Annotated in this window: 66 protein-coding genes and 4 tRNA genes (1 of these 70 cut by a window edge); 10 read left to right on the top strand and 60 right to left on the bottom strand. The window is 61.6% G+C overall.

The genetic code is table 11. The features are described 5' to 3' along the window. Nucleotides 1-41 precede the first annotated feature (41 nt). From ABGM93_RS01840 to ABGM93_RS01625, 44 genes are all read right to left on the bottom strand, one after another. Nucleotides 42-1,064: a DNA-directed RNA polymerase subunit alpha gene (locus tag ABGM93_RS01840; RefSeq protein ID WP_321502945.1), complete on the bottom strand. Its 1,023-nt coding sequence runs from the start codon at nt 1,062-1,064 to the stop codon at nt 42-44. Nucleotides 1,065-1,186: 122 nt separating this feature from the next. Further along, nucleotides 1,187-1,576: a 30S ribosomal protein S11 gene (gene rpsK / locus ABGM93_RS01835; protein ID WP_319773178.1), complete on the bottom strand. Its 390-nt coding sequence runs from the start codon at nt 1,574-1,576 to the stop codon at nt 1,187-1,189. 153 nt (nt 1,577-1,729) lie between these two features. Further along, nucleotides 1,730-2,098, bottom strand: coding sequence for a 30S ribosomal protein S13 (rpsM, locus tag ABGM93_RS01830; protein WP_319773177.1), 369 nt, complete (start codon nt 2,096-2,098; stop codon nt 1,730-1,732). Between the two features lie 208 nt (nt 2,099-2,306). After that, complete coding sequence (locus ABGM93_RS01825) at nt 2,307-2,888, bottom strand: adenylate kinase (RefSeq protein WP_321502937.1); 582 nt, start codon at nt 2,886-2,888, stop codon at nt 2,307-2,309. After that, nucleotides 2,885-4,216 (bottom strand): preprotein translocase subunit SecY, encoded by a 1,332-nt coding sequence (gene secY / locus ABGM93_RS01820; protein WP_321502934.1) that lies wholly within the window; start codon nt 4,214-4,216, stop codon nt 2,885-2,887. The genes ABGM93_RS01825 and secY overlap by 4 nt, the downstream gene beginning before the upstream one ends. A gap of 363 nt (nt 4,217-4,579) precedes the next feature. Next, the gene (gene rplO, locus ABGM93_RS01815) at nt 4,580-5,062 is read right to left on the bottom strand and encodes a 50S ribosomal protein L15 (RefSeq protein ID WP_321502930.1); all 483 of its coding nucleotides are present in this window, start codon (nt 5,060-5,062) and stop codon (nt 4,580-4,582) included. A gap of 22 nt (nt 5,063-5,084) precedes the next feature. Beyond that, nucleotides 5,085-5,279, bottom strand: a complete 195-nt coding sequence (gene rpmD, locus ABGM93_RS01810) for a 50S ribosomal protein L30 (RefSeq protein ID WP_319773173.1) — start codon at nt 5,277-5,279, stop codon at nt 5,085-5,087. 41 nt (nt 5,280-5,320) lie between these two features. After that, nucleotides 5,321-5,893, bottom strand: a complete 573-nt coding sequence (gene rpsE, locus ABGM93_RS01805) for a 30S ribosomal protein S5 (RefSeq protein WP_321502927.1) — start codon at nt 5,891-5,893, stop codon at nt 5,321-5,323. 37 nt (nt 5,894-5,930) lie between these two features. After that, nucleotides 5,931-6,293, bottom strand: coding sequence for a 50S ribosomal protein L18 (gene rplR, locus ABGM93_RS01800; RefSeq protein WP_319773171.1), 363 nt, complete (start codon nt 6,291-6,293; stop codon nt 5,931-5,933). 12 nt (nt 6,294-6,305) lie between these two features. Continuing rightward, nucleotides 6,306-6,839: a 50S ribosomal protein L6 gene (gene rplF, locus ABGM93_RS01795; protein WP_321502925.1), complete on the bottom strand. Its 534-nt coding sequence runs from the start codon at nt 6,837-6,839 to the stop codon at nt 6,306-6,308. A gap of 67 nt (nt 6,840-6,906) precedes the next feature. Then, the gene (rpsH, locus tag ABGM93_RS01790) at nt 6,907-7,305 is read right to left on the bottom strand and encodes a 30S ribosomal protein S8 (RefSeq protein WP_319773169.1); all 399 of its coding nucleotides are present in this window, start codon (nt 7,303-7,305) and stop codon (nt 6,907-6,909) included. 10 nt (nt 7,306-7,315) lie between these two features. Further along, nucleotides 7,316-7,621, bottom strand: a complete 306-nt coding sequence (gene rpsN, locus ABGM93_RS01785; protein ID WP_321502922.1) for a 30S ribosomal protein S14 — start codon at nt 7,619-7,621, stop codon at nt 7,316-7,318. 30 nt (nt 7,622-7,651) lie between these two features. Beyond that, nucleotides 7,652-8,209, bottom strand: coding sequence for a 50S ribosomal protein L5 (gene rplE, locus ABGM93_RS01780; RefSeq protein WP_319773167.1), 558 nt, complete (start codon nt 8,207-8,209; stop codon nt 7,652-7,654). Further along, nucleotides 8,202-8,519: a 50S ribosomal protein L24 gene (gene rplX / locus ABGM93_RS01775; protein WP_321502919.1), complete on the bottom strand. Its 318-nt coding sequence runs from the start codon at nt 8,517-8,519 to the stop codon at nt 8,202-8,204. The genes rplE and rplX overlap by 8 nt, the downstream gene beginning before the upstream one ends. Further along, nucleotides 8,519-8,887, bottom strand: coding sequence for a 50S ribosomal protein L14 (gene rplN / locus ABGM93_RS01770; RefSeq protein ID WP_319773165.1), 369 nt, complete (start codon nt 8,885-8,887; stop codon nt 8,519-8,521). Before rplN ends, rplX begins: the two co-directional genes overlap by 1 nt. A gap of 66 nt (nt 8,888-8,953) precedes the next feature. Beyond that, nucleotides 8,954-9,205 carry a 30S ribosomal protein S17 gene (rpsQ, locus tag ABGM93_RS01765; protein ID WP_321502918.1) on the bottom strand — a complete coding sequence of 84 codons (252 nt, stop codon included), beginning with the start codon at nt 9,203-9,205 and terminating at the stop codon, nt 8,954-8,956. A 9-nt stretch (nt 9,206-9,214) separates the two neighbouring features. After that, a complete protein-coding gene (gene rpmC, locus ABGM93_RS01760) occupies nt 9,215-9,415 on the bottom strand; it encodes a 50S ribosomal protein L29 (protein ID WP_321502916.1) in 201 nt (66 codons plus the stop codon). Nucleotides 9,416-9,437: 22 nt separating this feature from the next. Continuing rightward, nucleotides 9,438-9,851, bottom strand: a complete 414-nt coding sequence (gene rplP / locus ABGM93_RS01755; RefSeq protein WP_319773162.1) for a 50S ribosomal protein L16 — start codon at nt 9,849-9,851, stop codon at nt 9,438-9,440. 49 nt (nt 9,852-9,900) lie between these two features. Beyond that, nucleotides 9,901-10,611, bottom strand: coding sequence for a 30S ribosomal protein S3 (rpsC, locus tag ABGM93_RS01750; protein WP_321502915.1), 711 nt, complete (start codon nt 10,609-10,611; stop codon nt 9,901-9,903). Next, a complete protein-coding gene (gene rplV / locus ABGM93_RS01745) occupies nt 10,611-10,991 on the bottom strand; it encodes a 50S ribosomal protein L22 (RefSeq protein WP_319773160.1) in 381 nt (126 codons plus the stop codon). Before rplV ends, rpsC begins: the two co-directional genes overlap by 1 nt. 2 nt (nt 10,992-10,993) lie before the next feature. Continuing rightward, nucleotides 10,994-11,272: a 30S ribosomal protein S19 gene (gene rpsS / locus ABGM93_RS01740; protein WP_321337878.1), complete on the bottom strand. Its 279-nt coding sequence runs from the start codon at nt 11,270-11,272 to the stop codon at nt 10,994-10,996. Between the two features lie 11 nt (nt 11,273-11,283). After that, nucleotides 11,284-12,117: a 50S ribosomal protein L2 gene (gene rplB / locus ABGM93_RS01735; RefSeq protein WP_321502912.1), complete on the bottom strand. Its 834-nt coding sequence runs from the start codon at nt 12,115-12,117 to the stop codon at nt 11,284-11,286. Nucleotides 12,118-12,132: 15 nt separating this feature from the next. Further along, on the bottom strand, nt 12,133-12,426 hold the full coding sequence (locus tag ABGM93_RS01730; RefSeq protein ID WP_321502910.1) for a 50S ribosomal protein L23: 294 nt from the start codon (nt 12,424-12,426) through the stop codon (nt 12,133-12,135). Beyond that, a complete protein-coding gene (gene rplD, locus ABGM93_RS01725) occupies nt 12,423-13,043 on the bottom strand; it encodes a 50S ribosomal protein L4 (protein ID WP_321502908.1) in 621 nt (206 codons plus the stop codon). Before rplD ends, ABGM93_RS01730 begins: the two co-directional genes overlap by 4 nt. Continuing rightward, nucleotides 13,043-13,756 carry a 50S ribosomal protein L3 gene (gene rplC / locus ABGM93_RS01720; protein ID WP_321502907.1) on the bottom strand — a complete coding sequence of 238 codons (714 nt, stop codon included), beginning with the start codon at nt 13,754-13,756 and terminating at the stop codon, nt 13,043-13,045. Before rplC ends, rplD begins: the two co-directional genes overlap by 1 nt. Nucleotides 13,757-13,781: 25 nt before the next feature. After that, on the bottom strand, nt 13,782-14,090 hold the full coding sequence (rpsJ, locus tag ABGM93_RS01715) for a 30S ribosomal protein S10 (RefSeq protein WP_107989429.1): 309 nt from the start codon (nt 14,088-14,090) through the stop codon (nt 13,782-13,784). Between the two features lie 124 nt (nt 14,091-14,214). Then, entirely contained in the window at nt 14,215-15,405 is a 1,191-nt protein-coding gene (tuf, locus tag ABGM93_RS01710; RefSeq protein WP_321502875.1) for an elongation factor Tu, read from the bottom strand. A 46-nt stretch (nt 15,406-15,451) separates the two neighbouring features. Further along, on the bottom strand, nt 15,452-17,527 hold the full coding sequence (fusA, locus tag ABGM93_RS01705) for an elongation factor G (RefSeq protein WP_321502904.1): 2,076 nt from the start codon (nt 17,525-17,527) through the stop codon (nt 15,452-15,454). A gap of 22 nt (nt 17,528-17,549) precedes the next feature. Further along, complete coding sequence (gene rpsG, locus ABGM93_RS01700; protein WP_321502902.1) at nt 17,550-18,020, bottom strand: 30S ribosomal protein S7; 471 nt, start codon at nt 18,018-18,020, stop codon at nt 17,550-17,552. 33 nt (nt 18,021-18,053) lie between these two features. Further along, complete coding sequence (rpsL, locus tag ABGM93_RS01695) at nt 18,054-18,425, bottom strand: 30S ribosomal protein S12 (protein WP_107989433.1); 372 nt, start codon at nt 18,423-18,425, stop codon at nt 18,054-18,056. 1,182 nt (nt 18,426-19,607) lie between these two features. Further along, nucleotides 19,608-19,904: a regulator gene (locus ABGM93_RS01690; RefSeq protein WP_321502899.1), complete on the bottom strand. Its 297-nt coding sequence runs from the start codon at nt 19,902-19,904 to the stop codon at nt 19,608-19,610. 180 nt (nt 19,905-20,084) lie between these two features. Further along, on the bottom strand, nt 20,085-24,290 hold the full coding sequence (gene rpoC / locus ABGM93_RS01685) for a DNA-directed RNA polymerase subunit beta' (protein WP_321502896.1): 4,206 nt from the start codon (nt 24,288-24,290) through the stop codon (nt 20,085-20,087). A 154-nt stretch (nt 24,291-24,444) separates the two neighbouring features. Continuing rightward, a complete protein-coding gene (gene rpoB / locus ABGM93_RS01680; RefSeq protein ID WP_321502893.1) occupies nt 24,445-28,584 on the bottom strand; it encodes a DNA-directed RNA polymerase subunit beta in 4,140 nt (1,379 codons plus the stop codon). Between the two features lie 369 nt (nt 28,585-28,953). Then, complete coding sequence (gene rplL / locus ABGM93_RS01675; RefSeq protein WP_321502889.1) at nt 28,954-29,328, bottom strand: 50S ribosomal protein L7/L12; 375 nt, start codon at nt 29,326-29,328, stop codon at nt 28,954-28,956. A gap of 59 nt (nt 29,329-29,387) precedes the next feature. Beyond that, on the bottom strand, nt 29,388-29,906 hold the full coding sequence (gene rplJ, locus ABGM93_RS01670) for a 50S ribosomal protein L10 (RefSeq protein WP_321502886.1): 519 nt from the start codon (nt 29,904-29,906) through the stop codon (nt 29,388-29,390). 394 nt (nt 29,907-30,300) lie between these two features. Beyond that, on the bottom strand, nt 30,301-30,999 hold the full coding sequence (gene rplA, locus ABGM93_RS01665; protein ID WP_321502882.1) for a 50S ribosomal protein L1: 699 nt from the start codon (nt 30,997-30,999) through the stop codon (nt 30,301-30,303). 4 nt (nt 31,000-31,003) lie between these two features. Beyond that, nucleotides 31,004-31,432 (bottom strand): 50S ribosomal protein L11, encoded by a 429-nt coding sequence (gene rplK / locus ABGM93_RS01660; protein WP_321502878.1) that lies wholly within the window; start codon nt 31,430-31,432, stop codon nt 31,004-31,006. A gap of 123 nt (nt 31,433-31,555) precedes the next feature. Further along, entirely contained in the window at nt 31,556-32,086 is a 531-nt protein-coding gene (gene nusG / locus ABGM93_RS01655) for a transcription termination/antitermination protein NusG (protein ID WP_319773144.1), read from the bottom strand. 45 nt (nt 32,087-32,131) lie between these two features. Continuing rightward, entirely contained in the window at nt 32,132-32,326 is a 195-nt protein-coding gene (gene secE, locus ABGM93_RS01650; protein ID WP_319773143.1) for a preprotein translocase subunit SecE, read from the bottom strand. A 304-nt stretch (nt 32,327-32,630) separates the two neighbouring features. After that, nucleotides 32,631-32,706, bottom strand: a tRNA-Trp gene (locus tag ABGM93_RS01645). A gap of 186 nt (nt 32,707-32,892) precedes the next feature. Beyond that, nucleotides 32,893-34,083, bottom strand: a complete 1,191-nt coding sequence (tuf, locus tag ABGM93_RS01640; protein ID WP_321502875.1) for an elongation factor Tu — start codon at nt 34,081-34,083, stop codon at nt 32,893-32,895. A 199-nt stretch (nt 34,084-34,282) separates the two neighbouring features. Further along, nucleotides 34,283-34,356: transfer RNA gene (locus ABGM93_RS01635), tRNA-Gly, on the bottom strand. 21 nt (nt 34,357-34,377) lie between these two features. Then, nucleotides 34,378-34,462, bottom strand: a tRNA-Tyr gene (locus ABGM93_RS01630). Between the two features lie 72 nt (nt 34,463-34,534). Further along, a complete protein-coding gene (locus ABGM93_RS01625; protein ID WP_321502873.1) occupies nt 34,535-34,903 on the bottom strand; it encodes a hypothetical protein in 369 nt (122 codons plus the stop codon). A gap of 69 nt (nt 34,904-34,972) precedes the next feature. Between ABGM93_RS01625 and ABGM93_RS01620 the strand changes: the two genes are divergently transcribed. Next, the gene (locus tag ABGM93_RS01620; protein ID WP_321502871.1) at nt 34,973-35,839 is read left to right on the top strand and encodes an RNA methyltransferase; all 867 of its coding nucleotides are present in this window, start codon (nt 34,973-34,975) and stop codon (nt 35,837-35,839) included. A 48-nt stretch (nt 35,840-35,887) separates the two neighbouring features. On the opposite strand, the gene ABGM93_RS01615 is transcribed toward ABGM93_RS01620, so the two are convergent. Then, complete coding sequence (locus ABGM93_RS01615; protein ID WP_321502869.1) at nt 35,888-36,400, bottom strand: BA14K family protein; 513 nt, start codon at nt 36,398-36,400, stop codon at nt 35,888-35,890. Nucleotides 36,401-36,734: 334 nt separating this feature from the next. On the opposite strand from ABGM93_RS01615, the gene ABGM93_RS01610 reads away from it, so the two are divergent. Next, a tRNA-Thr gene (locus ABGM93_RS01610) sits at nt 36,735-36,810 on the top strand. 291 nt (nt 36,811-37,101) lie between these two features. Here the strand turns inward: ABGM93_RS01610 and ABGM93_RS01605 are convergent. The 8 genes from ABGM93_RS01605 to ABGM93_RS01570 all read right to left on the bottom strand — a co-directional run bounded on the left by ABGM93_RS01605 (nt 37,102) and on the right by ABGM93_RS01570 (nt 41,856). Further along, entirely contained in the window at nt 37,102-37,944 is an 843-nt protein-coding gene (locus ABGM93_RS01605) for a hypothetical protein (RefSeq protein WP_321502867.1), read from the bottom strand. Between the two features lie 252 nt (nt 37,945-38,196). Next, nucleotides 38,197-38,460 (bottom strand): hypothetical protein, encoded by a 264-nt coding sequence (locus ABGM93_RS01600; protein ID WP_321502865.1) that lies wholly within the window; start codon nt 38,458-38,460, stop codon nt 38,197-38,199. Nucleotides 38,461-38,717: 257 nt separating this feature from the next. Beyond that, the gene (locus ABGM93_RS01595) at nt 38,718-38,852 is read right to left on the bottom strand and encodes a hypothetical protein (RefSeq protein WP_321502863.1); all 135 of its coding nucleotides are present in this window, start codon (nt 38,850-38,852) and stop codon (nt 38,718-38,720) included. Further along, nucleotides 38,853-39,359 carry an N-acetyltransferase gene (locus tag ABGM93_RS01590; RefSeq protein ID WP_321502860.1) on the bottom strand — a complete coding sequence of 169 codons (507 nt, stop codon included), beginning with the start codon at nt 39,357-39,359 and terminating at the stop codon, nt 38,853-38,855. Between the two features lies 1 nt (nt 39,360). Next, nucleotides 39,361-39,624: a YjhX family toxin gene (locus tag ABGM93_RS01585; protein WP_319773135.1), complete on the bottom strand. Its 264-nt coding sequence runs from the start codon at nt 39,622-39,624 to the stop codon at nt 39,361-39,363. 320 nt (nt 39,625-39,944) lie between these two features. Next, entirely contained in the window at nt 39,945-40,985 is a 1,041-nt protein-coding gene (gene arsB, locus ABGM93_RS01580) for an ACR3 family arsenite efflux transporter (RefSeq protein ID WP_321502857.1), read from the bottom strand. A gap of 17 nt (nt 40,986-41,002) precedes the next feature. Continuing rightward, nucleotides 41,003-41,515, bottom strand: coding sequence for an arsenate reductase ArsC (locus ABGM93_RS01575; protein WP_321502855.1), 513 nt, complete (start codon nt 41,513-41,515; stop codon nt 41,003-41,005). 8 nt (nt 41,516-41,523) lie between these two features. Continuing rightward, nucleotides 41,524-41,856, bottom strand: a complete 333-nt coding sequence (locus tag ABGM93_RS01570; protein WP_321502853.1) for a helix-turn-helix domain-containing protein — start codon at nt 41,854-41,856, stop codon at nt 41,524-41,526. 233 nt (nt 41,857-42,089) lie between these two features. Here ABGM93_RS01570 and ABGM93_RS01565 point away from each other — a divergent pair, with 233 nt between their 5' ends. Then, nucleotides 42,090-42,551: a translation initiation factor 2 gene (locus ABGM93_RS01565; protein ID WP_321502851.1), complete on the top strand. Its 462-nt coding sequence runs from the start codon at nt 42,090-42,092 to the stop codon at nt 42,549-42,551. A 109-nt stretch (nt 42,552-42,660) separates the two neighbouring features. Here ABGM93_RS01565 and ABGM93_RS01560 read toward each other — a convergent pair whose 3' ends face one another. The 7 genes from ABGM93_RS01560 to ABGM93_RS01530 all read right to left on the bottom strand — a co-directional run bounded on the left by ABGM93_RS01560 (nt 42,661) and on the right by ABGM93_RS01530 (nt 48,329). Beyond that, nucleotides 42,661-42,990, bottom strand: a complete 330-nt coding sequence (locus ABGM93_RS01560) for an antibiotic biosynthesis monooxygenase (RefSeq protein WP_321502849.1) — start codon at nt 42,988-42,990, stop codon at nt 42,661-42,663. Between the two features lie 25 nt (nt 42,991-43,015). Further along, entirely contained in the window at nt 43,016-44,059 is a 1,044-nt protein-coding gene (locus tag ABGM93_RS01555) for a TonB family protein (protein WP_321502847.1), read from the bottom strand. Then, nucleotides 44,056-44,541 carry a biopolymer transporter ExbD gene (locus ABGM93_RS01550; RefSeq protein ID WP_321502845.1) on the bottom strand — a complete coding sequence of 162 codons (486 nt, stop codon included), beginning with the start codon at nt 44,539-44,541 and terminating at the stop codon, nt 44,056-44,058. The genes ABGM93_RS01555 and ABGM93_RS01550 overlap by 4 nt, the downstream gene beginning before the upstream one ends. 7 nt (nt 44,542-44,548) lie before the next feature. Further along, nucleotides 44,549-44,944 carry a biopolymer transporter ExbD gene (locus ABGM93_RS01545; protein WP_321502842.1) on the bottom strand — a complete coding sequence of 132 codons (396 nt, stop codon included), beginning with the start codon at nt 44,942-44,944 and terminating at the stop codon, nt 44,549-44,551. Continuing rightward, nucleotides 44,934-45,650 (bottom strand): MotA/TolQ/ExbB proton channel family protein, encoded by a 717-nt coding sequence (locus tag ABGM93_RS01540; protein ID WP_321502840.1) that lies wholly within the window; start codon nt 45,648-45,650, stop codon nt 44,934-44,936. Before ABGM93_RS01540 ends, ABGM93_RS01545 begins: the two co-directional genes overlap by 11 nt. Before the next feature lie 48 nt (nt 45,651-45,698). Beyond that, on the bottom strand, nt 45,699-46,190 hold the full coding sequence (locus tag ABGM93_RS01535) for a hypothetical protein (RefSeq protein ID WP_321502838.1): 492 nt from the start codon (nt 46,188-46,190) through the stop codon (nt 45,699-45,701). An 81-nt stretch (nt 46,191-46,271) separates the two neighbouring features. Then, nucleotides 46,272-48,329 carry a TonB-dependent hemoglobin/transferrin/lactoferrin family receptor gene (locus tag ABGM93_RS01530; protein ID WP_321502836.1) on the bottom strand — a complete coding sequence of 686 codons (2,058 nt, stop codon included), beginning with the start codon at nt 48,327-48,329 and terminating at the stop codon, nt 46,272-46,274. Between the two features lie 256 nt (nt 48,330-48,585). On the opposite strand from ABGM93_RS01530, the gene ABGM93_RS01525 reads away from it, so the two are divergent. The 7 genes from ABGM93_RS01525 to ABGM93_RS01495 all read left to right on the top strand — a co-directional run. Continuing rightward, nucleotides 48,586-48,795: a hemin uptake protein HemP gene (locus ABGM93_RS01525; RefSeq protein WP_321502834.1), complete on the top strand. Its 210-nt coding sequence runs from the start codon at nt 48,586-48,588 to the stop codon at nt 48,793-48,795. 56 nt (nt 48,796-48,851) lie between these two features. After that, entirely contained in the window at nt 48,852-49,736 is an 885-nt protein-coding gene (locus ABGM93_RS01520; protein WP_321502832.1) for an ABC transporter substrate-binding protein, read from the top strand. 39 nt (nt 49,737-49,775) lie between these two features. Then, nucleotides 49,776-50,858 (top strand): iron ABC transporter permease, encoded by a 1,083-nt coding sequence (locus ABGM93_RS01515; protein WP_321337986.1) that lies wholly within the window; start codon nt 49,776-49,778, stop codon nt 50,856-50,858. Nucleotides 50,859-50,868: 10 nt separating this feature from the next. After that, nucleotides 50,869-51,636 carry a heme ABC transporter ATP-binding protein gene (locus ABGM93_RS01510; protein WP_321502830.1) on the top strand — a complete coding sequence of 256 codons (768 nt, stop codon included), beginning with the start codon at nt 50,869-50,871 and terminating at the stop codon, nt 51,634-51,636. Between the two features lie 288 nt (nt 51,637-51,924). Beyond that, complete coding sequence (locus ABGM93_RS01505; protein WP_321502828.1) at nt 51,925-52,620, top strand: TetR/AcrR family transcriptional regulator; 696 nt, start codon at nt 51,925-51,927, stop codon at nt 52,618-52,620. Nucleotides 52,621-52,622: 2 nt separating this feature from the next. Then, entirely contained in the window at nt 52,623-53,600 is a 978-nt protein-coding gene (locus ABGM93_RS01500) for an HlyD family efflux transporter periplasmic adaptor subunit (protein ID WP_321502826.1), read from the top strand. Continuing rightward, on the top strand, nt 53,597-54,297 hold the 5' portion of the coding sequence (locus tag ABGM93_RS01495; protein ID WP_321337993.1) for an ABC transporter ATP-binding protein. Its footprint extends 250 nt past the window's final position; only the first 701 of its 951 coding nucleotides appear in the window; it begins with the start codon at nt 53,597-53,599; its stop codon lies off the right edge, out of view. The genes ABGM93_RS01500 and ABGM93_RS01495 overlap by 4 nt, the downstream gene beginning before the upstream one ends.

The raw sequence follows: 54,297 nt of genomic DNA, 5'->3' as shown, positions 1-54,297 counted from the left end.
AACCGCCGCGCGATAAAGGTTCTGGAAGCGCTACGCGCGCATCAATAGTGATGCTCTTCGTAGCGCTTGGCGAGTTCTTCGATGTTCTCCGGCGGCCAATTGGGAACTTCCATACCGAGATGGAGGCCCATCTGAGCCAGCACTTCCTTGATCTCGTTCAGCGACTTGCGGCCGAAGTTCGGCGTGCGGAGCATTTCCGCTTCGGTCTTCTGAATGAGGTCACCGATATAAACGATGTTGTCGTTCTTCAGGCAGTTGGCAGAACGCACCGAAAGTTCGAGCTCGTCGACCTTCTTGAGCAGCGCCGGGTTGAACGCCAGCTCCGGCACGGCCTCTTCGGTCACCACCTTCTCCGGCTCTTCGAATGTCACGAAGATGGAGAGCTGGTCTTGAAGGATGCGCGCCGCGAAAGCCACCGCATCTTCCGGCTTGATCGAACCGTCTGTCTCGACCGTCAGGGTCACCTTGTCATAGTCCAGAACCTGGCCCTCACGGGTGTTCTCGACCTTGTAGGAAACCTTGCGCACCGGAGAATAGAGGCTGTCGACGGCGATGAGGCCGATCGGAGCATCTTCCGGACGGTTGCGGTCGGCTGCGACATAGCCCTTGCCCGTATCGACGGTGAACTCCATGCGGATTTCGGTCCCCTCGTCGAGCGTGCAAAGCGGATGCTCGGGGTTGAGGATCTCGATATCACCCACGGTCTGGATGTCACCGGCGGTAACGGTGCCCGGCCCCTGCTTGCGCAGGACCATGCGCTTCGGTCCCTCGCCCTGCATCTTCAGGGCGATTTCCTTGATGTTGAGGACGATATCAGTCACGTCCTCACGCACGCCCGGGATGGACGAGAACTCGTGCAGCACACCGTCGATCTGCACTGCGGTCACGGCGGCGCCCTGCAGAGAGGACAGCAGCACGCGGCGCAGGGCATTGCCCAGCGTCAGGCCGAAACCGCGTTCCAGCGGCTCCGCAACGACCGTTGCCACGCGGCGCGGATCGTTACCCGGCTTGATGTCGAGCTTCGTCGGCTTGATCAGCTCTTGCCAGTTCTTCTGAATAGTCACGTTTATATCCCTTCGGCTTTCCCGCCGGCTCACGAGGTCCGGCTATACCTGGCCTGAAAGAGAGGAATCGGACGGCAAGGGAACATCGACCCCCTCACCTGGCGAATGGTAGCGATCCGCTGCTAGACGCGGCGACGCTTCGGCGGACGGCAGCCATTGTGCGGGATCGGAGTCACGTCGCGGATGGACGTGATGGTGAACCCGGCGGCCTGCAGCGCGCGCAGAGCGGACTCACGCCCCGAACCGGGACCGCGAACCTCGACCTCAAGGGTGCGCATGCCGTGTTCCTGCGCCTTCTTGGCGGCATCTTCGGCAGCCATCTGTGCGGCGTAGGGAGTGGACTTACGCGAGCCCTTGAAACCCATCATGCCGGCCGACGACCAGGAAATCGCATTTCCCTGCGCATCGGTGATCGTGATGAGCGTGTTGTTGAACGTGGAATTCACATGCGCAACACCAGAAGTGATGTTCTTGCGCTCACGGCGGCGTACGCGGCCGGGTTCTTTCGCCATTTAGTTACCTTTCAAACGATCTCGTCGCCGCCGTTTTCCCAGCGGCTACACCGGATGCCGGAAAAGCCGTGCCCCATCGGAACACGGCCTTTACGGCGCAGTTTGCAGATCTTGTCCTCATCCCAGAGGGATGAAGGAACCGATCAAACCGGCTTACTTCTTCTTGCCGGCAATCGGCTTTGCCGGACCCTTGCGGGTACGGGCATTCGTGTGGGTGCGCTGACCGCGCACCGGCAGGCCACGGCGATGACGCAGGCCGCGGTAGCAACCCAGGTCCATCAGCCGCTTGATGTTCATCGCAGTCTCGCGACGCAGATCGCCTTCGACCAGGAAATCGCGGTCGATGGTTTCACGGATCTGGATCACTTCGGCATCAGACAGCTCGTTGACGCGGCGTTCGGGCGCGATATTCACCTTTTCGATGATATCCTTCGCCTTGGCAGCGCCGATGCCGTGAATGTACTGCAGCGCGATGACAACGCGCTTGTTCGTCGGGATGTTGACGCCAGCAATACGGGCCACGCTCGTTTCTCCTTTTTGGCCAACGCCTCTTTGTGCGGGGCCTATCGTCAGTCGGTCTGTGTCGATCGGTCGATCGCGCGTCGCGGACACGACAGATCGAACCGGTTTTCTTCAAACCGGCGCCGACCGCATGATTGTCGCGATTTGCGCCGGGTATTACTGGATTTGGACGCGCGACGCAACCGTCACGTGACCGTTATATTAAACTTCAGGCTGTCGCGGCTTCACCGAGAAGCGCATCGATCTGACCAGCAACGTCATCGATGGACTTCATGCCATCGACAGAACGCAGCATGCCGCGCTTTTCGTAGAAGCTCACAAGCGGCGCCGTCTGCGCGTGGTAGACTTCCATGCGCTTGCGCAGGGTCTCCACATTGTCGTCGGCACGAGCCCCGCCCGTCTCGCGAGCCCGGGTCTCGATTCGGCTGACGAGAATCTCGTCATCGACCCGAAGCTCGATCACCGCCGTCAGGGCTGTGCCCTGCTTCGCCAGCATGTCTTCGAGAGCCTCCGCCTGCGCGATCGTGCGCGGGAAGCCGTCGAGGATGTAGCCGTTGGCGCAATCGGGTTCCGCCGTACGATCCTCGATGATCTTCACGATGATGTCGTCGGAGACGAGATCGCCGCGATCCATCACTTCCTTGGCCTGCAATCCGATCGGCGTACCCGCGGCCACCGCCGCGCGCAGCATGTCGCCGGTGGAAAGCTGCACAATGCCGTGCTTCTTGACCAGCCGTTCGGCCTGGGTGCCTTTTCCGGCACCCGGCGGACCTAAGAGGATGAGTTTCATCGGCGCTTACCCCTGAGCTTCGATTTCTTGACCAGGCCCTCGTACTGGTGCGCCAGCAGATGACCCTGAACTTGCGAGACCGTATCCATCGTAACGCTGACAACAATCAGCAGAGACGTACCACCGAAATAGAACGGAACGCCGGTCGCGGAAATTAGAAATTCGGGCAAGAGGCAGACCAGAACAAGATAGATCGCTCCAAGCACGGTGATGCGCGTCAGAACGTAATCAATGTACTGGGCGGTTCGTTCGCCCGGACGGATGCCCGGAATGAACCCGCCATGCTTCTTCAGATTGTCCGCGGTATCAGCCGGATTGAACATGATCGCGGTGTAGAAGAAGGCGAAGAAAATGATCATCGCGGCATAGAGGACCATGTAGAGCGGCTGCCCGTGACCGAGAATCGCGGTCATGGTCGTCAGCCACTCCGGGCCTGTGCCGGAGGCGAAATTGGCTACCGTGGCCGGCACCAGAAGGAGCGACGACGCGAAGATCGGCGGAATGACGCCCGCTGTGTTCAGCTTCAGCGGCAGGAACGAGGTGTTGCCCTCGAACATGCGGTTGCCCTGCTGACGCTTCGGGTACTGGATCAGCAGCCGACGCTGCGCACGCTCCACGAACACGATCACGCCGATCACCACGACGGCGACCACGACGATGCCGAGAATGATGATGCTCGACAGCGCGCCCTGACGACCAAGTTCCAGAGTACTGGCAATGCTGGTCGGCAGACCGGCGACAATACCGGAAAAGATGATCAGCGAGATGCCGTTGCCGATGCCGCGCGAAGTGATCTGCTCACCCAGCCACATCAGGAACATGGTGCCGCCGACAAGGGTGACGACCGAGGTCAACCGGAAGAACATTCCCGGATCCAGAACCACGTTCGACGATCCCTCCAGACCGACAGCAATGCCATAAGCCTGCGCGGTCGCCAGAATCACCGTGATGTACCGGGTCCATTGGTTGATGACCTTGCGCCCCTGCTCGCCTTCCTTCTTCAGCTGCTCAAGGCTCGGCACGACCGTGGTCATGAGCTGAATGATAATGGAGGCGGAGATGTAGGGCATGATGCCCAGCGCGAAGATCGCCATACGGCCGACGGCGCCACCGGCGAACATGTTGAACATGCCGATGATGCCGCTCTGCTGCTGGCTGAAGAGCTGAGCCAGCGCTTCCGGGTTGATGCCCGGCATCGGGATATGTGTCCCAAGCCGATAGACAAGCAGCGCACCTAGTGTGAACCAGATACGCTTCTTCAGTTCCGTAGCCTTCGAGAAGGCGGAAAAATTGATGTTAGACGCGAGTTGTTCAGCCGCAGACGCCATGCCGCACTCCGGTCGAGCCCTTGATGCCGGACCGGCCACCGCCTTCGGGCCGCGTAACGCGGCGCGGCGAACCATCCGATCGTTATCCGAAACCATCCTCGCGTCCCGGCCGAATCGGCCCGACAGCCACGCGGATGGCTCAGCAAAATGTCTCAGGCGAACGCCTGGCGCTACCGATACCTTCGGCAAACGCGCCGTTTTCACCCGTTAGGCGCATCCCCGGCGCTCGACAGCTTGCCGGTTTTTGCGACCTCGAAGCGGCAAAATGGAACCATTTCGCCACAAAAGGCAAGTCCGGCCCACCGGGCCGGACCATGTTTCTTGCCGTCAGGCCGTCAAAGGACGGACAAACCGTTCAAGGCCTCAGGCCTCTTCGGCCGCCGTCTTCTTGACGATGACGTTGACCTTGCCGCCGGCCTTCTCGACCGCCTCGATCGCGGAACGCGAAGCGCCCGCAACCTCGAAGGTCACGCCGGCCTTCAGCTCGCCGTCGGCCAGAAGACGGACACCGTCCTTGACGCGGCGCAGCACACCGGCAGCCTTCAGGGCTTCAGCCGTCACTGTTGCCTTGGCGTCGAGCTTGCCCGCGTCGATCGCGGTCTGCACCCGGCCCAGGCTGACGATGTTGAAGTCCTTGGCGAAGATGTTCGTGAAGCCGCGCTTCGGCAGGCGACGATGCAGCGGCATCTGACCGCCCTCGAAGCCCTTGATAGCCACGCCGGAGCGAGACTTCTGGCCCTTGACGCCGCGTCCGCCCGTCTTGCCCTTGCCCGAGCCGATACCACGGCCGACGCGGGTGCGAGACGGGTTTGCACCCGGATTGTCGCGCAGATCGTTGAGTTTCATTTTCTAATCTCCCTGCGCCCGTTTACGCGTCTTCAACGACGCGCACAAGGTGCTGGACCTTCCGGATCATGCCGCGCACTGCGGGCGTATCCTCAAGGGTGCTCCGACGGTGCATCTTGTTGAGGCCGAGACCGACCAGCGTCGCACGCTGATCAACCGGACGCCGGATGGGGCTGCCGATCTGCTCGACCGTAATGGTCTTTTCGCTTTTCGCCATGGGAAAAACCCTTGTTCAACTGGGGGCGCCGTTAGACGGCATCAACCCTCGGCGCCGGCTGCGCCGGCATCATCGAGATCACGACGGCGAGCCTGAAGGGTCGACACCTTCATGCCGCGGCGTGCTGCCACGGAACGGGGGCTGTCTTCCTGCTTCAGTGCATCGAACGTCGCACGAACCATGTTGTACGGGTTGGACGAGCCAAGCGACTTCGCAACGACGTCCTGCACACCGAGCGTCTCGAAGACGGCGCGCATCGGGCCGCCCGCGATGATACCGGTGCCCGGAGGTGCTGCACGAAGCAGAACCTTGCCCGCGCCGTGACGGCCAGCCACATCGTGATGCAGCGTGCGGCCTTCGCGAAGCGGCACCCGGACGAGGCCACGCTTTGCAGCTTCGGTTGCCTTGCGAATTGCTTCCGGCACTTCACGTGCCTTGCCGTGACCGAAGCCCACCCGGCCCTTCTGGTCGCCGACGACGACGAGAGCGGCAAAGCCGAAACGACGGCCGCCCTTCACCACCTTTGCGACGCGGTTGATGTGGACCAGCTTATCAACGAATTCGCTGTCGCGCTCTTCGCCGCGGTCCCGATCCCGGTTGTCCTGTCTAGCCATAATTCAGTTCCGTGTCTGCGCGCCTGAAAAGCGCCGCTCAGAATTCAAGACCGCCTTCGCGAGCGGCGTCGGCGAGCGCCTTGACGCGCCCGTGATAAATGTAGCCACCGCGGTCAAAAACGACCTGCTTGATGCCGGCCTTCACGGCGCGCTCGGCAATCAGCTTGCCGACGGCGCTGGCGGCAGAAGTATCCGCACCGGTCTTCAGACCTTCGCGCAGATCCTTGTCCAGCGTCGAAGCGGCGGCCACGGTGTGACCGTTCGCGTCGTCGATGATCTGGGCATAGATGTTCTTCGAAGAACGGAAGACGGACAGACGCGGACGTCCGTTCGCCACCGCCTTGATCGAACGGCGCACGCGATCGCGGCGACGGTCGAAAGTATTCTTGGTCTTCGCCATGGCAGCGCCCCGTTACTTCTTCTTGCCTTCTTTGCGAACGATGAATTCGTCCGCATAGCGCACACCCTTGCCCTTATAGGGCTCCGGCGGCCGATATTCGCGAATCTCGGCCGCGACCTGGCCGACCTTCTGCTTCTCGATGCCCGAAATCACGATTTCAGTCGGCTTCGGACAGGCCACCGTGATCCCCTCGGGGATCTCGTAGACCACGTCGTGCGAGAAACCAAGCGCGAGCTGCAGGTTCTTGCCCTGCATCTGAGCGCGGTAACCGACGCCGGTGATTTCCAGCTTCTTCTCAAAGCCCTCGGAGACACCCTTGACGATGTTCTGAACCATCGTGCGGGACATGCCCCACATCGCGCGCGCCTGCTTGCTGTCTTCGCGCGGATCAACCTTGATGCCGTCGTCCGTCATCTCAGCGACGACGAACTCATTGAGGACAAAATCGAGTTGACCCTTCGGGCCTTTCACTTCGACCCGTTGTCCGTCAATCGTTGCGGTCACACCGTTCGGCACGGGGACAGCCTTTTTGCCAATACGAGACATGTAACTTACCTGTCCGGTTTTAATTCGCTCCCCACGAGGGGAAGCACTGTGGGAAACCCTGCGCGCCTTAGAAGACGCGGCAGAGCACCTCACCGCCAACGTTCTCGTCCCGTGCCTGATGATCGCTCATCACGCCCTTCGGCGTGGAGAGGATCGAAACGCCAAGGCCGTTGTTGACGCGCGGGATATTTCTGACCGACGAGTACACCCGACGGCCCGGCTTGGAGATACGCGAAATCTCGCGGATCACGGGTTCGCCGTCGTAGTACTTGAGTTCGATCTCGAACTCCGACTTTCCGCCGTCGAATTCCACCTTGCTGTAGCCGCGGATATACCCTTCCGCTTCCAGCACATCAAGCACGCCGGCACGCAAACGCGAGGCCGGGGTGCTGACTTTGGTCTTGCGCCGCATCTGCGCATTACGGATGCGGGTCAGCATATCCCCCAAGGGATCGGTGATCGCCATTGGGCTCTCCTTACCAGCTCGACTTGACCAGGCCCGGGATACGTCCCTGGGAGCCCAGTTCGCGCAGTGCGATACGCGACATCTTCAGTTTCCGGTACACACCGCGCGGACGCCCGGTAACTTCGCAACGGTTGCGAAGCCGCACCTTGGCGGAGTTGCGGGGCAGCTCAGCCAGCTTCAGTCGAGCGGCGAACCGCTCTTCCAGCGGCAGCGACTCGTCCTTGGCAATTGCCTTGAGCCGTGCACGCTTGCCGGCGAATTTCTTCACCAGCTTCGCCCGCCGATTGTTCTTCTCGATCGCGCTCTTTTTGGCCATCGTCTCTTATGTCCTCGTCCGATCGGTCAACTACTGGCGGAACGGGAAGTTGAAGGCACGCAGCAGTTCGCGCGCTTCATCATCCGTCTTCGCCGTGGTGCACACGACCACATCCATGCCCCAGATCTGATCAACTTCATCGTAGTTGATTTCCGGGAAAACGATGTGCTCCTTGATGCCCATCGCGTAGTTGCCGCGCCCGTCGAAGCTCTTCGGGCTGAGGCCGCGGAAGTCACGAACGCGCGGAAGCGCGACGGTGACCAGGCGATCCAGGAATTCGTACATCTGGGCGCGACGAAGGGTGACCTTCGCACCGAGCGGCATGCCCTCACGAACCTTGAAGGTCGCGATGGACTTGCGCGCATGGGTGACCACGGGCTTCTGACCGGCGATCTTCGCCAGGTCGTTAGCAGCGATCTGCGCCTTCTTGCTGTCGGCGACCGCTTCACCAACACCCATGTTGATCACGATCTTTTCGATCGACGGGATCATCATCGGGTTCGTGTAGCTGAACTGCTCCTGCAGCTTCGGCCGAACGACTTCCAGATAGTGCTTTTTGAGCCGGGGCTCGTACTTGGTGTCAGCCATCGATCAGGTCTCCCGAACGCTTGGCAATCCGGACCTTGCGGCCGTCATCCGTGGTCTTGAACCCGACCCGCGTCGCCTTGCCGTCCTTCGGATCGGCGATCGCCACGTTCGAAACGTGAATCGGCAGTTCCTTCGAAAGGATGCCGCCCTCGGACTGCGCCGTCTGGCGCGTGTGGCGACGCACGACGTTCACACCGCGCACAACGACGCGATTGTCGGTCGGCAGGACGGAGATCACTTCACCGGTCTTGCCCTTGTCGCGGCCGGTGAGAACGATGACCTTATCGCCCTTCTTGATCTTCGCGGCCATTAGAGCACCTCCGGTGCAAGCGAAATGATCTTCATATGGTTCTTGCCACGCAGCTCGCGCGGGACCGGGCCGAAGATACGTGTCCCGACCGGCTCCTTGTTGTTGTTGATCAACACAGCTGCATTACGGTCGAAGCGAATGACGGACCCGTCGGCGCGGCGAATGTCCTTCGCCGTGCGCACGACAACCGCCTTCATGACGTCGCCTTTTTTCACCTTCCCCCGGGGGATGGCTTCCTTGACGGATACGACGATAATGTCGCCGACGCCGGCATATTTGCGCTTCGAGCCGCCAAGCACCTTGATGCACATAACGCGACGCGCGCCGGAATTATCCGCCACGTCCAGGTTTGTTTGCATCTGAATCATGACTGGCCGCCTTGTTCTTCTATCGGCCCCTCAACCAAAAGGGGTCCGGATGCATGATTGGTCGTATCAGTTCGCGGAAGCATCTGTCGTCCCCTGGACGACTTCCCACCGCTTGTTCTTCGAGATCGGAGCGCATTCCTGGATCAGGATGGTGTCGCCGATCTTGCAGCTATTCGCTTCGTCGTGCGCCTGGTACTTCTTGGACCGGCGCACGGTCTTCTTCAGCAACGGATGGGTGAAGCGACGCTCCACTTTCACCACGACCGTCTTGTCGTTCTTGTCGCTGACGACGATGCCCTGGAGGACTCGCTTCGGCATCTTCGCCTCCTACTTGTTCTCGGCTGCGCGCTGAGCGCGAGCCGTGGTCTGGATGCGCGCGATATCACGACGAATTTCGCGAACGCGCGCTGTGTTTTCGAGCTGACCGGTCGCCTTCTGGAAGCGCAGGTTGAACTGCTCTTTCTTCAGCTTTTCCAGCTCTTCTCGGAGCTGGTCGGCGGTCATCGCCCGCACATCACTCGCCTTCATGGCATTCACTCCTGTGTTCCGCTCACTCGGCGATGCGCTGGACGAAACGGCACTTGATGGGAAGCTTTGCCGCACCGAGGCGCAGGGCCTCACGGGCAATCGGCTCCGCCACGCCGTCGATCTCGAACATCACACGACCGGGCTTGACACGGGCCGCCCAGTATTCCGGGGAACCCTTACCCTTACCCATGCGCACTTCGGTCGGCTTCGACGACACCGGCACGTCCGGGAAGATGCGGATCCACACGCGCCCGGCACGCTTCATGTGACGGGTGATGGCACGACGGGCCGCTTCGATCTGGCGCGCTGTGATGCGCTCCGGTTCCACGGCCTTCAGGCCGTAGGCGCCGAAATTCAGATCGGTTCCGCCCTTGGCATTGCCGTGGATGCGGCCCTTGTGCTGCTTGCGGAACTTGGTTCGCTTTGGCTGCAGCATTGTTGCTCTCTCGCTTTCCTAGATACCCACCGAACGATCGTCACTGCCCTCAGGCAGCGCGCTCGCGACGGCCACCGCCGCCACCGGATTCGTTGCCTTCCGCGCTACGACGCTCGGAAGCCATCGGGTCATGCTCCAGGATCTCACCCTTGAAGATCCAAACCTTGACGCCGCAAGCACCATAGGCGGTGTGAGCGGTCGCCGTGCCATAATCGATGTCGGCGCGCAGCGTGTGCAGCGGCACGCGGCCTTCGCGGTACCATTCGGTACGAGCGATTTCCGCACCACCCAGACGACCACCGCAGTTGATGCGGATGCCGTCGGCGCCAAGACGCATCGCGGACTGAACCGAACGCTTCATGGCACGACGGAACGCAACACGGCGCTCCAGCTGCTGGGCAATCGAAGCCGCGACAAGCGTTGCGTCGATTTCCGGCTTGCGCACCTCAACGATGTTGATGTGCACTTCCGAATTGGTCATCTGCGACAGCTTGCGACGAAGCTTCTCGATGTCCGCACCCTTCTTGCCGATCACGACACCCGGACGAGCCGAATGGACAGTGACGCGGCACTTCTTGTGCGGGCGCTCGATGACGACCTTGGAGACGGCCGCCTGCTTCAGTGCGTCCAGCAGGTACTCGCGGATCCTGAAATCCTCGTGCAAGAGCGAGCCGTACTCGTTCTTGTCCGCGTACCAGCGGCTGTCCCACGTCCGGTTGATGCCCAGGCGAAGACCGATCGGATTGACTTTATGGCCCATCAGGCGGCCTCCTCAACTTCGCTCACGACGATGGTCAGGTTGGAGAACGGCTTCTGGATCCGTCCAACCCGGCCACGCGCCCGGGGCTGGAAGCGCTTCATCACGAGCGCCTTGCCCACATAGGCCTCGGAGACGACGAGAACGTCGACATCGAGATCGTGGTTGTTCTCGGCGTTGGCGATGGCCGACTCCAGCGTCTTCTTGACATCGCGAGCGATCCGCTTGCGGGAGAAGGTCAGTTCGGCCAGAGCCGTCGAGACCTTCTTTCCGCGGATACCGGCTGCCACGAGGTTCAGCTTCTGCGGCGAGACCCGCAGCATGCGTGCGACAGCCTTCGCCTGATTGTCGGCGAGGCTACGCTCGCGCTTCGGCTTGCCCATCGTTACTTCCTCTTCGCCTTCTTGTCCGCCGCATGCCCGTAATAGGTGCGCGTCGGCGAGAACTCGCCAAGCTTGTGACCGACCATGTCCTCAGACACGAGAACCGGCACATGCTTCTGGCCGTTGTAGACACCGAAGGTCAGACCGACAAACTGGGGCAGGATCGTCGATCGCCGGCTCCAGGTCTTGATGACCTCATTGCGGCCAGAAGAACGAACCTTCTCGGCCTTTTTGAGGAGGTAGCCGTCGATAAACGGTCCCTTCCAGACAGAACGTGCCACGGTCGTTCCCCTTACTTCTTCCGCTGGTGGCGGCTACGGACGATGAACTTGTCGGTCGACTTGTTGGAGCGGGTACGCTTGCCCTTGGTGGGCTTGCCCCACGGCGTCACCGGATGGCGACCACCGGAGGTGCGACCCTCACCACCGCCGTGCGGATGGTCGACCGGGTTCATCACCACGCCACGCACATGCGGGCGCTTGCCGAGCCAGCGGGAACGTCCCGCCTTGCCCATGTTGGTGTTCATGTGATCCTGATTGGAAACCGCGCCAACGGTCGCCATGCAGGTGCCGAGAACGCGGCGCTGTTCGCCGGAGTTCAGGCGGATCACGGTGTAGCCCTGGTCACGACCCACGATCTGAGCGTAGCCACCGGCCGAACGGGCGATCTGGCCGCCCTTGCCGGGCTTCATCTCGATGTTGTGCACGATCGTGCCAACCGGGATAGAAGACAGCGGCATCGCATTGCCCGGCTTCACGTCGGCCTTGGCGCTGGCGATAACCTTGTCGCCGGCTGCAAGGCGCTGCGGCGCCAGGATGTAGCTCAGTTCGCCATCGTCATAGCGGATGAGGGCGATATAGGCAGTGCGGTTGGGATCGTATTCGATCCGCTCCACGGTCGCCTCGACATCAAACTTGCGACGCTTGAAGTCGATGATGCGGTAGGTCCGCTTGTGGCCGCCACCACGGTGCGGAGCCGTGTTGCGACCGCGGTTGTTACGACCGCCGGACTTCGACAGGCCCTCTGTGAGGGTCTTGACCGGCTTGCCCTTCCACAGGTCGGAGCGGTCAACGATGACCAGCTGCCGAGTACCCGGTGAAGTCGGCTTAAAGGTTTTGAGTGCCATCTTTCCTCTCCGCCCTTACAGACCGGTGGTCACGTCGATCGCCTGGCCCTCGACGAGGGTGACAACCGCGCGCTTGAAGTCGCTCTGACGGCCCTTGATGCCGCGGAAGCGCTTGACCTTGCCCTTGCGGACAGCGGTGTTCACGCTCTTGACCTTGACGCCGAACAGCGCCTCGACCGCAGCCTTGATCTCGGGCTTCGTCGCGTTGATTGCGACGTTGAACACGACCTTGTCCTGCTCGGAAGCCATCGTGGACTTCTCGGTGATCGCGGGGCTGACGATCGTGTCATAGTGCTTGAGGTTCGTCATTTGAACCGCTCCTCCAGAGCACTCACCGCCGCCTTCGTCAGGACGAGCGTCTCGCGACGAAGAATGTCGTAGACGTTGATGCCCTGCACCGGAAGCACGTCAACATTCGGGATGTTGCGGGCCGCCAGGCGGAAGTTGTTGTCGATTTCGGCCCCATCGATGAACAGAACGTTCGCGAAGCCGAGGGCACCAAGCTGCGCCTTGAGCGCTTTGGTCTTGCCGTCGGCCGACTTCACATCATCGAGAATGACGATGTTGGAAGCCTGAGCCTTGGCCGAAAGCGCATGCTTCAGGCCGAGAGCGCGAACCTTCTTCGGAAGGTCGAACGAATGGTCGCGAACGACCGGACCGAATGCCCGGCCACCGCCACGGAACTGCGGGACCTTGCGGTCACCGTGCCGCGCGCCGCCAGAGCCCTTCTGACGGACAAACTTCTTGCCCGTCGCAGCGACTTCGCTGCGGCCCTTGGTCTTGTGCGTGCCAGCCTGGCGCTTAGCCAGCTGCCAGCGCACGACGCGGTGCATGAGATCGGCCCGCGGGTCGAGACCAAAAATCTCGTCCGACAGCGTGATCGAGCCGGCCGCTCCGCCTTCAAGCGTCTTTACTGCCAGTTCCATCACTCGGCCTCCTTCTCAGCAACCGGCGCAGCCACATCGGCAACGCGGAAGCCACCCGGCATCGGTGCCCCATCAGGCAAGGACCGCTTGATCGCGTCCTTGATGAGGATCCAGCCACCCTTCGAGCCCGGGACAGCGCCCTGAACCATGATCAGGCCGCGCTCCACGTCGGTGCGCACAACCTTCAGGTTCTGGGTGGTCACGCGGGTATCACCCATGTGACCGGCCATCTTCTTGCCCTTGAAGACCTTGCCGGGATCCTGGCACTGACCGGTCGAACCGTGCGAACGGTGCGACACAGAGTTACCATGCGAAGCGCGACCACCACCGAAGTTGTGACGCTTCATGACACCGGCGAAGCCCTTACCGATCGAAGTACCGGTGACGTCGACGAACTGACCTTCCACGAAGTGGTCGGCAGTAAGTTCGGCGCCGACCTCGATCAAGGCATCCGGGGAGACCCGGAATTCGGCGAGCTTGCGCTTGGGCTCGACTTTGGCGACAGCGAAGTGTCCCCGCATCGGGCGCGGCGTATTCTTGACTTTGGCAAGACCTGCGCCGAGCTGCAGCGCGGTATAGCCATTCTTTTCAGCCGTCCGGTGGGCAACGACCTGGCAGTTCTCAAGCTTGAGAACCGTCACCGGCACGTGAACCCCTGCATCAGAGTAGATGCGGGTCATGCCCACCTTCTGAGCGATCACTCCAGAACGCATCAGCGTGTTCCTCGGTTGGTCCGCCTTAGAGCTTGATTTCGACGTCGACGCCTGCAGCGAGGTCGAGCTTCATCAAGGCGTCGACAGTCTGCGGGGTCGGATCGACGATATCGAGCAGACGCTTGTGCGTACGCATTTCGAACTGCTCGCGGCTCTTCTTGTCGATGTGAGGGCCGCGCAACACGGTGTACTTTTCGATCCGTGTCGGCAGAGGCACCGGTCCGCGCACCTGGGCACCCGTCCGCTTCGCCGTATTGACGATTTCGCGGGTCGAGGCATCCAGGATGCGGTGATCAAACGCCTTCAGGCGGATCCGGATATTTTGACCGTTCATTGCTCTGGTCCTTACGAGCCGGTGCCGCAACTGCGACGACCGCTCCTGACTTCTTCAACGTTGGAGGCGACTTGCGTCGCCCCCATGGGATGCCGGTTATCGGCATCCCGACTTATCCGGTTCGTTACTCGATGATCGAGGCAACGACGCCGGCGCCGACGGTGCGGCCGCCTTCGCGGATAGCGAAGCGCAGACCTTCTTCCATCGCGATCGGCACGATCAGCGTCACCGTCACGGCGACGTTGTCGCCCGGCATCACCATCTCGGTGCCTTCCGGCAGATCCACAACACCCGTCACGTCGGTCGTGCGGAAGTAGAACTGCGGACGATAGTTCGTGAAGAACGGGGTGTGACGACCACCCTCTTCCTTCGTCAGAATGTAGGCCTCGGCCTTGAACTTCGTGTGCGGGGTCACAGAACCCGGCTTGCAAAGAACCTGGCCGCGCTCGACATCCTCACGGCCGATGCCGCGAAGCAGAGCACCGATGTTGTCGCCAGCCTGGCCCTGATCGAGCAGCTTGCGGAACATCTCGACGCCCGTGCAGGTCGTCTTCTTCGTGTCGCGGATACCCACGATCTCGATTTCTTCGCCGACCTTGATGATGCCGCGCTCGACACGACCCGTCACAACCGTGCCGCGACCGGAGATCGAGAACACGTCTTCGATCGGCATCAGGAACGGCTGGTCAATCGGACGCTCCGGCGTCGGAATGTACTCGTCAACCGCTTCCATCAGCTTCAAAACCGCACCGCGGCCGATTTCCTGATCCCGGTTCTCAACGGCTGCAAGAGCCGAACCGGCGATGATCGGAATGTCGTCGCCCGGGAAGTCGTAGGACGACAGAAGATCGCGGATTTCCATCTCGACAAGCTCAAGAAGCTCCGGATCGTCGACCTGGTCGACCTTGTTCATGAACACGACCAGAGCCGGCACACCGACCTGACGCGCCAGAAGGATGTGCTCGCGGGTCTGCGGCATCGGGCCATCGGCCGCCGAGCAAACCAGGATCGCGCCGTCCATCTGCGCCGCACCCGTGATCATGTTCTTCACGTAGTCGGCGTGGCCCGGGCAGTCCACGTGAGCGTAGTGACGGTTCGCCGTCTCGTACTCAACGTGCGCCGTCGAAATCGTGATGCCGCGCGCCTTTTCTTCCGGCGCAGCGTCGATTTCGTCATAAGCCTTCGCAACGCCACCGCCCTGCTCTGCAAGCGTCATGGTGATCGCTGCCGTAAGGGTCGTCTTGCCGTGGTCAACGTGGCCAATCGTACCAATGTTGACGTGCGGCTTGTTGCGCTCAAATTTTTCCTTAGCCATCGGATTTCTCCGCTCTCTCGATGTTTGCTGTCAGGCTGGTCGGTTATCAGGCGTACTTGGCCTGAACTTCCTCGGCGACCGCCTGAGGAACCTGTTCGTAGTGATCGAAAACCATGGAGTACTGTGCGCGCCCCTGGGACATCGAGCGCAGGTTGTTCACGTAGCCGAACATGTTTGCCAGCGGAACATTGGCGCTGACGACAGTCACGATGCCACGGTTTTCCGTGCCGGTGATCTGACCGCGACGCGAGTTCAGATCGCCAATGACGTCACCCATGTACTCTTCCGGGGTCACGACCTCGACCTTCATGATCGGCTCCAGGAGCTTCGGAGAAGCCTTCTGGATGCCTTCGCGGAAGCCGGCGCGGCCGGCGATTTCGAAGGCGAGAACCGAGGAGTCCACGTCGTGGTAGGCACCATCGACAAGGGTCACCTTGACGTCGAGGATCGGGAAGCCAGCCAGCGGACCAGAGCTCATGACGCTCTCCAGACCCTTCTGGACACCCGGGATGTATTCCTTCGGGACCGAACCGCCGACGATCTTGGATTCGAACGTGAAGCCCGATCCCTGCTCGCCCGGCTCCAGAACCATCTTGACGCGCGCAAACTGACCCGAACCACCCGACTGCTTCTTGTGGGTGTAATCGACTTCGGCGAGCTTCGTGATGGTCTCGCGGTACGCAACCTGCGGCTGACCGATGTTCGCCTCGACCTTGAACTCGCGCTTCATGCGATCGACCAGAATGTCGAGATGAAGCTCGCCCATGCCGGCGATGATGGTCTGACCAGATTCTTCGTCGGTCTTGACGCGGAAGGACGGATCCTCGGCGGCCAGGCGGTTCAGGGCGAGGCCCATCTTTTCCTGGTCGGCCTTGGTCTTCGGCTCCACCGCGATCTCGATCACCGGCTCCGGGAATTCCATGCGCTCCAGGATCACCGGCTTGTTCGGGTCACACAGCGTGTCGCCCGTGGTGGTGTCCTTGAGACCCGCGACGGCCACGATGTCGCCTGCATAGGCCACTTCGATGTCTTCACGGCTGTTGGAGTGCATCTGCATCATGCGACCGATGCGCTCACGCTTCTCCTTCACCGTGTTGAGCAGCGAAGTACCCTTGTTGAGCACGCCGGAGTAGATGCGGCAGAACGTGAGCGAGCCGACGAACGGGTCGTTCATGATCTTGAAGGCAAGCATGGAGAGCGGCTCTTCGTCGCTCGACTTGCGAACCGTTTCTTCTTCGGTCTTCGGATCGATACCGCGGATAGCCGGAACTTCCATCGGGTTCGGCAGGTAATCGACGACGCCGTCGAGCAGGGGCTGAACGCCCTTGTTCTTGAAGGCGGAGCCGCAGAAGACCGGAACGAACTCGTTGGCGATCGTGCCCTTGCGGATGAGCGCCTTCAGAGCCTCGTTCGCGGGCATCTCACCTTCGAGATAGGCCTCCATAGCGGCCTCGTCGACCTCTACGGCGATCTCGATGAGCTTCTCGCGATACTCTTCAGCCTTATCCTGAAGGTCGGCCGGGATCTCTTCGATATCCCAGGCGGCGCCCAGGGTCTCTTCCTTCCAGACCAGGGCCTTCATCTCGATCAGGTCGACGCAGCCTGCAAACTCGCTCTCCGCACCGATCGGCAGCTGAAGGACGAGCGGCTTGGCGCCAAGGCGCGATCCGATCATCTCGACGCAGCGGTAAAAGTCCGCGCCCAGCTTGTCCATCTTGTTGACGAAGATCATCCGCGGCACGCGGTACTTGTCGGCCTGACGCCAAACGGTTTCCGTCTGCGGCTCGACACCAGCATTGGCATCCAGCAGCGCAACCGCACCGTCGAGAACACGGAGCGAACGCTCCACTTCGATGGTGAAGTCGACGTGGCCCGGCGTGTCGATGATGTTCAGACGCTTTTCTTTCCAGAAAGCGGTCGTCGCAGCAGAGGTGATCGTGATGCCACGCTCCTGCTCCTGCTCCATCCAGTCCATCGTCGCGGCGCCGTCATGGACTTCGCCGATCTTATGGCTCTTGCCGGTGTAGTAGAGGATCCGCTCCGTCGTCGTGGTCTTGCCAGCATCAATGTGGGCCATGATGCCGAAGTTGCGGTAGTCCTCAATTTTATGCGTACGCGCCATGGCGTCAGACCCTCAGGTTTGCTTACCAGCGGTAATGCGAGAACGCGCGGTTGGCTTCGGCCATGCGATGCGTGTCTTCACGCTTCTTCACAGCCGTACCGCGGTTGTTTGCGGCGTCGAGCAGCTCACCAGAGAGCCGGTCGATCATGGTCTTTTCGTTGCGACCGCGAGACGCGGCAATCAACCAACGAATGGCAAGCGCCTGACGACGCTCGTTGCGGACCTCGACGGGGACCTGGTAGGTCGCACCGCCAACACGGCGAGAGCGAACCTCAACGGTCGGCATCACGTTGGTGAGCGCCTCATGGAACACCGAGATCGGGTCCTGCTTTGCACGGCTCTCAATAACATCGAACGCACCGTAGACGATACGCTCGGCTGCCGACTTCTTACCGTCGAGCATCACGTAGTTCATGAACTTCGTGACGACGACATCCCCGAACTTCGGGTCCGGATTGATCTCTCGCTTTTCAGCGCGATGACGGCGGGACATCTGTTGATCCTCGGCCTTTGAACACGAATTCTATTATTTCGGACGCTTGGCGCCGTACTTCGAACGACGCTGCTTGCGATCCTTGACGCCCTGGGTATCCAGCACACCACGCAGGATGTGGTAGCGCACGCCAGGCAAATCCTTGACGCGGCCGCCGCGGATCATCACCACGGAGTGTTCCTGCAGGTTGTGGCCTTCACCAGGAATGTAGCCGATGACCTCGAAGCCGTTCGTCAGACGCACCTTGGCGACCTTACGCAAAGCCGAGTTCGGCTTCTTCGGCGTCGTGGTGTACACGCGCGTGCACACACCGCGCTTCTGCGGGCAGGCCTCCATGGCCGGCACCTTGTTCCGCTTCGGCGGGTCCTTCCGCGGCTTGCGGATCAACTGGTTGATGGTCGGCATATTAGCGCTTCACCTTATCCATCTGCTGCATGCCCGTGCATGCGCGGAATCGCGCCGCTTCCACACCATTACTGGCGCGAAAAGGGCGCTGCGAAATACAGAGGATCACGAGGGACAACCCCATGATCGTGTGCTCGACGATTTATCGCCAAATTTGAACCCGGGCAGCGTTTAAGCCGATTGGTCCAGAGCGTGTCGCTCCGAATTCAAGAAAAGCTTACCGCCTGCCTTGGGAGTGGGCGGAACCTACTCACACACCGGCCCCACGTCAAGGCCCTGCCCGATAAATCTTCAGCCTTTCCGCGGTCTGGCGGATCTCACGCGGGAGTCGACCCAAAGCAACAGCAAGACGTAATATTCTTACCGTCCAATATCCGATTGCGCATTAATATTAGTCGACCGGTTCGGCGAGACAGCGGCGAGCAATTCCCCTCTGACGCCTCGTTCCCAGAGATTCTTCATAAATGGTGAATCGCTTGTCGCCAGATCCGGATTTTGTTCATCCCTGTTAGGGATTCGCTCCCGCCCACTGTCCGATGATTCCTGAACGAAAAAGGGGCCGCGCGGTGGCTGGCCCCTTCCGATCCCGATCGGATCCCTTCCCCTTCACTCCAAAGGCCTCTTGCGTGGACCGAGCAGCGCGTCCTCTGAACAGGCGGCTGGCGCTTGGCCTTTCAACGACGAGAAAGCTCGCCGGGAGCACTTGGGTCATCATGAAACCAATGATCCGTCCCGGGTCGGCGAGCCGAGCGTGGACCACGAACGCGCCGGCGATCGGGAGGCCGGCGAACAGGAAGGCCGCTTAGCACGCCTGGAAGCTGACGACGATTGCCAGGCCGCCGACAGGTTCCATCAGGATCGCCAAATGGAGACGCTTGCCCCGGCATTCCCTTCGCTCCCAGATGGGCAACCGCACAGACAGAACCGGCTAGTTTGGTCCTGTCCAAATGGACGCAGAGGGAGCCCGCCACCCGTTGCCCTGCGAATTGGATCCGGGCCGCGCTCCGATCAAGGTTGTCCATCTTGCCGCGTCCGATTTCTGAGTTCACCCAGCCCGAAGGCTGCGCTCTCCCCATGGAAAGCAGACGCCGGATGCGGCCAGACTGACGGATCGGCAGACAGGAATAAACGGGCGTGGCGCCTCCCTCTCTTCCTGCGATGCAGCCGCCTCTGGCAGAATGCTCAGTCCCGGAAGGTGATCACCGCGACATTTCCATCAAGGGCGTCCTGATAGGCCTCTTCAAAAGCCGGATCGTCGGGCTCCCCGTCGAGCGTGCCGATCTGGTCGAGCTCGGCTTCGGCATAGCCCTCCCCCGCCAGAGCTTCGAGGGCACGGCGAACGGCGCTGTCGTCATCGGCCGCCGACAGGACAATGTTCACGGTGATGGCGTCGTCCGGCCCACCCTCTTCTTCTTCCCACACGCGACCAACGATCACGAAGACCATCGGCTCATCGCCATTCAGTTTGGTGAGTTCCATTTCGTTTCTCCTGCGATTACGGGCAATGATGCCCGCCTGCCCGACGCAAAGCAAAGAGCTGATGGCAATGGCAAAAGGTTTGCCACTCTTGACTGAGCCCCTGCCCGCCACTTTTGGGCACCAGATGCGAGAAAGGCCGCCCGAAGGCGGCCTTTCCCTTGTCTCGATGTCGTGGCCGACTTACTCGGCCGGACCGACATGCGTCATATCGGTCAGCATCGGGTCTGCCATCTCCACACCCGAGCGCTTCTTGCGCTCGTCGAGGATGAGGTCGTCGCGATGCGTGGCGACCTTGCGGATCCGGGTGATCGCGCCGCCGGAGCCGGCGGGGATCAGACGACCCACGATGACGTTTTCCTTCAGACCGTCCAGCGTGTCCGACTTGCCGTTGACCGACGCCTCGGTAAGCACGCGCGTGGTCTCCTGGAAGGAGGCCGCGGAGATGAAGGAACGCGTCTGCAGCGAGGCCTTGGTGATGCCGAGCAGAACGGGATTGCCGCTCGCCGGCTTCTTGCCTTCCTCGATGCAGCGGGCGTTGATCTCGTCGAGATCGACACGGTCCACCTGCTCGTTGGTGATCAGATCGGTATCGCCCGCATCGGTGATCTCGATCTTCTGCAGCATCTGACGGACAATCACTTCGATGTGCTTGTCGTTGATGCCCACACCCTGCAATCGATAGACTTCCTGGATCTCGTTGACGAGGTAGTTGGCCAGAGCCTCCACGCCCTTGATCGCCAGGATGTCATGCGGTGCCGGATTTCCGTCGAGGATGTACTCGCCCTTCTCGATGGTGTCGCCTTCCTGCAGATGGAAGTGCTTGCCCTTCGGAACGAGATACTCGATCGGCTCCATGGACTCGTCGAACGGCTCCACGATGATGCGGCGCTTGTTCTTGTAGTCGCGGCCGAACTTGATCGTGCCGTCGGCCTCCGCGATGATCGCATGATCCTTCGGACGACGTGCCTCGAACAGCTCCGCCACACGCGGCAGACCACCGGTGATGTCCTTGGTCTTGGCGCTTTCCAGCGGAATACGCGCAAGCACGTCACCCGCACCGACCTTGTTGCCGGCATCGACCGAGAGAACGGTGTCGACCGACAGCATGTAACGGGCTTCACCACCGCGCGGCAGCTTGATGACCTCCCCCTTCTCGTCACGGATGACGATTGCGGGCTTGAGATCCTGCGTACGCGGGGAGGAACGCCAGTCGATGACGACACGCTTTGTGATGCCGGTCGCCTCGTCGGTGGATTCCGTCACGGTGGCACCGTCGATCATGTCTTCAAGGCCAACCGTACCGGCGACTTCGGTGAGCACCGGGCGGGTATAGGGATCCCACTCGGCGACACGCTGGCCGCGCTTGACGGTATCGCCCTCGTCCACATGCATCTTGGAACCGTAGGTCACGCGATGCACTGCACGCTCGATCCCTTCCGCATCGACCACGACGATCGACATGTTACGGGCCATGGCAACGAGGTTGCCCTCGCTGTCGCGGGCGACATTGCGGTTCCGCAGACGGATCGTGCCGTCGAACGAGGATTCGATGAACGAGCTGTCAACGACCTGCGCGGTACCACCGATGTGGAACGTACGCATGGTAAGCTGGGTGCCCGGCTCGCCGATGGACTGCGCCGCAATGACGCCGACCGCCTCGCCGATATTTACCGGCGTACCGCGGGCAAGGTCGCGACCGTAACAGGCGCCGCAGCAACCGATCTGCGTCTCGCAGGTCAGCACCGAGCGGATGCGGATCGACTGGACGTTCGCCTCTTCGATCAGCTCGACTTCCTTCTCCTCGATCATCTTGCCGGCCGGGACGATGACTTCGCCGGTGGCCGGGTTGACGATGTCGTCGCAGGTCGTACGGCCGAGCGCCCGCTGGCCGAGGGTTGCGATGACCTGGCCGGCATCGACAACTGCCTGAACCGTGATGCCCTTGTTGGTGCCGCAATCGGGCTCAAGGATGATGCAGTCCTGGGCCACGTCGACGAGACGGCGGGTCAGGTAACCGGAGTTCGCGGTCTTCAGGGCGGTGTCGGCCAGACCCTTACGGGCACCGTGGGTGGAGTTGAAGTACTCCAGAACCGACAGACCTTCCTTGAAGTTCGAGATGATCGGGCTCTCGATGATCTCGCCCGACGGCTTGGCCATAAGGCCACGCATGCCGGCAAGCTGCTTCATCTGGGCCGGTGAACCACGGGCACCGGAGTGGGACATCATGTAGACCGAGTTCATCGGCTTCTGACGCCCGCTCTCCTCGTCGAATTCGACCGCCTGGATGCGCTTCATCATCTCGTCGGCGACCTTGTCGGTGCACTTCGCCCACGCGTCGACGACCTTGTTGTACTTTTCGCCCTGTGTGATCAGGCCGTCATTGTACTGCTGCTCGTATTCCGTCACGAGGGCAGAGGTCTCGTCAACGAGGCTCTGCTTGGTATCCGGAATGACCATGTCGTCCATGCCGAACGAGATGCCGGCCTTGCACGCATTGGTGAAGCCGAGCTTCATGATCTGGTCGCAGAAGATGACCGTCTCCTTCTGACCGCAGGCGCGGTAGACGGTGTCGATCATCTTGGAGATATCCTTCTTCGTCATCAGCTTGTTGCAGACGTCGAAGGGCACTTCATGGTGCTTGGGCAGCAGCTCACCAATGAGAAGACGGCCAGGCGTCGTCTCGTAGATCGCGGAAACCGGGTTGCCCTCGGCATCCACCGTCTTGAAACGGCCGCGGATCTTGGTGTGCAGGGTGACCGACTTGGTCTCCAGCGCGTGATGCAGCTCGCCCAGATTGCCGAAGACCATGCCTTCGCCCGGCTCGCCTTCCGTCATCAGCGACAGATAGTAGAGACCCAGAACGATATCCTGCGACGGCACGATGATCGGCTGACCGTTGGCCGGGTGCAGGATGTTGTTGGTCGACATCATCAGGACGCGCGCTTCCAGACGGGCTTCCAGCGACAGCGGCACGTGAACGGCCATCTGGTCGCCGTCGAAGTCGGCGTTGAAGGCGGCGCAGACGAGCGGGTGAAGCTGCAGGGCCTTGCCCTCGATCAGCGTCGGCTCGAAGGCCTGAATGCCAAGGCGGTGCAGCGTCGGCGCGCGGTTCAGAAGCACAGGGTGCTCACGGATAACCTCGTCGAGGATATCCCACACTTCCGGACGCTCCTTCTCCACGAGCTTCTTCGCCTGCTTGACGGTCGAAGAATAGCCCTTGGCGTCAAGGCGCGAATAGATGAACGGCTTGAACAGCTCAAGCGCCATCTTCTTCGGCAGGCCGCACTGGTGCAGCTTGAGTTCCGGCCCCACGGTGATGACCGATCGACCCGAATAGTCGACGCGCTTGCCGAGCAGGTTCTGACGGAACCGGCCCTGCTTGCCCTTGAGCATGTCGGAAAGCGACTTCAGCGGACGCTTGTTGGCGCCCGTGATGACGCGACCGCGACGGCCGTTGTCGAACAGCGCATCCACGGATTCCTGCAGCATGCGCTTTTCGTTTCGGATGATGATATCCGGCGCACGCAGCTCGATCAGCCGCTTCAGACGGTTGTTACGGTTGATCACGCGGCGATAGAGGTCGTTCAGATCCGACGTCGCGAAGCGACCACCATCCAGCGGCACCAGCGGACGCAGATCCGGCGGAATGACCGGCACCACGGTGAGGATCATCCATTCAGGACGGTTGCCCGACTCGATGAACGCCTCGATGACCTTCAGACGCTTGGCAAGTTTCTTCGGCTTCAGCTCGGTCGTCGCTTCCGCGATTTCCACGCGCAGCCGCTCGCTCTCCTTCTCCAGGTCGAGCGACATCAGCATCTCGCGGATCGCTTCCGCGCCGATCATGGCGGTAAAGCTGTCCTCACCATACTCGTCTTGAGCGGTGATGAACTCTTCTTCCGACAGAAGCTGGTTCTGCTTGAGCGGCGTCAGGCCCGGTTCGAGCACGACATAGTTCTCAAAATAGAGAACGCGCTCAAGATCCTTCAGCGTCATGTCGAGAAGCAGGCCGATACGGCTCGGCAGCGACTTCAGGAACCAGATATGCGCAACCGGCGCGGCCAGCTCGATATGGCCCATGCGCTCGCGACGCACGCGGCTCAGCGTAACCTCGACACCGCACTTTTCGCAGATCACGCCCTTGTACTTCATGCGCTTGTACTTGCCGCACAAGCACTCGTAGTCCTTGATCGGGCCGAAGATCCGCGCACAGAACAGGCCGTCGCGCTCCGGCTTGAACGTACGATAGTTGATCGTCTCCGGCTTCTTGATCTCGCCAAAGGACCAGGAATGAATCTTCTCGGGGCTGGCGATCGTGATCCGGATCTGGTCGAACGTCGCCGGCTGAGCCTGCTGATTGAACAGGTTCATGACCTCTTGATTCATAGGTTATCTCCTTCAATGCTCGGGCGGGATGGCGCGCCGCTTCGCGCATCTGCCGTCCCGGCACTCAAACAGGATTTGCTCGCAGTCGGTCGCTGGACAGCGGGCCTGACGTTACGGGCGAAACTATGACGTTCCGCCCTGGAAGCGCGGCGGATCATTCCGCCGCGTCCGCCTGTTCTTCGTCTTCGCCTGCGGGAAGCTGCAGCTTGCTGTCCTTCAATTCGACATTGAGGCCAAGCGAACGCATTTCCTTGACGAGCACGTTGAAGCTTTCCGGAATACCGGCCTCGAACGTGTCGTCGCCACGAACGATGGACTCGTACACCTTCGTACGGCCCGCCACGTCGTCCGACTTCACCGTCAGCATTTCCTGGAGCGTGTAGGCCGCGCCGTAAGCTTCGAGCGCCCACACTTCCATTTCGCCGAAACGCTGACCGCCGAACTGCGCCTTGCCGCCCAGCGGCTGCTGGGTAACGAGCGAGTATGGGCCGATCGAACGCGCGTGGATCTTGTCGTCCACGAGGTGGTGCAGCTTCAGCATGTAGATGTAGCCCACCGTGACCGTGCGGTCGAACTGCTCGCCGGTACGCCCATCATAAAGCCTGGACTGACCCGAACCGTCGAGGCCGCCGATCTCCAGCATGTCCACGATGTCCGGTTCCACGGCGCCGTCAAAGACCGGCGTCGCGATGGAAACACCCGTGCGAAGCTGCTCCGCAAGGCGCACGACGGACTCGTCGTCATATTCCTTGACCGGATCGCCCTTCAGGTTGTCGCCATAGATCTCGACGATCTTGCCCTTCAGCGCTTCGATCTCACCCGACTTGCGGTACTCCTCGTAGAGCTCCCCGATGCGCTTGCCCATACCGGCGCAAGCCCAACCCAGATGCGTTTCGAGGATCTGACCGACGTTCATGCGCGACGGCACGCCCAGCGGGTTCAGAACGATGTCGACCGCAGTGCCGTCATCAAGATACGGCATGTCTTCGAGCGGATTGATCTTGGAGACCACGCCCTTGTTGCCGTGACGGCCAGCCATCTTGTCGCCCGGCTGAAGCTTGCGCTTCACCGCAACGAAGACCTTGACCATCTTCATGACGCCCGGCGGCAGTTCATCACCGCGCTGCAGCTTCTCCACCTTGTCGATGAAACGCTGCTCAAGGCGCTTGCGGCTCTCGTCGTACTGACCGCGCAGGGCTTCGATCTCGCCCATCAGCTTCTCGTTGTCGATGGCGAACTGCCACCACTGAGACCGCGGATACTCGTTCAGCACGTCGCCCGTGATCGGACCGTCGCCACGGAAGCTCTTCGGACCACCGGAGGCTTCCTTGCCGATCAGCATCTCCGCCAGACGGCCATAGACGTTGCGATCCAGGATCGCCTGCTCGTCATCGCGGTCCTTGGCGAGGCGTTCGATCTCCTCGCGCTCGATCGCCATGGCGCGCTCGTCCTTTTCAACGCCGTGGCGATTGAAGACGCGCACTTCCACGACCGTGCCGGTGACACCCGGCGGCAGACGCAGCGAGGTGTCGCGGACATCGGAGGCCTTCTCACCGAAAATGGCGCGCAGAAGCTTTTCTTCCGGCGTCATCGGGCTTTCGCCCTTCGGCGTGATCTTGCCCACGAGAATGTCCGAGGGGTTCACCTCCGCACCGATATAGACGATGCCGGCTTCGTCGAGGTTCTTCAGCGCCTCTTCCGAAACGTTCGGAATGTCGCGCGTGATTTCCTCCGGCCCGAGCTTCGTATCACGCGCCATCACCTCGAATTCCTCAAGGTGGATGGAGGTGAACACGTCGTCACGCACGATGCGCTCCGACAGCAGGATGGAGTCCTCGAAGTTGTAGCCGTTCCAGGGCATGAACGCGACGAGCACGTTCCGGCCGAGCGCCAGATCGCCCAGGTCCGTGGAGGGGCCGTCGGCGATGATGTCACCCTTGTTGATGACGTCGCCCACGCGCACCAGCGGACGCTGGTTGATGCAGGTATTCTGGTTGGAACGCTGGAACTTCATCAACCGGTAGATGTCGACGCCCGACTTGGACGGATCGAGATCCTGGGTCGCGCGGATAACGATACGGGTCGCATCGACCTGATCGACCACGCCGGCCCGGCGCGCGCCAATGGCCGCACCGGAATCGCGGGCCACGACCGCTTCCATGCCCGTGCCAACGAACGGAGCCTCGGCCCGCACCAGAGGCACGGCCTGACGCATCATGTTCGAGCCCATCAGCGCGCGGTTGGCGTCATCGTTTTCCAGGAACGGAATGAGCGATGCCGCGACCGACACGAGCTGCTTGGCCGACACGTCCATGAAGTTCACGCGATCGGCCGGAACCAGCATGACGTCACCGGCGTGACGACACAGGATCAGCTCTTCGATGAAGCGACCGTTCTCGTCTGTCTCAACGTCTGACTGCGCGACGTAGTACTTGGACTCCTCCATCGCCGACAGATACTGGACATCATTGGTCGCATGACCGTCCTGAACCCGGCGATAGGGGCTCTCGATGAACCCGTACTTGTTGACGCGCGCAAAGGTGGCCAGCGAGTTGATCAGACCGATGTTCGGGCCTTCCGGCGTCTCAATCGGGCAGATACGGCCATAGTGCGTCGGATGCACGTCACGGACTTCGAAGCCAGCGCGCTCACGGGTCAGACCGCCCGGGCCAAGCGCCGAAAGACGACGCTTGTGGGTGACTTCCGAAAGCGGGTTGGTCTGGTCCATGAACTGCGAGAGCTGCGAGGAACCGAAGAACTCGCGAACGGCAGCGGCGGCGGGCTTCGCGTTGATCAGGTCCTGCGGCATGACAGTGTCGATTTCCACCGACGACATGCGCTCCTTGATCGCGCGCTCCATGCGCAGCAGACCGATGCGGTACTGGTTTTCCATCAGCTCGCCGACAGAACGCACACGGCGGTTGCCGAGATTGTCGATGTCGTCGATCTCGCCGCGGCCATCACGCAGCCCGAGAAGCGTGCGAATGACCTCGATGATGTCTTCCTTGCGCAGGACGCGCACGGTGTCTTCGACATCGAGATCGAGGCGCATGTTCATCTTCACGCGACCGACGGCCGACAGGTCGTAGCGTTCGGCATCGAAGAACAGCGACTGGAACATCGCTTCGGCGGTGTCGATGGTGGGCGGCTCGCCCGGGCGCATCACGCGATAGATGTCGAACAGCGCGTCTTCACGCGCTTCGTTCTTGTCGATCGCAAGCGTGTTGCGCATGTAGGCGCCAGTGGTCACGTGATCGATCGCGAGCACGGGAATTTCGTCGTAGCCCTGCTCGATCAGCGCTTCGAGGACCTTCTCGTTGATCTCGTCGCCCGCCTCGGCATAGATCTCGCCGGTCTGCAGGTTGACCATGTCCTCGGCCAGGAATTCGCCATAGAGCTCTTCCGGCGCGACCTTGATCGACTTGACGCCCTTTTCCAGCAGCTGCTTGGCATGCCGGGCCGTCATCTTCTTGCCGGCTTCCAGGATGACTTCGCCGCTATCGGCGTCAATCAGGTCCTCGGCACTCTTCATGCCGCGCATGCCGGTCGGATTGAAAGGCTTGCGCCAGGAATCCTTGCCCTTCGTATACGAGAAGCTGTCATAGAAGGTGCTCAGGATCTCGGACGGATCGAGACCAAGCGCCATCAGCAGCGACGTCACCGGGATCTTCCGGCGACGGTCGATACGCGCATAGACAATGTCCTTGGCGTCGAACTCGATGTCGAGCCAGGAACCGCGATAGGGAATGACGCGCGCCGCGAACAGGAGCTTGCCCGAGGAATGGGTCTTGCCCTTGTCGTGGTCAAAGAACACGCCAGGCGACCGGTGCATCTGGGAAACGATAACGCGCTCGGTGCCGTTGATGATGAAGGTGCCGTTCTCCGTCATGAAGGGCATGTCGCCCATATAGACGTCCTGCTCCTTGATGTCCTTCACCGACTTGGCATCGGTTTCCTCATCGATATCGAACACGATGAGGCGAAGGGTCACCTTGAGCGGTGCGGAGAAGGTCATGCCGCGCTGGCGGCATTCGTCCACGTCATACTTCGGCGGCTCGAATTCGTAACGAACGAATTCAAGCAGCGACGTGCCACTGAAATCGGAGATCGGGAAAACCGACTTGAAAACGGCCTCAAGGCCGTCGACCGTGCGGCCGCCTTCCGGTTCCTCGACCTGCAGAAACTGATCATAAGAAGCCTTCTGGACCTCGATCAGATTCGGCATTTCCGCTACATCGCGGATGTCACCGAAGAACTTGCGGACTCGCTTGCGACCGTTGAACGTCTGCGCCATTGTCGCTCCTCGTATCGCCTCAAGCACCCTCGCGCCCCGGGAGTGCTCTTGCTTTAAGTTTCTCGACCCCTGCGCCTGCGGAGTTATTCCACAGGCACCGTGATCCTGTTGACGGCTAGCCGGATCGCCGGCACTTCACTTGGCCCGACGGCACGCTGGACCTATAATCCAAGTAGCGAGCCGCGATCTGGGTAGCCGTCCCTACTGGGACGTTCGCCCCGGTACCGGGAAGATCCCGCCGGGGCCTGAACTCGACTGGCGGATACCGCACGTACGACCCTTGTCCTGGATGGGTCGGCAAATCGTTTCCGGCATCCGAAGTAGCGGTCCCGGGCGCACCCGGGACCACGCATTCTTGTAAGGAAGACCTTACTTCAGCTCGACGGTCGCGCCGGCTTCTTCGAGCTTCTTCTTCAGCTCTTCGGCTTCGTCCTTCGAAGCGCCTTCCTTGACGGTCTTCGGAGCACCCTCGACCAGGTCCTTGGCTTCCTTCAGGCCAAGACCGGTGATGGCGCGGACTTCCTTGATGACGTTGATCTTCTTGTCGCCGGCAGAAGCCAGGACAACGTCGAACTCGGTCTTCTCTTCTTCGGCCGGAGCAGCGGCACCACCGGCAGCGGCGGCAACGGCCACCGGAGCAGCGGCGGAAACGCCCCACTTCTCTTCGAGCATCTTGGAAAGCTCAGCAGCTTCCATGACAGTCAGGGCGGACAGCTCTTCAACGATCTTTTCGAGATCAGCCATTTCAATTTACCTTCGTATTCGAACCGTAATGGTTTCAGTGTTTGCAGCAGTCGCGTGCCTTACGCGGCTTCGTCCTTCTTGGCGTACGCCCCGATGACGCGGGCCACCTGCCCGGCCGGTGCGCTGAGAACCTGCGCGATGCGCGTCGCCGGCGTGCTGATCATGCCGACAAGCTTCGCGCGCAGTTCATCGAGCGACGGCATCGTGGCCAGGGCCTTGATACCTTCCGCATCGAGGTTGGTGGAGCCGAGCGCGCCACCCAGGACAACGAGCTTCTCGTTGCCCTTGACGAATTCCATCACCGCCTTGGGAGCCGCGACCGGGTCTGCCGAATAGGCGATGACGGTCGGGCCCTGGAACAGGCCGTTGATGTGCTCGACTTCCGTGCCTTGAAGGGCAAGCTTTGCAAGACGGTTCTTCGCGACCTTGACGGACCCGCCGGCTTCACGAACCTTCGCACGCAGCGAAGTCATGTCCGAGACCGAGAGACCCGCATAGTGGGCCACGACGACAACGCCCGCGTCCGAAAACACGGTGTTGAGCGCCGATACGGCTTCGCGCTTTTCCGCTCTATCCACTTGCCTTCTCCACTTGGCGAACGACAGCGTGCCGTCCGCCGGTTGGCTTTGCCGCTCCGATGAATAGCCCCATCGAAACGACGCTCAGGGTTCCTGCCCCCTCACGCACGCCTTTCAGGGGCGCGGCAAGGCCTACGGTTCGAACCGGGGACCGCGAACGGTCGAATTCGGTTCTAACCCGTCTATGCAGGCCCATCTGGCTTAAACCCGGCTCGTTAGAGCCCGGCACCTGCAGTCTCGGACAGGACCGGCTGACCTGAAGGCCTGAAGACCTCCCGATAGCCGGATCCCGCCGGGCGAACCCGGCGGGAATTCTCACCACCCCTTTCAGGGCGGAATTCAGGAACAACGAGAACCTCGCTGCCATTTCAAGCGTCAATCAGACGCCGACGCCTCAGGCGCCCGTCACGCTCGACAGATCAACCTTGATGCCGGGGCCCATGGTTGAGGTCAGCGCGACGCGGCGAAGGTAGTTGCCCTTCGCACCCGACGGCTTGGCTTTGATCACCGCATCGGTGAAGGCCTTGATGTTCTCGGCCAGCTTGCCTGCATCGAAGGACGCCTTGCCGATACCGGCATGGATGATACCGGCCTTTTCGACGCGGAACTGGACGGCACCGCCCTTGGCGTCGTTGACAGCGGCCTTGACGTCCGGGGTCACCGTGCCAACCTTCGGGTTCGGCATCAGACCGCGCGGGCCGAGCACCTTACCGAGACGGCCGACGAGCGGCATCATGTCCGGGGTCGCGATGCAGCGATCGAAATCGATCGTGCCGGACTGGACCTGCTCGACCAGCTCTTCCGCACCGACGAGGTCGGCACCGGCGGCCTTCGCTTCATCGGCCTTATCGCCGCGCGCAAAGACTGCGACGCGAACGGACTTGCCCGTGCCGTTCGGCAGAACGCACACGCCGCGAACCATCTGGTCGGCGTGGCGCGGATCAACGCCCAGGTTCAGAGCGATTTCGACGGTCTCGTCGAACTTCGCGGTGGCCCGCTCCTTGATCAGCTTCAGCGCCTCGTCGAGGGTGTAAAGCTTGTCGCGGTCGATGCCTTCACGGCTGGCGGCTACGCGCTTTCCGATCTTCGCCATGGTCTTACTCCGCAACCTCGAGGCCCATCGAACGGGCAGAACCTTCGACCATCCGCATGGCGGCGTCGATATCCACGGCGTTCAGGTCCTTCATCTTCGCCTCGGCGATTTCACGAACCTGATCGCGGCTGACGGAACCAATCGTGCCGCGGCCCGGGGTCTGAGAACCCTTCGGCAACTTGGCGGCCTTCTTCAGGAAGAAGGAGACAGGCGGCGTCTTCACCTCGAAGGTGAACGACTTGTCCGTGAAGAACGTGATCACGGTCGGGCACGGAGCACCCTTTTCCATATCCTGCGTCTGCGCGTTGAACGCCTTGCAGAATTCCATGATGTTCAGACCGCGCTGACCCAGCGCCGGACCGATCGGGGGAGACGGCGTTGCCGACCCCGCCGGCACCTGAAGCTTCAGGCTACCTTGAATTTTCTTCGCCATTTGGCTCTCCTAGACATACTGGCCGGCCTACCCGGCACCAGAGAGGTGGTGGTCTGGCTGCTTGCGCGGGGCGATCCGCCCTCAAGAAACCTTCCACCTACGAACAGATATCGAAGCCTGAGATCAGAGCTTCTCGACCTGCGCGTATTCGAGCTCGACCGGGGTTGCCCGACCGAAAATGGACACTGCGACCTTCAGGCGGGCGCGTTCGTCGTCCACCTCCTCGACAAGACCGTTGAACGAGGCAAACGGGCCATCGGAGACCCGAACCTGTTCGCCAACCTCGAAGGAGACAGACGGCTTCGGCCGATCGACGCCTTCCTGCACCTGATGCAGGATACGCTGCGCTTCGGCCTCGGAAATCGGCATCGGCCGATTGTCGGTTCCAAGGAACCCGGTCACCCTCGGCGTGTTCTTGATGAGATGATACGCGTCGTCCGTCATCTCCATCTTCACGAGCACATAACCGGGGAAGAACTTGCGTTCCGCATCCACCTTACGCCCGCGACGAACCTCCACGACCTTTTCGGTCGGGACGAGGATTTCCTCAAACAGATCCTCCAGGCCGGTCGACTGCGCCTTTTCCCGGATGGATTCCGCGACTTTCTTTTCGAAATTCGAATAGGCGTGGACGATGTACCAACGCTTGGCCATGAGACCCCAGTCCGCTTCGTTTGATATCGTTTACGGTTTGAGTAGTTAGCCCAAACCAACCAGAAGCTTCACACCCGCGGCCATGATCTGATCGGCAAGCAGGAAGAAGATCGACGCAGCGGCAGCCATGATGAACACCATCACGGTGGTGACGACAGTCTCCTTCCGCGTCGGCCAGGAAACTTTCGCAACCTCCTGGCGCGTCTGCTGGAGGAACGTAAAGGGATTGTTTTTCGCCATTCCGCCTGTGGCCGCCCGTGGCCTGCTTCAGCGCCAACCTGCACCAGTATCAGGTGCAAGGCGCCGCCGGTAATTCGTGTTTCAGACCTGCGCGACCCGCCCCGAGGCACAGACGCCCATTGGACATCCGGTCACTTGATCCCGCTTCTTCTTCGCGCCCGGCGCCACATCAGGCAGGAGCCCTGCCCAGCGAATCGCCGAAACGCTGCCTTTTAAACGGCATTTAGGCGCGCGGAATCATCCGCACGCCAAATCTCGTTGCGCATTACTTATAGCCGTCGAACCGATTCCACAAGAGTGAAACTGGCAGGGGCGGAGGGACTCGAACCCACGACCTGCGGTTTTGGAGACCGCTGCTCTACCAACTGAGCTACACCCCTACTATCCGATCTGTCAAACCGCACGTCGCGACACACGAGAAAGCCAGACCTCCACTTGCAGCCGGTTCGGCTACATTCCCCGGGCGCCGCTTCAAGCGACCACCTGGGAAAACCCCGACAGGCGGGCCCTTATAGACCCTACTGCCAGGAATGCAAGCGCGGCCTGTGGGCCGCGCCGCTTAATGCTTACTCGATGATCGAGGCAACGACGCCGGCGCCGACGGTGCGGCCGCCTTCGCGGATAGCGAAGCGCAGACCTTCTTCCATCGCGATCGGCACGATCAGCGTCACCGTCACGGCGACGTTGTCGCCCGGCATCACCATCTCGGTGCCTTCCGGCAGATCCACAACACCCGTCACGTCGGTCGTGCGGAAGTAGAACTGCGGACGATAGTTCGTGAAGAACGGGGTGTGACGACCACCCTCTTCCTTCGTCAGAATGTAGGCCTCGGCCTTGAACTTCGTGTGCGGGGTCACAGAACCCGGCTTGCAAAGAACCTGACCGCGCTCGACATCCTCACGGCCGATGCCGCGAAGCAGAGCACCGATGTTGTCGCCAGCCTGGCCCTGATCGAGCAGCTTGCGGAACATCTCGACGCCCGTGCAGGTCGTCTTCTTCGTGTCGCGGATACCCACGATCTCGATTTCTTCGCCGACCTTGATGATGCCGCGCTCGACACGACCCGTCACAACCGTGCCGCGACCGGAGATCGAGAACACGTCTTCGATCGGCATCAGGAACGGCTGGTCAATCGGACGCTCCGGCGTCGGAATGTACTCGTCAACCGCTTCCATCAGCTTCAAAACCGCACCGCGGCCGATTTCCTGATCCCGGTTCTCAACGGCTGCAAGAGCCGAACCGGCGATGATCGGAATGTCGTCGCCCGGGAAGTCGTAGGACGACAGAAGATCGCGGATTTCCATCTCGACAAGCTCAAGAAGCTCCGGATCGTCGACCTGGTCGACCTTGTTCATGAACACGACCAGAGCCGGCACACCGACCTGACGCGCCAGAAGGATGTGCTCGCGGGTCTGCGGCATCGGGCCATCGGCCGCCGAGCAAACCAGGATCGCGCCGTCCATCTGCGCCGCACCCGTGATCATGTTCTTCACGTAGTCGGCGTGGCCCGGGCAGTCCACGTGAGCGTAGTGACGGTTCGCCGTCTCGTACTCAACGTGCGCCGTCGAAATCGTGATGCCGCGCGCCTTTTCTTCCGGCGCAGCGTCGATTTCGTCATAAGCCTTCGCAACGCCACCGCCCTGCTCTGCAAGCGTCATGGTGATCGCTGCCGTAAGGGTCGTCTTGCCGTGGTCAACGTGGCCAATCGTACCAATGTTGACGTGCGGCTTGTTGCGCTCAAATTTTTCCTTAGCCATCGACGTCGCTCTCTGCTCGTTTGCTCGCGGAGCAAGCCCGCGGATTTCCCATTCCAGGCACGGCCGGAGGCCGCGTCACCGCGCCAACCGGCGATGGATCAGAACCTCAGGACCGTTCCTCCCGGTTGGGAGGCCTCTATATATAGGGACACCATATATAGCGGTCGTTCGACGATTTGCAGAAGATGTACTCGAAGGTTGGAGCGGGTGAAGGGAATCGAACCCTCGTCATCAGCTTGGAAGGCTGTTGCTCTACCATTGAGCTACACCCGCGCTCGTAGGCTTTTGGTGCGATGGTGGAGGAGGTTGGATTCGAACCAACGTAGGCAAAGCCAACGGATTTACAGTCCGTCCCCTTTAACCACTCGGGCACTCCTCCGTTCACCGCAACCGGTAGCCTGAAAGCCTACAGGATCGCCAAACAGAAACACCCCGCCCCGCTCTTTCCCGGTCAACGCCTGATGAGACAAACGTTGGCGGGAACCGGTGGGGCGGTGAATCCCGTGGCGCGTTTTATGGCGATGTCGCCCTTCAGTGTCAACGGCCTATTCGGGAAGAATTTCATGTCCGCCCCAATGAGGTGTGGAAACACTCCGTACACGCCGGTCAAATCCTTCGGTTTTCTGCGGTTTTTGAAAATTTTTCCCCAGCCCGATACACGCAAATTAGCTGCAGATGCGTCGATTGCGCCCGCCTGCAACATTCCGGCGCGCGCCCACGCAAGGCGGGCGCATTGCTCTGCAGCCTCCCATGGCTTCGCCAATAACCTCTCGCCTCCATACTGGACTGGAGCCAGCGCGAAGCCTTCGGCGTTTTTCACGATAAAGCCCCGGGACAAGCCGCCAAAGCGCGCTTGCGCGGCGCACGGAGCGTCGATAGAGGTAACCTCATGAGCACACCTCCGGAGCCGCCCAGCGGCAAACCCCGCCGCCCAAGCACCCGTTCGCCCCGCCCCGGCGCGAAGGGCCGCCCCTATGGCAAGCCCGGCGGCCACAGTCATGGCGCGAAGAAATTCGGCGGCTCGCGACGCGCAGCCCCCGATCCCGACGCGCCGTTGCTGCTTTATGGCCTGCACACGGTTGAGGCGGCCTTCGCCAATTCCGACCGCAAGCGCCACCGCCTCGTCGCCACGCGCAATGCGCTGCAACGCCTTGAAGAACGCGGCGTGACGGTGGACGTGCCGGTCGATCTGGTCGATCCGCGCTCCATCGCCCGTCAGGTTCCGCGCGATGCGGTGCATCAGGGTGTGCTGCTGCAGGTTGATCCCCTGCCCGCCTATGACCTGAAATCACTGGGCGATGCCCGCCTCGTCCTCGCATTGGATCAGGTGACCGACCCGCATAATGTGGGGGCAATCCTGCGCTCCGCCGTGGCGCTGGCCGCCGATGCAGTGGTGACGACCCATCGCCATTCGCCGGAAGAAGGCGCGGTGCTTGCAAAATCCGCCTCCGGTGCGTTGGATATGGTGCGTCACCTGAAGGTGCAGAACATGGCGCGCTTTCTCTCAGAAGCGGGCGACGCGGGCTTCACCCGTGTGGCGCTGGACAGCGACGGCCCCGCCCCATTGGAAGAAACCGATCTCGGCCAGCGGCTGATTCTGGTTTTGGGCGCCGAAGGCAAGGGTGTGCGCCAAGGCGTTCGAGAGGCCTGCGATACGCTTGCCCGGCTCGACATGCCTGGCAAGATCCGCTCGCTCAACGTCTCAAACGCCGCCGTGCTGTCTCTCTATGTGGCACGCAACAAGCTGGGGCTCTAGGCCCCAGATCGTTGCCCCGTCGGCCCCGCGCCCTGGCCCCACAACCGCCTAGCGACACCGCCGATACTTGCCCGAATAGGCCAGATAAAGCCCCGTGCGCGGATTGAAGCTTCGGTATTTCGAGGCGCAATAGGCATACCATTCCGGCGTTCCCGCCACCGGGCGTCCAACCCCGCGCGGCCCGTAATAGCGCGGTGGCGCCACAGGCGCGCGGCGATAGTAATAGCCCGGGGCATAGCCATACCCCCGGTAGGGTACGCCCACATAGGGCCCGACAAACGGGCCGGAGCGGAACCACACCGAAAAGCCCGGCCGGTAAGCGCGATAGGGCCGATAGGAGCGATAGTTGCGGTAGGGCCGGTAGTGTCGCTTGCGATAATGAACCGGCTCGGCCCTGACCGCCTCACCTGCAGCCGCAAGGCCCGCGCGTTTGAGCTGACCTGAGCCCTGAAGCGGCATGGCCGCCGCTGTTTCCGCCCCCAGCCACATCAGCGCGAGCAGACAGACCGCTGCGCCCAGCATCGACTTTCGCGAAAGAAGCGTTCCCTTTGACCGTGTCATGATACGTCCTCCTTGCGCCCTGCCCCGCGCCCGCTGCCGACAATCGCCCGCCGCAGCCTTTTCCTTCAGCGCGGGAAACGCCAAGTTTAGCACCTGAAACAGTGCGATAGGGAACCGTGCGCAAACAAAACGGCGAAAGGCGGGCGGCCCGAAACCGCCGCGCGCCCGAAAGCCGAAACGCCCGAAAACGCCGCGCCAGAACAAAGTCCATCGCTTTGCCTGTGGCTAAAGGCGATTTCGTGGGATGCAACGCCGCGCGCCTTATGCTATGGGAGCGGAAATTGCCGAACCGAAGGCGGGCCCCACCCCGATATTCCTTCGTGTGTTCGCAAGGGCCGGTATAGCTCAGTTGGTAGAGCACCTGATTTGTAATCAGGGGGTCGCGGGTTCGAATCCTGCTGCCGGCACCAATCATTTCAATGACTTAGCCGAAATCCGATGCGAACGAAATGAGAACGTGAGACGGTCTCACGTCTCACGCGTGAGACCCTTTTGGGAACGTGGGATTTGGACGGCAAACGGTCTTGAGGTGCGGTTCCGATGGATGACGGAATTCGGACGGGAGTGATCGGACCGCACCTGACAAGCGATGCCCACTAAAGCCAATATTTTTTCACTCTAAAGACATGGAAGGGACTACATCACAACGAAATTCGGCAAAGGATCGCTGCAACTAATAAATGTGCCGTTAGGGCGATAGCTCAGTTGTTCAGCAGAGTATTTACTCGCTCATAGAGTGCCTGCTCTAGTCGCTGCAAGCCTTCACCATTGTTCAGGTAATGGATATAGCGCAAATGCCTGAGATCGAAGGGGACATCATCCTGATGCTGAGCGAGTAGGATGACTTCGCGTCCTATAGCGTGAGCAATCCCAATCTCGTAGAAGACGTTCGGGTTCTTACCGGTACAATCGCCGATGATGATACGCGACCGGGAAATAAGACTGGCGATGTCCTGGATGATGTGGGTATGTTCCCAAATGTCATCAGCGCGATTTACGTTCATTCCGACACGCTCCCCCGCCCGCCTGATGGCCTCATAGACAGCACTGAAGCTTGGATGGAAGGGCATCATAGCTGACAACTGCCTTGGATCGATGGTGCTCCTGTCTCCAAGGCTAAAAACTGTCGCTTGGTTGAGGTTAGGATTCATAGCACGTATCAGTATTTCATACAGATCTACGTCCTTTACTGCCCAATGCGTGCGGCTAAATTCCCAATCATGCATCTGCAGTTCGACAGATCGGGTTGCAAGCCAGTCAACAGAGATGGGAAGAATATGGGGATCATAGCTATACTCGATCGTCACATCGCCGCCGGTTCGGCCGGTAATATTCGTGATACGGCCGACACGCGCTAGGTTGTCGCCGGTATTTTGTTCAGGCATAAACAACGCTGGATAGTTGCGAAGTTGTGTATAGTCCAGACCATGCGGCTGCCGCAGTAAGACACGGATCGAATCCTCAGTATATTCGAGAATTCTACTAACACTAAAGCTGCTTTGATGAAGCGGCCAACCGCCAGCCATTACTAGTAGATTAAACATCGAACAGCCTCAAAAGCCGCGTACACCTATTGCCCATCTGCCCCGGACAACAGAACATGCCAAGCGGATTGGTTGTTAGACCACGGGGATTTAGACCTTTAACGATGTCGTTATAAGCAATCGGCTCAAGGGCAGGCAACTTCTGGATTGCCACAGAACATTCGATTTCGGCCGGTCCAATTCACTAAGTTAGTATTTTTCCTATCAATAATTAAAAATGGAGGCGCATAGGCGTTAGCTCGCATTGGACCTTCACCTCCCCCGCTCCGCCTCCATCCGCTCCACCGCCGCGCGCAGATATTTCAGATCCGACCGCAATTCCGTAAGCAACTGAACCTGCCTCACGCGATCCAACTGCCGATCACGCTTGGCAATTTCCAACGCGGCCAACCTTCGCGCGTGATCTTCCAGTGTCGAATCGAACTTCTCCCAGCCGACCGCCCATTGCCGGATCTGGCCGATGATCAATCCCCCGATCGTGATGAGATTGCCGATCGCGATATCCGGCCAGAACACTCAAGCTCCAGCGCCTCTGTTCGTCGGCCATGCCGCGCCCCTTCTGCCAAGCGTCAGGCCTTGCCGTTGCGCTTTTCCTGGCTGCGCTGCCAGACGTAGACGCCGAGGACGGACGCCCCGAAGCCGAGATAGGTGGAGAGATAACTGCCGATCTGGGCAACCGCGTTGATGGGGCTTGTCGAGGAAGCGATCGCATAGACAAATGCGGTGCCGAGTGCCGAACAGACCAGGCCAAACTCGATACCGAAAATCGGCCGTCAGGTGCGCGTCAGCGTGTCCTTGGCCTTGTGCTCAGCGCGCATGGTCTGGTTGCCCTCAGCCAGCATCGCCGCCCCATCGACACCCCACGAAAAAGCCGGGCCGCACCATTGTTGATGCGGCCCGGCCCTCACCTATGCCTGCTGATCCAGACCGAAGGCCGGGTGATGGATCAGTTCGCCTTCGGGTTCGCTCCCGTCGAAGGGCAAGGCCAGAACCACCTCCGGTGGGCATCCGGTGACATGCAGGCCCGGGAAGGCGCGGAAGCCGAAGCGGGTGTAGTAGCCCGGATCTCCGACCAGCGCCGCGCCCCGGTGCGTCTCACGCAAGCGGGAAAGCGCCTCTTTCATCAGGGCAGACCCGATCCCCTGTCCGTGGAGCGGGGGAACGACGCCAACAGGGCCGATCAGCCCCCAGCCTTCCTGATCGCCCACAAGGCCCGGCGAAGCGGCCAGATGGCCGACCACCTCACCCTTTTTTTCTGCGACGAGCGAGAGGGACAGCGCGCCCGCTGCGCGCAGCCGTTCCACGATGGCAGCCTCCGTGCCGGTGGCTTGCGCAAGCACACGCATGGCTTGGCGAATGACATCGTTGATGGCGGGGATGTCGGCAGCGGTTTCGTTTCGGATCGATATCAACATGTCATGCTCCCTGATTGTCGTATTGCGCGCGAACGGCGATCCGCCCGCGTTTGGAGATCCGGTACGGATTGCCCGCGCAGGATTCGATCAGCCTCTTGGTTCGCAATCGGTGGAAGATGTTCAGGTTGAAATCAGCAAGGATCAGCCCCTCGCGCGTCACGCATGTCACGCGCGTGATCTTGGGGCCGCAGCCGCGCTCATGCAGGATCCGGCCGCCAAGAGCCAGAACGTGCAAGGCACGTTGTTCATTTCGTGAGATATTCATGGAAGTCTCGTGCAACAGACGTGAAGAAACACTCCGGGCACCCAAGGCACCCAGCGGCTCTCAATTCACGCGGCTCTCCAAAATCCGGAGAGCCCTATCGCACAAGCTCTGACATCCAGTCTCCATTGGCTGACGGACGCTCAGTGACGTCGCCAGCACCTCATATCTAGTTCAGGCAGGCCCGATCCTCAAGCCGGAGGAAGGCCCGTCCGGCGCGACAGAGCCGCACAGACGGGCCGGCAGATTGCGGCATCGGAAGCCGTGCCGTTCAAACCCGCCAAGGGAAATGGAGGAGACAGTGCCTCCCTTACCGGGATCTCTCAGGCAAAGCGGGCCCGTGTCCGGTTGGCGAACGCGACCAGCGACAACATCACCGGCACTTCCACCAGCACACCCACCACGGTGGCAAGTGCGGCGCCGGAATTGAGGCCGAACAGGCTGATTGCCACTGCAACCGCCAGCTCGAAGAAGTTCGAAGTGCCGATCATCGCGCAGGGCGCAGCGATGCGATGGGGGACTTTCAGAAGATAGGCCGCGCCATAGGCAATGGCGAAGATGCCGTAACTCTGGATGAGGATCGGGATTGCGATGAGCACGATCACCAGAGGCCGCGACAGGATCACATCGCCCTGAAGGCCGAAGAGGATCGCCACTGTCGCGATAAGCCCCATCGCGGACAGCGGCTTCACCTTCGCAGTGAAGCCTTCAACCGCCTTGGGCGATCCCAGCGCCCTGCGCGTCAGCAAGCCCGCGATCAGAGGCAGCACCACATAGAGCCCGGTCGCCAGCACCAGCGTTTCCCAGGGCACGGAAATATCCGTCACGCCGAGCAGAAAGGCGACGATGGGGGCAAAGGCAAAGACCATGATCAGGTCGTTCACCGACACCTGCACCAGCGTGTAGGTGGCATCGCCACGGGTGAGCTGCGACCAGACAAAGACCATGGCCGTGCATGGCGCGGCCCCCAGCAGAATGAGCCCCGCCGTATATTGCGCGGCGTCCGCCGGCTGAAGCCACGGCGCGAAGACGTGGTCGAAAAACAGGACCGCCAGCAGCGCCATGGTGAAGGGCTTGATCAGCCAGTTGACGACGAGCGTGACAACCAGCCCCCGCGGCTGGCGCGCGACGCCCACCACCGACGCGAAGTCCACCCCCACCATCATCGGATAGACCATCGCCCAGATGAGCACGGCCACGACGAGGTTGATCGATGCCACCTCGGCAGCCGCAATGCTCGCCATGAGGCCCGGCGCGACAACGCCGATGGCGACACCCGCCACGATGGCAGCCGCAACCCAGAGTGTCAGGTACCGCTCGAAAAACCCCAGGCTCTCGCTCTCGGGCGCAGGTGTATCGCTCATGTCGGATCCTGTATCTCTCACTCAGTCGAGACGGGAATTGCATCGCGACCGATCTCATCGAGACGGTTCTTCAGCGACATCCGGTCGAGAGAGGCGATGGGGAGGCTGGCAAAGGTGGAAATTCTCTGGCGCAGCATCCGGTATGTTTCGGAAAAAGCGAGGGTGATCTCGGCTTCGCTGCCGCGCACGGCGGCCGGATCGGCAAGGCCCCAATGGGCTGTCATCGGCTGGCCCGGCCAGAACGGGCATTCCTCCGCCGCCGCCTGATCGCAGACGGTGAAGACGAAATCCATCCTCGGCGCATCGGGCAACGCGAACTCGTCCCAGCTCTTGGAGCGAAGGCTGCTCACATCGTGGCCGACCCGTTTCAGCAACGCCAGCGCATAGGGGTTCACATCGCCTGCGGGGCGCGACCCGGCGGAATAGGCGTGGAATTTGCCCGCCCCTTCCGCATTCATGATCGCCTCGCCAAGTATGGAGCGGGCGGAGTTGCCGGTGCACAGAAACAGCACATTGTAGGTCTTGGTCATCGTTCCCCTCAACAACCGCAGATGAGTTCCTCAAGTACCGGCGCGCAGCGCTCCGCCTGCCCGCCACAGCAATCTTCCATCAGATACGACAGCAACACCCGCATCCCCTCCATTTCCGCGAAATAGCGGATGGAGCGCCCCTCGCGCACCGAACGCACCAACCCCGCCGCCGACAGGATGGTCAGATTGTTGGACAACGTGTTCGCCCTCACCCCCAGCGCAACCGCGATGTCACCGGCAGCGGCCCCGTGCGGGCCCGCCTTCACCAGATGACGAAAGATATCGAGGCGCATCTCATGCGCGAGCGCCGACAGGGAACGAAGGATGCTTGTCTTTTCCATACTTCATGATTATTCGAATTATTGGGCTTAAGCAACCCCCAATAGCAGGGCATGTAAAGGCCAGACGGCGGCTCCTCGGCAATGCCGCCGGAAACAGGCTTTGGCAATGGGCGGCAACGGCCCTGAGCCAAACGAACATCCTGTGTCAGATGACCTCAGTACTAATGTCCCTATTGAATAGTTCCCGCCTTTCCATAAAGTCGCCGCCCTATTGAAATTCGGGGGCTTTAAATTTGATCAAGCTTATCGCAGGCCTGCTTCTGGCAGGCAGTGTGGCCGCGTGCGGAACCGTGACGCGCGGAACCAAGGAACAGATTGCTTTCGACAGCAGTCCGGATGGTGCGCGAGCACAGACAACACTCGGCTTGGCCTGCACCACGCCTTGTACGCTCGATGTTCCGCGCAAGAAGGAATTTTCCGTCACCATGTCGAAGGAGGGCTATGCCCCTCAGACCGTCAAGGTCATCACACGCCTGTCCGGCAAGGGCGCGGCGGGCGTGGCCGGCAACGTGCTTCTCGGCGGTGTCGTCGGAGCAGGCGTCGACGTGGCGACAGGCGCCGGTCTCGACCATTCTCCGAACCCGGTCTTTGTCGACTTCCAGACACCGGAGAACACGTCGAAGACACCGGTCGAGCCCAAACCGACCCCGCGCGAGACCAATGGACCGCGGGCGACGTCCACCCCGGTTTCCTGATCCGCAAGCCTGCTTCAAGAACGACCAAGGCCGACGCTTCGCTCCAGGCGAGACGTCGGCCTTGTCATGTCGGACGCCCTTGCGAAGGGGCGGGCGTCATATCCGCCTGTCAGCGGCTTTCGGTCAGAAGGACCTCAAAACCCTCGAAATGCGGGCCGCCCACATAGATCGGCTTGCGATCGCCCGCCCCCTTATGGGCAAGGCGGAAGGCTTCCGACTTCGTCCACGCGACGAAATCGTCATAGCTTTCCCAGATCGTGTGCGAGGCATAGAGGGTGTGATCCTCTTCGGTGCCTTCCTTCACTTCCCCGCCCTTGAGCAGCTTGAATTCGAGATAGCCGGGCACCTCGTTCAGGTGCCGCTCGCGGTTCATCCAGATCGTCTCGAACTCATTCTCCATGCCCGATTTCACACGAAAACGGTTCATTGCAATATACATCTGCTGTCCTTCTCCTCTGGGACGGTCACGGTGCCCTGTAGACAAAGGGCACCTTCACGGATTTGGATTTCTGGGGCATCTCGCGCGGAAAGGCCGGCAACGGCGAAACCCGCCGCACGGTCGCCAGCGCCGCTTCATCGAGGGTACTGTTTCCCGACGAGCGCAGAACGCTCAGGCCACTGACCTGTCCGCCCGGCGCAATCGTGAAGCGCACGAGAACGGTGCCTTCCGCACGACGTGCCTTGCGCGGATAACGCTGCGCGCGCTGCAGGCGCGAGACGACGCGCCCGAGATAGGAAGACGTCGCCTTGCGCCCACCATCGCCAAGCTTTGTCGTACGTGCGCCGACCGATTGTCCGCGCTGCTGATCGCGATCCGCATTCCCGGCACTGCTTGCCGGACGTCGGGCGACCTTCTTTGACTTTTTCGCGCGTTTCTCGGGCCTGGCGGCGGGCTTCGCATCGGGCACCGGGGCAACCACCACATCGGCAACCGCGCTTTCCGGCTCGACAGCCTCCGCCTCTTCTGCCTCAGCCGGCTCCACGGCCTGTTCCGGCTCGGCCTCCGCAACAGGCTCCACAACCGGGGCTTTCTCAAGCGTTTCCGGCTCGACCTCGGCATCCTCGGGGTCGGGCTCCTGAGGCGCCACCATTGCAGGCGCTTCGCTGTCCCGCAGGATCGGGACGAGCGCGGCTACCGGCGCAACCGGTTCCGCGGTGTCGGCCTCGACAACCTCTTCAACAGGCGCTTCACGCGGCTGGACTTCCGCGTCTGCGGCCGTCACATCCTCGACCGGCTCAAGCTCTGCGTCCTCCCTCGCCTCTTCCACCGGCTCGGGGTCGAGCAGTTCCGGTTCGAGCGGCTCGGCCACATCCTCGACAGGCTCCGCGCTCTGCGAGGGCAACGATCCCATAACGAGATCTTCCAACCCGCCAATGACCGCAACATCACCACCCGGTGAGGCGGCCCGGCTCTGATCATCGCTGACAAACCCAAGGTGCGCGGCAATCGCCACGTGAATGCCCAGCGAAGCCACGAGGCATGTGGCCACAAGACGCCCCTGCCTCATTGCGCGCCCTCCAAAGCCTCAGAGCTCTGCATAAGCGCATCGGCCTCACTGCCTGACGGGATCTGACGGGCAACGAGCGAGATTTTCACCCGTCCGGCCTCACGCGCCGCCGTCAGGATGTCGCTCAACATGCGCGCAGGAAGCTCCTTGTCGGCAACGATGCGCAGGGGTTGGGAACCCGCCACATCGTCGCCACCTGACTGCGATGCTTCGTCTGCCTGCGCCGCCAGTAACCGAGCCAGATCCTCAAGCGCAACCGGCTGCCCCTTCAGGGTCATGGTGCCATCTCGCTGGACCACCAAAGCGCCGCCCGTATTGGTCTTTTCCGTTTCCATGGAAACATCCGGCGGCGTGATGTCATGCGCGTCGTTCTGCTCCACCGATCCGGCGAACAGAAAGAAGATCAGCATCAGGAAGACGACATTGATCAGCGCGATCGTGTTGTCGGCTCTGGCGCGTTGCGGCGGGGTGGGAATACGCATGTCTGTTCTATCTCCCCGCAACCAGAACGCTGGAGAGACCTGCCGCGACCACCGCATCCATGGCGCCGACGACATCCTGAACGCTCGCATCCTCGCCTGACCAGATCGCCACGCGCGTCGTCTCGTTTTCCTGCAACTCCGCCAGCTTCCCGGCAAGCGTCTCGGCGCTCACCGACTGGCCGTTGAGGTCCATCTGACCGTTCCCGTGAATGCGCAGCAGCGCAGGCCGCGCGGCCTCCTCACGCAAGGCGGCCGTCGCCTGCCCGCCACCGGCAAGCGGCAGGGCCTGATAGTTTGAAAAGGTGGATGCCAGCATGAAGAACAGCAACAGCAGGAAGATGACGTCGATCAGCGACGTCAGACCAATGGGCCGCCGCCTTATGCGGGCTCGTTCAATGCGCATGCCTGCGTCCATGGCTGGCGAGATCGACGACGCCCGCATGGGCGGCTTCGGTCGGCTTGCCGGTGAAGAAGGCGGTGACAAGATCTTCCATCGCCTGCTGCTCGCGTTCGATACGGCCATCGCACCAGCCCACGAAGACAGAGGTCGGAATGGCAACCGCAAGACCGACGGCCGTGGTGAGCAGCGCCACCCAGATACCGCCCGCCAGCACGGACGGATCGACATTCGCCCCCGAGCCCTGCATGGCGCGGAACGCCTCGATCATGCCGATCACGGTGCCGAACAGGCCGATCAGCGGCGCGGTCTGGGCGATCATGTCGAGGGGGCGCAGGAAGGACCGCAAATGGGCGAGCTTGTTGAGGCACACCCGCTCGATATCCTCACGAAGCTGGGCTTCGGTGCCGCGACCGCTGCCCGCGCCGCGCATGAGATTGGCGAGAATCTCGGACAGCACAGAGCGTGTGCCGCTCATCCGGTCGCGCGCAAGTTCGCGCTCACCATTGATCCATAATTGCAGCACCTGCCGCGCATGAGCGTAACGCCCGACGCCCGCGGCATGAAACTGCACCAGCTTGGCCAGTGCCAGCGCCAGCGTGACCACCGAGATCATCCCAAGCAGAACGACAACCGGCCCGCCCGTGCGCGCAAGCTCCACCAACGGAGTGAATAGTCCCGCCAGAAACGGCGGCAGAGCGAACGAATTCATGTCGAACTCCCGGTAACCGGGTCCCTTTTTCTGATCCCTGAAGCTATCTTATAGCCCAAGGCCGATTTCGATGCGGCTGGAGGTTTTCAGCCGCGACAGGCATCCCGCCGGATCGAGCCCCGCGCCCTTGCAGGTGCGGACATCATTGATCAGCAGCGATGACACCCCATCACATCCGCGTCTGGCCACGCGAAAGCGCAACACCCGCGTTTTTCCCGCAGGCATCGCCCCCAGATTGAGCGCGGTCATGTCGGAAACCCCGCCCTTTTCGTCGAAGACGACGATTTCCAGCCCCAGCTCGTCGATTGTCTGGGAAAGCCCGTTGCGCACGACGAAGGTCGCCCGGCAGGCAGACGAGACGGTCTGCGCACCGTTCAGTTCCAGCGCGATGACCTCGTCGGATCGCTCGGAGCCTTCCGCTTGCGCGAGAACCGGTGCCACGGCAGAGGCCGAAAGGAAAAACGCACCCGCAATCGCCCAGCCGTTCAAGCCGGGGATCAAGGATGTCTTCAGCCGGGTCACCAGATCGCCAAGGGGCACGTGTCGTTCTCCTGATCCTGTTCCGTGTCGTCGGACCGGAGCACGAAGCCCCGGCCCTCCACAATATCGATGTTCCGTCTATCAGCCCCCCAACCGGGCGCGGAGCGTGAACTTGACGGCCAGTCCCGGACTGCTGTCGCTTTCCAGATAGGGCTGGTAGTCGCGGTCAAACAGATTGTCCACGTTGAGCCCAAGCTGAAGATCGTCCCGCGGGCTGTAAGCGGCGAACAGGTTCACCAGACCATACCCCTTGGCGGGCGTATCCGAACGCGTCTGCGCATTGACCGCCTCAACCTGGAAGCCGAGCGTTGCGTTGACTTCGTCCAGCGGACGGAACCCGATCGTCGTCACCAGCTTGTCGGCGGGAACCGTGTTGAGGAACGCGCCGGTATCTTCATCCTCCCCGCGCTGATGCTGCCCCGAAAGCCCGACAAACATCCAGCCCATGTCGTAATTCGCTTCAAGTTCGAAGCCCTCGATGAGCGCATTGGAGATGTTCTGGTACTGGTAGCAGAAAATCATGCTCGTGCAGCCAGCGGTCTGTGTGTCCGCATCGATGAAATCATCGACTTCATTGTGGAAATAGGCTGCCTTCAGGCGCAGACGGTCTCCTGCGGTGAAGAAGTCGTTGCGCTTGAAATTGACGCCGATTTCCTTGTTATGCGCCGTTTCGGGCCGCAAGTTCGGATTGGGCAGGAAATCGAACGGAAAGCCGCCGGGATGAGTTCCGGAGATCAGCGCCTCGGTGATGGCGGGCGAGCGGTAGCCCTCCGCATAGGTGCCATAGAGCTGGAGCCCGTGCAGGAAGGTATCGGCAAACGGCGAGAACCCGAGCGTGATCTTGGGCGAGACATGATCGCCGGACGCCTTCGTGCCGCCGCCCTTCATCTCGTAGCTGTCATAGCGCAGACCGCCGATGACCTCGACCACTTCCCTGTAGCTCAGCCGGTGCTGAAGATAGGCGCCATAGACCTTGCGCTGCCCGTTGGGCGTATAGAAGGCCGCACTGCCGCCCGCCGCATCGGACACATCGACGAGATCGAAAAAGCCGTCGAAACCGACGGTCGTGGCATGATCGAAACTGCCCGTCGCATAGCGCGAGGTGTTGGCCACATCGATCCCGTAGGTGTTGATCTCGAAACTGCGATCGCCGCCCGCATAGGTGCCGGTCAGATAGGTCTGATCGAGCTGGGTGCTCGTCCAGTAGCCGCCGACCCTCAGGTCGAAGAGATCGCTGTCGAGTGGGCGATACTTGTAGGTCGCGCTGATCGTGTTGTCGGTGACATCGTTGTCGTAATTCGTCGACGTCGGATCGCCCGAACGATAGGTCGAGTTATAGGTGATCGCGCCGATTTCAAGCGCGTGCCCGTTGCCTGGATCGACCTCCGCCTTGACCATGCCGCTGGCGATCTCGTTGGAGGAATTGAACACGGTGTCGCCCGCGCCATTCTCGTATTTGAAATTGCGACGATAGACGACGCTGCCGAGCAGGCCGAAGGCCTCGCCGATGCGCGCAGCCCCGGTCGCGCCCTGCGCCCAGCCATTGTTCGTGCTGTAGCGGCTGAAACTCTCTGCCGCCCACGTTTCCCCTTCGCGCAGGAAGGTGGAGGCCTTCTTGGTCTGGAAATTGACGACGCCGCCAATCGCGCCGGACCCGTATGCATTGGCGACGGGTCCGCGCGTCACCGTGGCGGTTTCAAGGAATTCCGGCTCGAAGAACACCGCACCACCGGCAAGGCTGTGCCCGCTCGCCTGGAAGTTCTGACGCGCGCCGTCCACATTCACCGCAACACGGCCATACCCGGACAGACCGCGCATGTTGATCGCAGCGCCAGGGGTATCGGCCGCGGTCTCGACCGTCACACCAGGGACCGACTTCAGCACATCCACCAGCGAACTTGCGCCCATGAGATCGACCGTCTCACCCGTGACGATACTCTCGGAAGCCATGGCCTTGATGGCCGATTCTTCCGTGCGCGCCGCACTTACGGTCACCGTATCCAGAAGGATGGCATTGTCATTGCGATAGGAACCGGTGGAGGTAGAAACCGCTTCGCCTTCCTGAGCGAAAGCCACGCTCCCGGCATTGAAACCGGCCAGAGCGGTGGCGGCCATCAGCGCGGCCATTCGTAGATTCATCGGACGCATCGTCGCCTACTTTGGTTTTCATGTCTGGAGACCAAAGGATTGCTGGCGAGCCCGCATGTCCGGGGGCTGATTGCTTGCTACCTCGTGCAAGATGGAGCGGCCTCGAATTCCGGTGCCCCCCCCTCTCGGTCATTGCCTTTCTATTTTAACCTGAGTATTAGAGTCAAGATAGTTGACGCCCCGGCGTTCACATTGGAATTATTCAAGTTTTGGAGCTTGAACCTTAAAAGCCCAGCAGCCCGCAGCAATGCGCGACGTCCCCCGGAACGGCGCGTTCAACGACACAGAGACGGCCATGGATCGCCTTTCGCAGACCTCCGAACTCAACATCGACGCCCCCCGCACCATCGACAGCGATGCGCTTTTCAAAGGCGAGCGTGAGCTTCGCATTCTACATGCCGGAGCCTGCTACCGACTGACGATCACAAAGCTGAACAAGCTGATTCTCACCAAGTAGCGCGCGCTGCACAAATCCAGCTCCCCTTTCCCCATTGCACGACAACGAACGAGATCATGACCCTCTCCCCGATCAACCGCAGAAAAGCCTCCCTTGTCATCGCGGGCCTTGCCGCTGGCCTCCTGTTGCCGTTTGGCGCGACAGGCTCGGCACAGGAACCGAAAGCCCAGCGCATCGTCTCCATCGGCGGCTCGGTGACCGAAATTGTCTATGCGCTTGGGGAAGAGGGCCGGCTCGTCGCGGTTGACACGACAAGCGTCTATCCGAGTGCGGCACGCGATCTGCCCAGCGTCGGCTATGTGCGCCAGCTCGCTGCCGAGGGCGTTCTCGCGCTGAACCCAGATCTGATCCTCGCCATTGCCGGGTCCGGACCGCTGCAGACGGTGGATGTCTTGAAGGCTGGCGCGGTGCCCTATGTGGACGTGCCCGAAGGCTATTCGGAAGAGGCCGTCATCGCCAAGGTCGATGCCATCGCTGAGGCGCTGGGCGTTGCGGACAAGGCCGAGGCGATCAAGGCGGAAATCACCGCCGACTTCAAGACCACACGCGATGCGGTCGCAGGCGCGAAAACACATCCGCGCGTGCTGTTTCTGCTGTCTGCGGGCGGAGGTCGGCTCATGGCGGCAGGCACGCATTCGGCAGCCGATGCCGTGATCCGGCTCGCCGGTGGCGTCAATGCCTTCGGCGATTTCGAGGGCTACAAGCCAATCAACGCCGAGGCCCTCGTGGCGGCCGCGCCCGACTACATCATCGCCATGGAGCGCCCTGGCGCACATCCGATTAAGGAACTGCGCAAGCTTGCGGGGCTCGAACTCACCCCCGCTGGCGCCGAGCCCGACAGGCTCATCGCGGTCGACGGCCAGGCCTTGCTGGGCTTCGGGCCGCGCACGGCGTCTTCCCTGCTGCAGCTCGCAAGAGATCTCGGCACCGTCACGGACTGAGCACTGCCCCCACTCCCCTGACCAACTGACGGAGATCCGATGGCACTCGCAGCAGAAAATGCAGGCACCGACATGGAGCATCGCGACTGGCGACGGCGCATGACACTGCCCGTGCTGGCCGTCCTGCTGGGGCTTTCCGTTCTTGCCTCCGTCACCATCGGTGCGAGCGATGTCTCACTTGGTGGTGCGGCCCGTGCCCTTGGCGATGCCCTTGGCTTTGACACGGGCGCAACCTTGCGTGACCGGGTGATCCTGTTCGATATCCGCTTGCCCCGAACCGTCCTGGGCCTGCTGGTGGGCGCAAGCCTCGCCATATCGGGCGCGCTGATGCAGGGGCTGTTCCGCAATCCGCTGGCCGACCCGGCGCTGATCGGTGTGTCCGCAGGATCTTCGCTCGCCGCGGTCTGTGTGATCGTGCTGGCGGGTAGCCTTGGCATCACCGTTCCCGTCTGGCTCGCACCGCACCTGTTGCCGCTGGCAGCCTTTTGCGGCGGTCTCGTCGTCACCTTCACGCTCTATGCCATCGCGACCAGATCGGGACGCACATCGGTCGCCACCATGCTTCTGGCGGGCATCGCGATTGCAGCCCTCGCCATGGCATTGACGGGCTATATCGTCTTTCACAGCGACGACACCCAGTTGCGCGACTTCACCTTCTGGAACATGGGCTCTCTCGGCGGCGCAACATGGGCACGGGTGGCGGGCATGTTGCCCTTCGTGGCTGTCCTGCTGATCGCCATTCCCTTCCTTGGAAACGGTCTCAACGCGCTTCTTCTGGGCGAGGCGGAAGCCTTTCACATGGGCTTTGCGCCGGAGCGCCTGAAGCGCGCCATCGTGGTGCTCACCGCGGCCGCCACGGGGGCCTCTGTCGCGGGCGCGGGCGTGATCGGATTTGTCGGCATCGTGGTGCCGCATGTGCTGCGCCTGGCGGTCGGGGCTGACAACCGGCTTCTGCTACCCGCCTGCGCGCTTCTCGGCGCATCGCTGCTGCTGTTTGCCGACATCCTGAGCCGCCTCGTCGTCGCGCCCGCCGAACTCCCCATCGGCATCATCACCGCCGTCCTTGGCGCGCCGGTCTTCCTCTCCATCCTGCTGCGCCGTCGTTCGGTCATCGATATCTAGGACATCTCCCATGCTCGCCGCGCACGAACTCACCTTTTCCGCAGGTTCCACCCGTATCCTGGATGGCGTCAGCCTCCGAGCCCCCGTCGGCAAGGTGACGGTGCTGATCGGGCCGAACGGGGCCGGAAAGTCCACGGCGCTGAAATGCCTGACGGGCGAACTGCATCCGCAAAGGGGCAGCGTCACGCTGGCCGACCGCCCCCTCACCTCAATTCCGGCCTCCGAGCTGGCATTGCGTCGGGCGGTCCTTCCGCAAGCCTCCGCGCTGTCTTTTCCCTTCACCGTGGGCGAAGTCGTGGCACTGGGCCTGCGCGCCGGTCAGCACCCTCCCGAACAGGAGCACATCGCACGCACCGCGCTTGAACGTGTCGGCATGAGCCGCCACGCAAACCGGCTCTACCAGACGCTCTCCGGCGGAGAACAGCAACGCGTACACCTCGCCCGCGTGTTGACGCAGGTCTGGGAGCCGGTGAGCGAAAACGGCCCGCGTTACCTGTTTCTCGACGAGCCGACCTCCAGCCTCGATATCCGTCACCAGATCGAGGTTCTGGAGATCGCCGCTGCCTATGCGCGTGAGGGCGGCGGGGTTGTCATCGTGCTGCACGATCTTGAGCTTGCAGCTTCCTATGCCGATCATCTGGTGGTGATGGAAAGCGGCCGCGTGGTGGCGGAAGGCGACAACCCGGAAGAGATCATCGACCCGAATCTTCTGCAATCGGTCTATGGCCTGAACGCCGCAATGATCGCCAAACGCTGGCCGAGCATGGCCTGGGCGTAAAGCCCCCACGGGGAGCCGTCTGCCCACGCGCGCGCGCCTTTCAGGGCCCGGCGACAAGCCGCTCTGGAGCCCGGTGGCACCGGCTGCCACCCCATGGGCTGCCCCGCCCTCACGCCGGTCATCTCCCATCGAACGGTTCCCATAGGTCATTCCCCCTATTGCCGAACGCCCGGCGTCCGCCTAGATTATGACTGACCAGTCAGTCATACTGACATCAAGGCATTGCGGCAGAAAATCTCGGGCCGTGCGCACGGACCGGATTTCCGCCGAAGCTGGAAGGACAGGACCGTGCCCCGCAAATCCGCCCCGCCCGAAAACGGCTCAGCCCCCGCCGCTGCAAGAAAGCCCGCCCGCGGCAAGTCGGCGGACGCGCGCGCGGAGGTTCGGCGCAAAGAGATCCTCGACGCGGCCTTCGACGTGTTCGCCGAACATGGTTTCACCCAAGCCAAGCTCGATGACGTCGCCAGGCGTGCGGGCATCGCCAAAGGCACGATCTATCTCTACTTCCCCGACAAGGAGACCCTCTTTGTGGAGTTGCTGCGCGCAGCCGCCCAGCCGGTTCTGGGCGGTCTGAAGGCGCTCGCGGCAAGCCCGGACCTCCCGGTGGAGGACGTGCTCAGACGGGTCCATACGATTTTTGTCGAGGAGATCCTGAACACGCGCCGCAAACACCTGTTGCGCCTGCTGATTCAGGAAGGCCCGCGCTTTCCCGCTGTCACGGAGTTCTATTACGGCGAAATCGTGCGCAATGGGCTGGCGACCATCACCAGCCTCGCGCGCCGCGGCGTACAGACGGGCGAGCTTGCAGACGATGCCCTTGTCCGTTTCCCGCAACTCGTCATGGCCCCGCTTCTCATGAGCGTCATCTGGGATGCGCTCTTCGAAGACAAGCACCACCTCGACGTGGACGGCATGCTGGCCGCCTTCCGCACCCTTCTTGTGCCGCCAAGTGGGGCGGAGCCGCCGGATCGCCAGGAGGCATAGCCATGAAACGCATTCTCCCCATCCTTGCCCTCCTCATCGCCCTTGGCGGCGGCTATGCCTGGTACACGCTGGAAACGCACGACACGTCCGGCATGTGGCAGGGCTGGGTGGAGGCCGACACCCTCTTTATCGGGCCGGAAACGACCGGGAGGCTCGCTTCGCTCTCGCTCCACCGCGGCGACAAGGTGACCGCGGGCGCCCCGCTCTTTGCCAGCGAAAGCAACGAGGCCCAGGCACAGGTGAAAGCGGCGGAAGCCTTGGTTTCGCAAGCCCGCGCCCAGCTTGCCGCCGCGAAGGCTCCGCGCGAAAGACCGGAGGAAATCGAGGTTCTGTTGGCGCAGGAAAAGGCCGCGCGCGCTTCACTGGAAGCCGCCCGGCTGGAATTCGAGCGGGCCAAGACGCTCACCACAAAGGGCACCGCTGCGACCGCCGTTCTCGACCAGGCCCGCGCCGCCTTTGACCGCGACACCGCCCAGCTTGAACAGATCCGCAACCAGATCGCAGTCGCCCGGCTGCCAGCCCGCGCACCCGACCTTGAAAAGGCGCAGCAGGCCGTGAGCGAGGCTGAAGCCAATCTGGAGCGCATCCGTCGCCAGGCCTCGAAACTCGTCGTCACGGCTCCTGCGGATGGCACGGTGCAAGAGATTTACTACCGCGCAGGTGAAGTCGTGAACGCAGGCAGGCCCGTTGTTGCGCTGCTGCCGCCCGATGCGCTCAAGATCCGCTTTTTCGTGCCGGAAGCCACGATCCCGACGTTGAAAACCGGCGACCGGGTGACCATCACCTGCGACGGCTGCGCGCCCACAAGCGCAACCATCGATTTCATCGCCGACAAGGCCGAATACACCCCGCCGGTCATCTACTCGCTGGAAGAACGGGCCAAACTCGTTTTCCGCATCGAGGCCACGCCCACGCGACCAGAGGCCCTGCGGGTCGGTCAACCCGTCACGGTACGGCGACAAGGGGGAGCTGGCTCATGAAGGAGGCCCCTGCCACCCCTGACGGCAAGGCCGTCGCCATCGATGTTGAAGGCCTGACCAAGAGTTTCGGGGCCAAGACGGTGGTGCGCGATCTCACCATGCGCGTTGCCCGCGGTCAGATCTACGGCTTCCTCGGGCCCAACGGCTCCGGCAAGACCACCACGATCCGCATGCTGTGCGGCTTGCTCACCCCCGATTCCGGTCACGGCACATGTCTTGGCTACGACATCGTCACCGAAAGCGCGCAGATCAAACCGCGCGTCGGCTACATGACCCAGCGCTTCTCGCTCTACGAGGATCTCTCCATCCGCGAGAACCTTGAATTCGTGGCCCGCGTCTATGGCCTTGCCAAACCTCGCGTGAGGGCACGCGAGGCCATCGAGCGGCTCGGGCTCAAGGGGCGCGAGGAACAGCTCGCCAGCGAATTGTCCGGCGGCTGGAAACAGCGCCTCGCGCTCGGCGCCTGCATTCTCCCCGAGCCCGAATTGCTGCTACTCGATGAGCCGACAGCCGGTGTCGACCCCAAGGCACGGCGCGATTTCTGGAACGAGATCCACGCCCTTGCCGCCGACGGGCTGACCGTCCTCGTCTCCACCCATTACATGGACGAGGCGGAGCGCTGTCACGAGATCGCCTATATCGCCTATGGAAGCCTTCTGGCACGCGGCTCGGTGGAGGAGGTGATCGCAAGCGCAAA

Origin of the sequence: Breoghania sp., from assembly GCF_963674635.1 — a bacterium.
Lineage (GTDB): Bacteria > Pseudomonadota > Alphaproteobacteria > Rhizobiales > Stappiaceae > Breoghania.
Note: the sequence above shows the minus strand (reverse complement) of the source record. Positions and strands in the feature narration are given on the sequence as shown.

What these genes read in the sequence shown, in the direction of transcription:
- rplV (WP_319773160.1), bottom strand. Translation starts at nt 10,991, where the DNA reads ATGGGCAAGCCGAAGCGCGAGCGTAGCCTCGCCGACAATCAGGCGAAG.
- rpsE (WP_321502927.1), bottom strand. Translation starts at nt 5,893, where the DNA reads ATGGCTAGACAGGACAACCGGGATCGGGACCGCGGCGAAGAGCGCGAC.
- ABGM93_RS01555 (WP_321502847.1), bottom strand. Translation starts at nt 44,059, where the DNA reads ATGAGGCAGGGGCGTCTTGTGGCCACATGCCTCGTGGCTTCGCTGGGC.
- rplE (WP_319773167.1), bottom strand. Translation starts at nt 8,209, where the DNA reads ATGGCTGACACCAAGTACGAGCCCCGGCTCAAAAAGCACTATCTGGAA.
- rplC (WP_321502907.1), bottom strand. Translation starts at nt 13,756, where the DNA reads ATGCGTTCTGGAGTGATCGCTCAGAAGGTGGGCATGACCCGCATCTAC.
- ABGM93_RS01530 (WP_321502836.1), bottom strand. Translation starts at nt 48,329, where the DNA reads ATGAATCTACGAATGGCCGCGCTGATGGCCGCCACCGCTCTGGCCGGT.
- rpsC (WP_321502915.1), bottom strand. Translation starts at nt 10,611, where the DNA reads ATGGGCCATAAAGTCAATCCGATCGGTCTTCGCCTGGGCATCAACCGG.
- ABGM93_RS01570 (WP_321502853.1), bottom strand. Translation starts at nt 41,856, where the DNA reads ATGGAAAAGACAAGCATCCTTCGTTCCCTGTCGGCGCTCGCGCATGAG.
- rpoC (WP_321502896.1), bottom strand. Translation starts at nt 24,290, where the DNA reads ATGAATCAAGAGGTCATGAACCTGTTCAATCAGCAGGCTCAGCCGGCG.
- ABGM93_RS01585 (WP_319773135.1), bottom strand. Translation starts at nt 39,624, where the DNA reads ATGAATATCTCACGAAATGAACAACGTGCCTTGCACGTTCTGGCTCTT.
- secE (WP_319773143.1), bottom strand. Translation starts at nt 32,326, where the DNA reads ATGGCGAAAAACAATCCCTTTACGTTCCTCCAGCAGACGCGCCAGGAG.
- ABGM93_RS01515 (WP_321337986.1), top strand. Translation starts at nt 49,776, where the DNA reads ATGGCACTCGCAGCAGAAAATGCAGGCACCGACATGGAGCATCGCGAC.
- rplF (WP_321502925.1), bottom strand. Translation starts at nt 6,839, where the DNA reads ATGTCTCGTATTGGCAAAAAGGCTGTCCCCGTGCCGAACGGTGTGACC.
- ABGM93_RS01690 (WP_321502899.1), bottom strand. Translation starts at nt 19,904, where the DNA reads ATGGAACTCACCAAACTGAATGGCGATGAGCCGATGGTCTTCGTGATC.
- rplK (WP_321502878.1), bottom strand. Translation starts at nt 31,432, where the DNA reads ATGGCGAAGAAAATTCAAGGTAGCCTGAAGCTTCAGGTGCCGGCGGGG.
- rplP (WP_319773162.1), bottom strand. Translation starts at nt 9,851, where the DNA reads ATGCTGCAGCCAAAGCGAACCAAGTTCCGCAAGCAGCACAAGGGCCGC.
- rplN (WP_319773165.1), bottom strand. Translation starts at nt 8,887, where the DNA reads ATGATTCAGATGCAAACAAACCTGGACGTGGCGGATAATTCCGGCGCG.
- rpsJ (WP_107989429.1), bottom strand. Translation starts at nt 14,090, where the DNA reads ATGAACGGTCAAAATATCCGGATCCGCCTGAAGGCGTTTGATCACCGC.
- tuf (WP_321502875.1), bottom strand. Translation starts at nt 15,405, where the DNA reads ATGGCTAAGGAAAAATTTGAGCGCAACAAGCCGCACGTCAACATTGGT.
- rpsQ (WP_321502918.1), bottom strand. Translation starts at nt 9,205, where the DNA reads ATGCCGAAGCGAGTCCTCCAGGGCATCGTCGTCAGCGACAAGAACGAC.
- rpsG (WP_321502902.1), bottom strand. Translation starts at nt 18,020, where the DNA reads ATGTCCCGCCGTCATCGCGCTGAAAAGCGAGAGATCAATCCGGACCCG.
- rplB (WP_321502912.1), bottom strand. Translation starts at nt 12,117, where the DNA reads ATGGCACTCAAAACCTTTAAGCCGACTTCACCGGGTACTCGGCAGCTG.
- ABGM93_RS01545 (WP_321502842.1), bottom strand. Translation starts at nt 44,944, where the DNA reads ATGCGCATTGAACGAGCCCGCATAAGGCGGCGGCCCATTGGTCTGACG.
- rplD (WP_321502908.1), bottom strand. Translation starts at nt 13,043, where the DNA reads ATGGAACTGGCAGTAAAGACGCTTGAAGGCGGAGCGGCCGGCTCGATC.
- rplO (WP_321502930.1), bottom strand. Translation starts at nt 5,062, where the DNA reads ATGAAACTCAACGATCTGCGCGACAATCCGGGTGCAAACCCGTCTCGC.
- rpsK (WP_319773178.1), bottom strand. Translation starts at nt 1,576, where the DNA reads ATGGCGAAAGAACCCGGCCGCGTACGCCGCCGTGAGCGCAAGAACATC.
- ABGM93_RS01540 (WP_321502840.1), bottom strand. Translation starts at nt 45,650, where the DNA reads ATGAATTCGTTCGCTCTGCCGCCGTTTCTGGCGGGACTATTCACTCCG.
- ABGM93_RS01575 (WP_321502855.1), bottom strand. Translation starts at nt 41,515, where the DNA reads ATGACCAAGACCTACAATGTGCTGTTTCTGTGCACCGGCAACTCCGCC.
- ABGM93_RS01560 (WP_321502849.1), bottom strand. Translation starts at nt 42,990, where the DNA reads ATGTATATTGCAATGAACCGTTTTCGTGTGAAATCGGGCATGGAGAAT.
- rpsL (WP_107989433.1), bottom strand. Translation starts at nt 18,425, where the DNA reads ATGCCGACCATCAACCAGTTGATCCGCAAGCCGCGGAAGGACCCGCCG.
- rplL (WP_321502889.1), bottom strand. Translation starts at nt 29,328, where the DNA reads ATGGCTGATCTCGAAAAGATCGTTGAAGAGCTGTCCGCCCTGACTGTC.
- ABGM93_RS01825 (WP_321502937.1), bottom strand. Translation starts at nt 2,888, where the DNA reads ATGAAACTCATCCTCTTAGGTCCGCCGGGTGCCGGAAAAGGCACCCAG.
- ABGM93_RS01525 (WP_321502834.1), top strand. Translation starts at nt 48,586, where the DNA reads ATGCGCGACGTCCCCCGGAACGGCGCGTTCAACGACACAGAGACGGCC.
- ABGM93_RS01605 (WP_321502867.1), bottom strand. Translation starts at nt 37,944, where the DNA reads ATGTTTAATCTACTAGTAATGGCTGGCGGTTGGCCGCTTCATCAAAGC.
- ABGM93_RS01550 (WP_321502845.1), bottom strand. Translation starts at nt 44,541, where the DNA reads ATGCGTATTCCCACCCCGCCGCAACGCGCCAGAGCCGACAACACGATC.
- rpmD (WP_319773173.1), bottom strand. Translation starts at nt 5,279, where the DNA reads ATGGCGAAAAGCGAAAAGACCATTACGGTCGAGCAGATCGGCAGCCCC.
- ABGM93_RS01590 (WP_321502860.1), bottom strand. Translation starts at nt 39,359, where the DNA reads ATGTTGATATCGATCCGAAACGAAACCGCTGCCGACATCCCCGCCATC.
- rpoB (WP_321502893.1), bottom strand. Translation starts at nt 28,584, where the DNA reads ATGGCGCAGACGTTCAACGGTCGCAAGCGAGTCCGCAAGTTCTTCGGT.
- rpsN (WP_321502922.1), bottom strand. Translation starts at nt 7,621, where the DNA reads ATGGCCAAAAAGAGCGCGATCGAGAAGAACAATCGGCGGGCGAAGCTG.
- tuf (WP_321502875.1), bottom strand. Translation starts at nt 34,083, where the DNA reads ATGGCTAAGGAAAAATTTGAGCGCAACAAGCCGCACGTCAACATTGGT.
- ABGM93_RS01520 (WP_321502832.1), top strand. Translation starts at nt 48,852, where the DNA reads ATGACCCTCTCCCCGATCAACCGCAGAAAAGCCTCCCTTGTCATCGCG.
- ABGM93_RS01730 (WP_321502910.1), bottom strand. Translation starts at nt 12,426, where the DNA reads ATGACGAACCTCAAGCACTATGACACGATCGTCAGCCCCGCGATCACC.
- rplR (WP_319773171.1), bottom strand. Translation starts at nt 6,293, where the DNA reads ATGGCGAAGACCAAGAATACTTTCGACCGTCGCCGCGATCGCGTGCGC.
- arsB (WP_321502857.1), bottom strand. Translation starts at nt 40,985, where the DNA reads ATGAGCGATACACCTGCGCCCGAGAGCGAGAGCCTGGGGTTTTTCGAG.
- rplX (WP_321502919.1), bottom strand. Translation starts at nt 8,519, where the DNA reads ATGGCCGCGAAGATCAAGAAGGGCGATAAGGTCATCGTTCTCACCGGC.
- secY (WP_321502934.1), bottom strand. Translation starts at nt 4,216, where the DNA reads ATGGCGTCTGCGGCTGAACAACTCGCGTCTAACATCAATTTTTCCGCC.
- ABGM93_RS01615 (WP_321502869.1), bottom strand. Translation starts at nt 36,400, where the DNA reads ATGACACGGTCAAAGGGAACGCTTCTTTCGCGAAAGTCGATGCTGGGC.
- rpmC (WP_321502916.1), bottom strand. Translation starts at nt 9,415, where the DNA reads ATGAAGGCGAGTGATGTGCGGGCGATGACCGCCGACCAGCTCCGAGAA.
- ABGM93_RS01500 (WP_321502826.1), top strand. Translation starts at nt 52,623, where the DNA reads ATGAAACGCATTCTCCCCATCCTTGCCCTCCTCATCGCCCTTGGCGGC.
- nusG (WP_319773144.1), bottom strand. Translation starts at nt 32,086, where the DNA reads ATGGCCAAGCGTTGGTACATCGTCCACGCCTATTCGAATTTCGAAAAG.
- rplA (WP_321502882.1), bottom strand. Translation starts at nt 30,999, where the DNA reads ATGGCGAAGATCGGAAAGCGCGTAGCCGCCAGCCGTGAAGGCATCGAC.
- ABGM93_RS01510 (WP_321502830.1), top strand. Translation starts at nt 50,869, where the DNA reads ATGCTCGCCGCGCACGAACTCACCTTTTCCGCAGGTTCCACCCGTATC.
- ABGM93_RS01620 (WP_321502871.1), top strand. Translation starts at nt 34,973, where the DNA reads ATGAGCACACCTCCGGAGCCGCCCAGCGGCAAACCCCGCCGCCCAAGC.
- rpsH (WP_319773169.1), bottom strand. Translation starts at nt 7,305, where the DNA reads ATGGCGATCACCGATCCCTTGGGGGATATGCTGACCCGCATCCGTAAT.
- fusA (WP_321502904.1), bottom strand. Translation starts at nt 17,527, where the DNA reads ATGGCGCGTACGCATAAAATTGAGGACTACCGCAACTTCGGCATCATG.